The following is a 50809-nucleotide window of genomic DNA, read 5'->3' as shown; positions in this document are numbered from 1 at the left end:
CCTTCGAGCGCATCCACCGCTCCAACCTGATCGGCATGGGCGTGATCCCGCTGCAGTTCCCCGACGGCGCCGAGACCACGATCTACGACGCCGCCATGGACTACGCCGCCGACGGCATCCCGCTGGTCATCCTGGCGGGCAAGGAGTACGGCTCCGGCTCCTCCCGCGACTGGGCGGCGAAGGGCACGAAATTGCTCGGCGTCGGCGCCGTGATCGCCGAGTCCTTCGAGCGCATCCACCGCTCCAACCTGATCGGCATGGGCGTGATCCCGCTGCAGTTCCCCGACGGCAAGTCGGCCAAAGATCACGGGTTAGACGGCACCGAGGTGTTCGACATCACCGGTATCGAAGAACTCAACAACGGCAAGACGCCCAAGACCGTGCGCGTGAAGGCAACCAAGGAAGGCTCCGAACCGATCGAGTTCGACGCCGACGTGCGCATCGACACGCCGGGCGAAGCCGACTACTACCGCAACGGCGGCATCCTGCAGTACGTGCTGCGGAACATGCTGAAGTCGGACTAGCGCTTCGATAGCCCAAGCCCGCCCGTGCCGAAAGTCAGCGAGGACCATCTGGCGGCCCGCCGCCGCCAGATCCTCGACGGCGCTCGTCGTTGCTTTGCCGAATACGGCTACGACAAAGCCACGGTGCGCCGACTCGAAAAGGCGGTCGGAATGTCCCGCGGCGCAATCTTTCACCACTTCCGCGACAAGGACACGTTGTTTTTCGCGCTCGCGCACGAGGATGCCGAACGGATGGCCGACGTCGCCTCGCGCGAGGGCCTGATCCAGGTGATGCGCGACATGCTCGCCGCGCCCGACCAGTTCGACTGGCTGGCCACCAGGTTGGAGATCGCCCGAAAGCTGCGCAACGACCCCGAATTCAGCCGCGGGTGGGCGGAGCGTTCCGCGGAGCTGGCGGCGGCGACGACGGATCGCTTGCGCCGGCAAAAGGAGGCCAACCGGGTGCGTGACGACGTCCCCGGTGAGGTTTTGCGCTGCTACCTGGACCTGGTTCTGGACGGACTGGTGGCCCGGCTGGCTTCCGGGGAAGACCCGGGGCGGCTGGCCGCCGTGCTGGACCTGGTGGAACAGTCGGTGCGCCGCAACTGATTTGGGCATCGGCGAGCGTAGCCCCACTGCGAGATTCAGCTCGAAATTCCGCCGTGGCGTTACGCTCGCGCATAGCCGGGGGGCCGCCCGCTGGGCGGCGAGGCTCAGCGGGGCCGAGAGCGGTGGTTGGGTCCGCCGCGGCTGCGCATCGTGGTTCCCGACTCGCGCAGCATGCTGTGAATGGAGCCGTACGATCTGCCCGTGGTGGCCGCCAGGTTGCGGATGCTGGCCCCGCCTTCATATGCGTGGCGCAGCTCGTGCAGTAACTGCTCGCGTGTCTTCTTCGACTTCCGCATGGCCCATAGCGTAAGTCGATCGGTCAGGCCAACTCGATGAGATCGCGATACTCGTCGGACCAATAATCCTCGGTGCCGTCGGGCAGCAGCACGACGCGTTGGGGGTCAAGCGCCTCCGCCGCCCCGGGGTCGTGCGTCACCAGAACCACCGCGCCCTGATAGCTGCGCAGCGCGTCGAGCACCTGTTCACGCGACGCGGGATCGAGGTTGTTGGTCGGTTCGTCAAGCAGCAACACGTTGGCCGTGGACGCCACCAGACCGGCGAGCGCCAGCCGCGTCTTCTCCCCGCCGGAGAGCGTGCCGGCGGCCTGGTCTAGTTGTGCACCGCTGAACATGAACGCACCCAGCAGGCCGCGCAGATCCTGCTCGCCGGATTCCGGCGCGGCGTGCCGGATGTTCTGCCAGACCGTCGCATCGTTGTCGAGGGTGTCGTGCTCCTGGGCGAAGTAGCCGATCCGCAGCCCGTGCCCGGGTTCCAGCGCGCCGGCATCGGGCTCTTCCACACCGGCCAGCAGCCTGAGCAAGGTGGTCTTGCCAGCGCCGTTGAGCCCGAGCACCACCACGCGTGAGCCCCGGTCGATGGCTAGGTCGACGCCGCTGAACACCTCCAGCGAACCGTAGGTCTTGGTCAAGCCGTTGGCCACCAGCGGGGTACGCCCGCATGCGGACGGGGTGGGAAATTTGATCCGAGCCACCTTGTCGGCGACCCGTTCCTCGTCAAGGGCGGCCATCATCCGGTCCGCCCGGCGCAACATGTTCTGCGCCGCAACGGCTTTGGTGGCCTTGGCGCCCAGCTTTGCGGCCTGCGTGCGCAGCGCGGCCGCCTTGCGTTCGGCGTTGACACGTTCCCGGCGGCGACGCTGCTCGTCGGTGGCGCGTGCGTCGAGGTACTTCTGCCAGCCCATGTTGTACACGTCGACCTCGCCGCGCACGGCGTCCAAGAACCACACCCGGTTGACGACATCGCCCAACAGCTCCACGTTGTGGCTGATGATCACCAGCCCGCCGGTGTGCGCCCGGAGGAAATCCCGAAGCCAGCCAACCGAATCCGCGTCCAGGTGGTTGGTGGGCTCGTCGAGGAGCAGCGTGGTCGACGAGCCCGCGCCGGTGTCGGATGCGGCGAACAGAATGCGCGCCAGCTCCACCCGGCGGCGTTGACCCCCGGACAGGGTGCGCAGTTGCTGGGTCAGGACCCGTTCGGGCAGGCCAAGACTCGCGCAGATGCGGCCCGCCTCACTTTCGGCGCCATAACCACCCAACGCCACGAATCGCTCCTCGAGCTGGCCGTAGCGCCGGATGGCGCGGTCACGCGCGTCGTCGTCGGCGACCTCGGCCATCAGGGCCTGTTGCTTTTCCAGATCGGTGAGCAGTAAGTCCAATCCGCGCGCGGACAGCACCCGGTCGCGGGCCAGCACGTCGAGATCACCTTCTTTGGGATCCTGTGGCAGGTAACCGATTTCGCCTTTGCGTGTGACGGACCCGGCGTAGGGACCCGTTTCGCCCGCCAGGATGCGCAGCGTCGTGGTCTTGCCCGCGCCGTTGCGTCCGACCAGCCCGATGCGGTCGCCGGGCTGCACCCGCAGGTCCGGCCCCTCGGGTGAGAGCAGGATGCGCGCGCCAGCGCGGACCTCCAGGTCCGTGGCCGTGATCACAATCGCTCCCTGTTACTTGTCGTCGGTAAACACCGGCGGGCGTTTCTCCACACGCGCGGCAACCGCTTCTTCGAAGTTGGCGGTGAGCAGACGGATGAAAAGCTGTCCCAAGCCTTCGGCCTGCATATGCGCTTCCAGGCTACCGGCGTCCAGCCCACTCCACAGTGTGCGTTTGGTCAACTCGGTTCCCGGCCGCGAGAACGCGGCGATGCGCGCGGCGATCGCGTAGCAGGTGTCCAGCAGCTGTTCGTCGGGCACCTGACGGGAGACCAGCCCGATCCGCTCGGCTTCCTCGGCACTGACGTCGCGGCCCGTCAGCATGATCTCGAACGCGCGCGACGAACCGATGGCCCGGGGTAACAGGTAGCTCAGCCCCAGTTCGCTGGCGGTCAGCCCGTTGTTGATGCCCGCGGCGCGAAAGTACGCGCTGGTCGAGGCGACCCGGATGTCCGCGGCGAGCGCCAGGCACAGCCCGCCGCCGATGGCCGCCCCGTTGACGGCGGCGATCACCGGTTGGTGCAGCCGTCGCAGCGCGAGGATGACGTCGTCGAGCACCTCCATGGAACGCAGCGCGTAGGTCGGGCGGGTCAACCCCTCGACGTTGGGCACGGCGCCGGCGGACTTGTGGTCGGCGCCCGACGAAAAGCCCCTGCCCGCGCCGGTCAGCACGACCACGCGCACGGAATTGTCGTAGGTGATCTTCTCCAGGGCCTCCTTGAACGGCACCATGACGTCGAACGCCATGGAGTTCATTCGCTCGGGCCGGTTGAGGGTTATCAGCGCGACACCGGGGCGCGGGTGTTCTACGAGGACCAAACTCACCCAAGAAAGGTAGCGCGGGCCCCCCGGGTTAGACCTCTTTGGGCTCTGCCGCCTCGGCATCAAAGGCCTTGATTTGCTGCACCAGGTCCTCCAGGGCGGCCGGCGGCAGCGCGCCGGCCTGGTTGAACAGCAGCTTGCCCTTCTTAAAGGCCATCAGCGTGGGAATGGACCGGATCTGGGCGGCCGCGGCCAGCTGTTGCTCGGCTTCGGTGTCGACCTTGGCGTATACGACGTCGGGGTGCTTGTCGGATGAGGCCGCGAACGTCGGCGCGAATGCGCGACACGGCCCACACCAGGACGCCCAGAAGTCGACGAGCACGATGTCGTTGCCCTCGATGGTTTCGTTGAACTGCTCAGCAGTGAGGTCTCGGGTAGTCACGCTTGCCCCAACGTCCCGACCTGCGCCCTTGTTCCCGGCTCGCACGTCGCAGCAGCTGCCCGGCCGAGCAGACGCAAAAGCACCCGATTTCGGGGCGAAACGGGTGCGTTTGCGTCTGCTCGCCGTGACCAAGGAACTGTCTCCGGGCGCCGCTTTCCCCGCAGCCGTGAGCATCAACGTCGATCGAAATCCTCCGGATCCCGCGCGATCCGCGGCGCAACCTGCTCGCGGCGGTGGTTTCAGCCCGCGTTGTAGGCCTTGTGCGTAGCCACTGGTTACGGTTGCGTACGTTTTTCCCACTCCGACACACTTAGCTTCGATGAGCCTGAGTGGAGGGAACCGCCGTGGGCCACTACATCGCCAATGTCCGCGATCTCGAGTTCAACATCCTTGAGGTCCTCGACCTCGGCGCCCTCCTGGGCAGCGGAAGCTACGGCGATCTCGACGTCGACACCCTCCGCACCATCCTGTCCGAAGCCGCGCGGTTGGCGGAGGGCCCGGTGGCCGAGTCCTTCGCATTCGCGGACCGCAACCCGCCGGTCTTCGATCCGGCGACGCACAGTATCACCGTGCCCGACGAGTTGGCCAAGACCGTGCAGGCGATCAAGGACGCCGAGTGGTGGCGGCTGGGTCTGGCGGAGGACATCGGCGGCATGCCAGCGCCGAGGGTACTCACCTGGGCGGTCAACGAACTGATCATCTGTGCCAATTCGTCGGCGTGCTTCTTCAACCTGGGGCCGGTGATGGCCCAATCGCTGTACGTGGAGGGCAACGACGAGCAGAAGCGTTGGGCGGCCGAAGGCGTGGAGCGCGGCTGGCAGGGCACCATGGTGCTGACCGAGCCCGACGCGGGCTCCGATGTCGGAGCGGGGCGCGCCAAAGCCGTCGAACAACCCGATGGCACATGGCACATCGAGGGCGTCAAGCGGTTCATCTCCGGCGCAGACGTCGGCGACACCACCGAGAACATCTTCCATCTGGTGCTGGCCCGTCCGGAAGGGGCCGGGCCGGGCACCAAAGGGTTGAGCCTGTTCTACGTCCCGAACTACCTGTTCGACCCCGACACCTTCGAACTCGGTTCGCGCAATGGGGTTTTCGTGACCGGTTTGGAGCACAAGATGGGCATCAAGTCCTCCCCCACCTGCGAATTGACCTTCGGCGCAACCGATGTGCCGGCCGTGGGCTACCTGGTGGGCGGCGTGCATAACGGGATCGCGCAGATGTTCACCGTGATCGAGCACGCGCGCATGACCATCGGGGTCAAATCCGCCGGCACCCTGTCCACGGGCTATCTGAACGCACTGGCATTCGCGAAGGAACGCGTCCAGGGCGCAGACCTGACGCAGATGACCGACAAGACCGCGCCGCGGGTCACGATCATCCACCACCCAGACGTGCGGCGGAGCCTGATGACCCAGAAAGCGTATGCCGAGGGCTTGCGGGCGCTCTACATGTATGCCGCCGCGCATCAGGACGACGATGTCGCGCAACGGATTTCGGGCGCAGATCCCAGCATGGCCCATCGCGTCGACGATCTGCTGCTGCCCATCGTCAAAGGCGTGGGCTCTGAGCGCGCCTACGAGGTCCTCACCGAATCGCTGCAGACGCTGGGTGGTTCGGGATTCCTGATGGACTATCCCCTAGAGCAGTACATCCGCGACGCCAAAATCGATTCGCTGTACGAGGGCACCACCGCCATCCAGGCCCTGGACTTTTTCTTCCGCAAAATCGTGCGCGACCACGGTCAGGCTTTGCAGCACGTGACGGCCCAGGTCAAGAACACCGTCGACAACATCGATGAGTCATTCAGACCGCAAGCCGAGCTGTTGCAAACGGCCCTCGACGACGTCACCGCGATGACTGCCGCTCTGACGGGCTACCTGATGTCGGCCGCGCAGCATCCCACCGACATCTACAAGGTCGGGCTGGGATCGGTGCGGTACCTGCTCGCCGTCGGCGACCTGCTGATCGGCTGGCTGCTGCTGGTGCACGCCGGAGTGGCTCGCAGCGCCCTGGCCCACGGGCCTTCGAAGAGTGACGAGGCGTTTTACCGGGGCAAGATCGCGGTCGCGGGGTTCTTTGCCAAAAACATGCTGCCGAGACTCACCGGAACACGCGCGGTCATCGAGTCCCTCGACGACGAGATCATGCGTGTTTCCGAAGCCGCGTTCTGATATACACAGAATCCGCACAGCTCCAGGGGGTAAACCCGATCGTCGGGAACCACCAACGAACGGGGAGAACGTTGAAAGCTACTCGACTAGCGCTCGTCGCGATTGCCGGGGCCACCGCGCTGTCCGTCGCGGCCTGCGGCAATTCCAACACCGCTACGCCCAGTCAGCCTGCCTCGCCGACGAGTTCTACCTCGGCGCAGGCGCAGCCGCCGTCATCGTCGCCGTCAGAGACGACCGGTCCGGGCGGCACGGATCGCGTCACGGGGTTGATTGCCTCGGTGGCCGGCGACAGCATCCAGGTCACCGAGCAGAGCGGGACCGGCACGGTCAACTTCACCACGTCGACTAAGGTCAACGAACTCACTTCGGCCGGCCTGCAAGACGTCACCGTCGGCAGCTGCGTCGGGATCAAGCCCACCAAGGACAGCCCGCAGAGCGGCGGAACGGTGACCGCAGAAGGGGTGCGCATTACCCCAGCCGTCGACGGCAAATGCGCGGGACCCAAGCAACCGCCGGCGGGCGAGACCCCTCCCGACAGTCCCCCCGGCGGGCCGGGGGGCGGACCGCCACCGGGTCCGCCGGTGCAGGGCACGGTAGCGTCCGTCGCCGGTAACACCATCACGGTCAACGCCACCGACGGCACTTCGACGACCGTGACCGTCACCGACAAGACCCGCTACAGCAAGGAAGGCGTGACCAACTCGCAGGCCATCGCCGCCGGCAAATGCATTACCGCCGAAGGAACTCAGGGCAACGGCGGGGCATTGCAAGCGACCGAGATCAACCTGCGGCCGGCCACCACCAACGGGAAGTGTCCGGGCGGCGGCCCACCGCACGGACACGGCGGATGAGCCACGCGCCGAGGCGGCGCTGATTCAGACGGTGAAGCCGAGGGCGCGGAGTTGCTCGCGCCCGTCCTCGGTGATCTTGTCCGGGCCCCATGGCGGGTTCCAGACCCAGTTGATCCGGATGTCGTTGACCAGACCGCTGCCGACCAACGCCGAGCGGGACTGGTCCTCGATGACATCGGTCAGCGGACAGGCCGCCGACGTCAGCGTCATATCGATCAGCGCGACCTTGCCTTCGTCGCCCTGTTCCAGGTTCAACCCGTAGACCAGTCCCAGGTCGACGACGTTGATGCCCAGTTCCGGGTCGACGACGTCACGCATCGCCTCCTCGATATCGAACAGCAGCTCGTCATCCGGTGCGCTGGTTTCGCTCATCGCTCGCCTCCTCGAGACCATTGCTGGCCTGGGCCAGCGCATCTTTGAACGCCATCCATCCGAGCAACGCGCACTTCACCCGCGCCGGGTATTTGGCCACTCCCGCGAACGCTACTCCGTCGCCCAGGACATCCTCATCACCCTGCACTGTCCCCCGCGAGGACACCATTTCGGTGAACGCAGCTACGGTCTTCAGCGCCTCGGTAACACTTTGCCCGATCACCTGCTGGGTCAGCACCGATGTCGCCGCCTGGCTGATCGAACACCCTTGGCCGTCATAGGAGATGTCCGCGACACTTTCGCCGTCCTCGGTCAGCGCGACGCGCAGCGTCACCTCGTCGCCACAGACCGGGTTGACGTGAAATACCTGCGAGCCGAACGGCTCCCGCAGTCCGCGGTGCTGCGGGTGTTTGTAGTGATCGAGGATCACGTCCTGATACATCTGCTCAAGGCGCAATGTCATTCTCTCCCAAAGAAATCCAACGCCCTTTTGACGCCGGCCACCAGGCGGTCGACCTCGTCGTGGGTGTTGTAGACCGCGAACGACGCCCGTGCCGTGGCCGCCAGCCCGAACCTGCGGTGCAGGGGCAAAGCGCAATGATGCCCGACGCGCACTGCTACGCCCTCGTCGTCGAGCACCTGACCGACATCGTGCGCATGGACCCCGTCCACGATGAACGACACCGGTGAGCCACGGTCCCGCATCGACGTCGGCCCGATGATGCGCACGCCGTCGATGCCGGACAGGCCATCGATGGCCGCGGCGACCAGCTCACGTTCGTGGGCCTCGACGGCATCCATCCCGATGGCTTTCAGATAGCGGGCCGCGGCGGCCAGCCCGACCACCTGGGACGTCATCGGGGTGCCGGCCTCGAAGCGCTGCGGCGGTGGCGCGTAGGTGGTGATCTCCATGGTGACCGTCTCGATCATCGAGCCGCCGGTGAGAAAAGGAGGCATGGCGGCCAACAGCTCGCGCCGACCGTACAGCACGCCTATTCCGTTGGGGCCCAGCATCTTATGTCCAGAAAAAGCAGCAAAGTCGACGTCCAGCGCGTGCAGGTCAACCGGCTGATGCGGCACCGACTGGCAGGCGTCCAGGACCGTCAGCGCGCCCACCGCCTTGGCGCGCGAGACCAGCTCGGCCACCGGCGCCAGCGCGCCCGTAACGTTGGAATGATGGCTGAACGCAACGAGTTTGACACGCTCATCGAGTTGCAGCGAGTCCAGGTCGATGCGACCTGCCTCGTTGTCCCCGTCGGTGACGCCGTACCACCTCACGGTTGCCCCCGTGCGGCGGGCCAGCTCCTGCCACGGCACCAGGTTGGCGTGGTGTTCCAGTTCGGTGGTGACGATGACGTCGCCTTCGCCCACCGCTTGGTCGAACCGTTTGTCCCCCAGCACATATGACACCAGGTTCAGCGACTCGGTGGCGTTCTTGGTGAAGACCAGCTCGTCGGGGTCGGCACCCACGAATGCCGCGAGGTCGGCACGGCCCTGCTCGTAGGCGTCGGTGGCCTCTTCCATCAGCTGGTGCGCGCCGCGGTGTACCCCGCCGTTGGAGGTGACCAGGAACTCGCGCTCGGCATCCAGCACCTGCAGTGGGCGCTGCGACGTGGCGCCGGAATCCAAGTACGCCAACTGATTCCCACCGCGCATCGTGCGCTTCAGGATGGGGAAATCAGCACGGATCGCCGCGAGATCGAGCGAGGTGGAGGTGGTCACGTTAGGCCCCGGTCGTTGCCGCTTGGGAAAAGCGCACGTACCCGTTCTGCTCGAGTTCGTCGGCCAGCTCGGAACCACCGGACTCGGCGATACGACCGCCGACGAACACGTGCACGTACTCCGGATGGATGTAGCGCAGGATGCGGGTGTAGTGGGTGATCAACAGGATGCCGCCGTGCTCGACCTCGGCGTAGCGGTTGACACCCTCGCTGACCACGCGCAGCGCGTCGACATCCAAACCGGAGTCGGTCTCGTCCAGGATCGCGATCTTGGGCTTGAGGAGCTCCAGCTGCAGGATCTCGTGGCGTTTCTTCTCACCGCCGGAGAAACCCTCGTTGACGTTGCGTTCGGCGAATGTCGGGTCGATTTCCAGGGCGGCCATAGCGGCCTTGACCTCTTTGACCCACAGGCGCAGCTTGGGCGCCTCGCCCCGGATCGCCGTGGCCGCCGACCGCAGAAAGTTCGACACCGAAACCCCGGGCACCTCGACGGGATACTGCATGGCCAGAAACAGTCCGGCCCGTGCGCGCTCGTCGACGCTCATCGTCAGCACGTCCGCGCCGTCCAACGTGATGGATCCCGAGGTCACCCGGTACTTGGGATGGCCGGCGACAGCGTAGGACAGCGTGGACTTGCCGGAGCCGTTGGGTCCCATCAACGCATGCGTCTCACCGGATTTCACGGTCAGATCGACGCCCTTGAGGATCGGGATTTCCCGCTCTCCGTCGGCGGCGTTGGGGGTGTCGACGCTAACGTGCAGGTCTTTGATTTCCAATGCGGTCATGAGGCGCTTGTCTTCTCCGTGATTTCGAGTTCGTGTTCGATGGCCTCGGTGAGGCGGTCCCGCAGTTCGGGCACAGCGATCTTGGAGATGATCTCGCCGAAGAAGCCGCGCACCACCAGTCGGCGGGCCTGTTCCTCCGGGATGCCGCGGGACCTCAGGTAGAACAGTTGATCGTCGTCGAATCGTCCTGTGGCACTGGCGTGTCCGGCACCGATGATCTCGCCGGTCTCGATCTCCAGGTTGGGCACCGAGTCGGCGCGCGCGCCGTCGGTAAGCACCAGGTTGCGGTTCACCTCGAAGGTGTCGGTGCCGGTGGCCTCGGCGCGGATCAGCACGTCACCAATCCAGACGGTGTGCGCGTCGGGCAGGTCGGAGGATGGATCCCCTTGCAGCGCACCCTTGTACAGCACATTCGACCTGCAGTCGGGCTGTGAGTGGTCGACCAATAGCCGGGATTCCAGGTGCTGGCCGTCGTCGGCGAAGTACAGACCCAGCAATTCGGCGTCTCCTCCGGGGCCGGAGTAACGCACGTTGGCCGACAGCCTCAGCACCTCGCCGCCCAGCGCGACTGCGACATGCCGCAGCACCGCGTCCTTGCCGAGGCGGGCGTGATGGGCGCTGAGGTGAACCGCGTCGTCGGCCCAGTCCGCGATCCAGACGACGGTGAGTCGGGCGGCGTCGCCAACGACGAATTCGACGTTGTCCGCGTAGGTTCCACTGCCCCGGTTGTCGATGACGACGACGGCCTCGCCAAGCTCGTCAACCCGGATCTGCAAGTGCCCGTACGCCACCGCGCCCGGACCGGGCCCGGCGATCTCGATGTGCACCGGGTCGCTGGTCTGGCCGACGGTGACCAGCGTCGCCGAGTTGAACGACGAAAACGCCTGGGCCGCAACGCGGTCGGCGGGGACACCACCCTCCCCGAGCCGCTCGTCCCCGCGCCGCACCGTTTCGACGTGCACGCCGGGCTGATCGCTGACGCTGATGTTTGAACCGCCGGTGGCGTGCGCCGAACCGTCGTGCAGGCCGCGCAGTCGCTTCAGCGGGGTGAACCGCCAGATCTCGTCGCGGCCGTGCGGAACCTCGAAGGCCTCGACGTCGAAGGACGCGAAAAGCTCGCCCTTGTTGACAGCGGCAGTGGAGGGGGCCAGGGTCATCCGACCGCACCCTCCATCTGCAACTCGATCAGCCGGTTGAGTTCCAGCGCGTACTCCATCGGCAGTTCCTTGGCGATCGGCTCGACGAACCCGCGCACCACCATCGCCATGGCCTCGTCCTCGGTCAGGCCGCGGCTCATCAGGTAGAACAACTGGTTCTCGCTCACCTTGGACACGGTGGCCTCGTGGCCCATCGTCACGTCGTCCTCGCGGATGTCGACGTAGGGGTAGGTGTCGCTGCGGCTTACCGTATCGACAAGCAGCGCATCGCATTTCACGCTCGACCGGGAACCGTGCGCGCCCTTGTTGACTTGCACCAGGCCCCGGTACGAGGTGCGACCACCGCCACGCGCCACCGACTTGGACACAATGTTGCTGGACGTGTTGGGCGCCAGGTGCAGCATCTTGGCGCCGGTGTCCTGGTGCTGGTCCGCACCGGCGAACGCGACCGAAAGCACCTCGCCCTTGGCGTGCTCGCCGGTCATCCAGACCGCCGGATACTTCATGGTCACCTTGGACCCGATGTTGCCGTCGACCCACTCCATGGTGGCGCCGGCCTCGGCACGGGCGCGCTTGGTCACCAGGTTGTAGACGTTGTTCGACCAGTTCTGAATTGTCGTGTAACGGCAACGGCCACCGGGCTTTACGATGATTTCCACCACCGCCGAATGCAGTGAATCGGACTTGTAAACGGGAGCAGTGCAGCCTTCCACATAGTGGACGTAAGCGTCCTCTCCGACTATGATCAGCGTTCGCTCGAACTGGCCCATGTTCTCGGCGTTGATCCGGAAGTAGGCCTGCAACGGGATGTCGACGTGGACGCCCGGCGGGACGTATATGAAGCTTCCCCCCGACCAGACGGCGGTGTTCAACGCGGAGAATTTGTTGTCCCCGGCCGGGATCACCGTGCCGAAGTACTGCTTGAAGATGTCGGGGTGTTCGCGCAGACCCGTGTCCGTGTCCAGGAAGATAACTCCTTGCTGCTCAAGGTCTTCCCGGATCTGGTGATAGACCACCTCGGAGTTGTGCACAACCAGGCCTTCGGCGACGAAGTTGTGCGGCCCGTCGACCTCGATGTCGTACACCGGCTCGACCGCGTACGGCTCGATCTCCTGCACCCGCTCAAAGCCGAGCCACTCGTTACCCTGCGCTCGGATTGTCGTCTCGTGCGAGCTGTTCGACGAACGCATGAGAGGCCGACGGCCAAAACGGTCCGTCCGTTGCGGATTGCGGCAACCAAGCCGCTCGAAGTCGCCGGAAATGCCGAGCCGCCAAGCGGTTTGCATGCGCTCGGGCGCATGCCGACAGGGCTGGGTGAACGTCCACGGCCCTCCCGCGCGCAGGCCGGACAGTTCAACGAGTTCACGGGCCTGCCGCAACATGGGTTCGGTGGCGCAAGTCAGCAGCACCGAACCGCTGCTCGCCGGGCCTACATATCCGTCGGCGTCAACCCATCCGCCGAGAAACGCCAGCCGCTGTTCGACCGGCAAACCGTAGACCCAGTCCGGTACCCGCTTAGTCAGTGACAATCCGCCGAAGCCCAACGCGTCGATCCATTGGGTCAGCGCTGTGGAGTTCACCACCACGCGGTCCTCGTCGGCCTCGATGCACCGAAGCCCGAACAGCTCGTTGACGACGCGACTCACCTCGGCCCGCAACTCAATGTCGGTCGACAGGCCCAGATTGCCGTTGCCGACGTACAAGCCCAGCAGCCACATCAGGTCGACGGAACTCGTCGACGGCGATGCAAAGCCGGGGATAGTTGGGAGATCCTTGACCGCACCGAACTCGGGGATGTGTCGTGGCACGGCAATAGAGTCGCCCACTTTGATTTCACCAACTGTGACCCAGCGTCTGGCATACCGAGCGCGTTGACGTCCTTCTTCGCGCTCATCCCGCAGGACGAGCATCGGATGGTTGTCGGTGGCCCGAATGCTGCGGTGCGTCGTCTTGACCGCATACGTCTGCCGGGTATCCGTCTGCGCAGCCCCCTTGACCGGGGCGACGACGAAGCGCTCGGTGTTCTCGTCATAGGCGAATACCCGATCGCCGAACTCGATCTCTTTGATCGGCACTTGCCCGCGATTGGCAGTCCACACCAGGGTGTCACTGGCGAGACATTCGTATTGCGCGGCGACACCGGCAACTAAACGCTGCTTTTCCGCTTCCGGAATGCCCAGGCGGTCATAGGTATTCCGAATATCTTCCGGCAAATCATCCCAACTGGCCGCCTGCTTTTCCGTGGACCGCACGAAGTACTTGATGTTGTCGAAGTCGATGCCCTCCAGGTTGGAGCCCCAGTTCGGCATCGGCTTGCGGTCGAAGATGCGCAGCGCCTTGAGCCGGGTGTTCAGCATCCACTCGGGTTCGTTCTTCTTCGCCGAGATGTCGCGGACGACGGCCTCGGACAGCCCGCGCTGGGCGCTTGCGCCCGCGACGTCGGAGTCCGCCCAGCCGTAGCCGTACCGTCCCAGCGAATCGATCGCCTGCTGCTGGGTCAGCGGCTCGCCTGACTTCTCGGGCGTGAGTGTCATTGGGACGCTCCTTTGAGGATCGTGGTGTCTCGGCGCGGGCTGGGCGCCGGTTTGCTTGGCTTGGGAGTAAGCGGTACGTGGGTGGTGCACGCGCAGTCTCCGTTGACGATCGTCGCCAACAACTGCACGTGAGTGCCGAGGACCTCGGCCATGGCCTGCTGCTCGGCTTCACACAATTCGGGAAATTCCTCGGCTACGTGCGACACCGGGCAGTGATGCTGGCAGATTTGCACACCGTGAATCTGCCCGCCCACTCGGGTCGTGGTGGCGACGTAGCCGGCCTTCGACAGCGCGCCGGCGATCCGGTCGGCGGCCGCCTCGACGGCGACGTCCTCGGGGCCGTCGGCGGCCGCGACATCGGCCAGGATCTTGTCGATGCGCCGCCGGGCGAACGTCCGGACCGCGTCCTCACCGCCGATTTCCCGCAACTGGCGGATGGCCGCCGCGGCCAGGTCGTCGTATGAGTGGTCAAGCTTGGCCCGGCCGGCGGCAGTAAGCCGGAAGCGCTTGGCGGGCCGACCCCGTCCGACCGTCTGCCATGCCGCAGCGGCCGTGGACTCCGCGTCACCCGCCTCGATCAACGCATCGAGGTGGCGCCGCACACCCGCGGCCGACAGCCCCAACCGGTCACCGATCTCACCGGCGGTTATCGACCCCGTTTCCAGCAGCAGCCGTACGACGGCACGACGAGTGTGGCCGTCGGAGACAGCGACGGGTGCCGCGGGGATTTTCACAACACCAGTGTGACGCAATTCCGGAGATCGGTCCACCAAGGGTGCCCTCACGTGATGAGCCCAACAGCGACAAATCCTAGGCCGTTAGGCTGCTTTGATGGCTGCCCGCGAGCACACCCTGAGCTCGACGATCGCCAGTCTGCACGGCGACGAACAGACGGTGGGCTCGCCGCTGAACGCCGCCGAGATCGGCGCACTGCGGCGCACCCGGCTATTCGGCGCTACCGGCACCGTCCTGATGGCGATCGGCGCCCTCGGCGCAGGCGCCAGGCCCGTCGTCCAGGACCCGACGTTCGGGGTCCGGCTGCTCAACCTGCCTTCGCGGATCCAGACCGTATCGCTGACCATGACCACCACCGGCGCGGTCATGATGGCGCTGGCCTGGTTGATGCTGGGTCGATTCGCCCTGGGCAAGCGGCGGATGTCGCGCGGTGAACTCGACCGCACCCTGCTGCTGTGGATGCTGCCGCTACTGATCGCGCCGCCGATGTACAGCAAGGACGTGTACTCCTACCTGGCCCAGAGTCAGATCTCGCTGGAGGGCCTCGACCCCTATCAGGTGGGACCGGCGTCCGGCCTGGGGCTGGGGCACGTGTTCACGCTTTCCGTGCCCAGCCTGTGGCGGGAGACGCCCGCACCCTACGGCCCCCTCTTCCTGTGGATTGGGCGCGGAATCTCGGCCATGACCGGGGAAAATATCGTCGCCGCCGTGCTGTGCCACCGAGTCGTGGTGTTGGCCGGGGTAGCGCTGATCGTGTGGGCCACGCCGCGGCTGGCCCGCCGTTGCGGTGTCGCGGAGGTCAGCGCCCTGTGGCTGGGTGCGGCCAATCCGCTGCTGATCATGCATCTGGTCGCCGGCATCCACAACGAGGCGTTGATGCTCGGCCTCATGCTGGCCGGGGCCGAGTTCGCGCTGCGCGGCATCGACTCGCCCCACCCTTTGATGCCCGCGTCCTGGCGCTTCGGTCCGGACTGGGAGCCGCTGGCAATGCTGCTCGTGGGTTCGATCCTGATCGTGCTGTCGTCGCAGGTGAAGCTGCCCTCACTGCTGGCACTGGGATTCGTCACGATGGCGCTGGCCTACCGATGCGGTGGCACCCTGAAAGCGCTGCTGGGCGTCGGCGGCGCAATGGTGGGGCTGACACTGGCGGTCATGGCGCTGGTCGGCTCGGCCAGCGGGTTGGGGTTCGGCTGGATCTACACGCTGGGCACCGCGAACGTGGTGCGCAGTTGGATGTCGCCGCCGACCCTGCTCGCGCTGGGCACCGGACAGGTGGGGATTCTGCTGGGCCTGGGTGATCACACCACCGCGGTGCTGTCGCTGACGCGTGCGATCGGCGTGCTGATCATCATGGTGATGGTCTGCTGGCTGTTGCTGGCCGTCTTCCGCGGCCGGCTGCACCCGATCGGGGGGCTCGGCGTCGCGCTGGGCATCACCGTGCTGCTGTTTCCGGTTGTGCAGCCGTGGTATCTGCTGTGGGCCATCATTCCGCTGGCCGCCTGGGCGACCCGTACCGGCTTCCGCGAGACGGCGATCATCCTCACCCTCATCATCGGCATCTTCGGCCCAACCGCCAACGGCGACCGGTTCGCGCTGTTCCAGATCGTGGACGCCACGCTGGCCAGCGCGATCATCGTGCTGGTGCTCATCGGGTTGACGTACACCCACTTGCCGTGGCGGGGCCTGCCATCCGAACCTGAACAGCGAACGGCGCAACCGCCCGCGGCTCAAGAGGTTCCGGCGGCTCAGGAGCCTTCTTCGCAGGCCCCTCAGGCGACAACGACGTCCTCCGCCTACGCTGATTACACGTGATCTCGACCCCTCAGTCCCGCGACCTGGTCGTCGCGCTGCGCGGCGTATCCAAGCAGTACGGGTCCATCACCGCCGTTTCCGAGCTGGATTTAGACGTGCACGCCGCGGAGGTGCTGGCGCTGCTGGGCCCCAACGGCGCCGGGAAGACGACGACGGTCGAGATGTGCGAGGGCTTCGTGCGACCGGACGCCGGCACGATCCGGGTGCTCGGGCTGGACCCGATCGCCGACAACGCGCGGCTGCGGGCGCGCATCGGGGTGATGTTGCAGGGCGGCGGCGGATATCCGGCCGCGCGCGCCGGGGAGATGCTCAACCTGGTGGCCGCCTACGCGGCCAAGCCGCTGGACCCGCAATGGCTACTGGAAACTTTGGGGTTAACGGAAGCTGCCCGCACCACCTATCGACGGCTTTCGGGTGGACAGCAGCAGCGTCTTGCGCTGGCCTGCGCGCTGGTCGGCCGGCCCGAGCTGGTCTTTCTCGACGAACCCACCGCCGGCATGGACGCACACGCCCGGCTGCTGGTGTGGGAATTGATCGATGCGCTGCGGCGTGACGGCGTGGCCGTGGTGCTGACCACCCATCAGCTCAAGGAGGCCGAGGAGCTGGCCGACCGGCTGGTCATCATCGACCACGGCGTGACCGTGGCGGCGGGCACCCCGGCCGAGCTGATGCGTCGCGGCGCCAAGGACCAGTTGCGGTTCACCGCCCCGCCGCGCCTTGACCTGTCGTTGTTGGCCTCGGCGCTGCCCGAGGACTACAAGGTGACCGAAGTGAGCCCGGGCGAGTACTTGGTCGAAGGCCCGGTCGACCCCCAGGTGCTGGCGACGGTGACCGCCTGGTGTGCGCGGATCGACGTGCTGGCCAACGATATGCGGGTCGAGCAGCGCAGCCTCGAGGACGTGTTTCTGGACCTGACCGGCAGGAAGTTGCGGCAATGAGTGACGTATTCCCGGCGGGCACCTTTACCCCCGACCCGCGGCCCAACGCCGTGCCGCGCATGCTTGCCGCGCAGTTCTCGCTCGAGCTCAAACTGCTGCTGCGCAACGGGGAGCAGCTGTTGCTGACAATGTTCATCCCGATCACGCTGCTAGTTGGGCTCACACTGCTGCCGCTTGGCTCATTTGGTCACAACCGCGCCGCGACGTTCGTCCCGGCCATCATGGCGCTGGCGGTGATCTCGACCGCGTTCACCGGGCAGGCGATCGCGGTCGCGTTCGACCGCCGGTACGGAGCTTTGAAACGGCTGGGGGCGACCCCGCTGCCGGTCTGGGGAATCATCGCGGGCAAATCCCTGGCGGTGGTGTTTACGGTGTTCTTGCAGTCAATCATCCTGGGCGCCATCGGTTTTGTGCTCGGCTGGCGACCGGCGCCTGCCGCGCTGGCATTGGGCGCCGTGGTCATCGCGCTGGGCACCGCTGGTTTCGCGGCGCTGGGCCTGCTGCTTGGCGGCACGCTGCGCGCCGAGATCGTGCTCGCCGTCGCCAACCTGATGTGGTTCGTGTTCGCGGGCTTCGGGGCGCTGACACTGGAAACCGACATGATCCCGACCGGCGTCAAGTGGGCGGCCCGGCTCACCCCATCCGGCGCGTTGACCGAAGCCCTGTCGCGGGCGATGGCCTTGTCGGTGGACTGGTTCGGGATCGTTGTCCTGGCCGCGTGGGGCGCGTTTGCGGCGCTGGCCGCGTTGCGCTGGTTCCGCTTCACCTGACGGTCGCCGCCTCGCCGAGATTGCCGCCATGGTCGCGATCCGGCCGCGATCACAGCCCTCACGGCAATCTCGGCGCAGCAGGGCCGCTCTACTACGAAACGTAGTCGTCGATACGATCGGGCCGTGCCCTTCGGACGCGTCCTGGACCTGCTTCCCAACCCCAGCCTGCGTGTCCAGCGGATCATCGCCGCAACCGTCATCCTGAGTCAGGGCGGTATCGCCGTCACCGGCGCGATCGTCCGCGTCACCGCCTCGGGCCTGGGTTGCCCGACGTGGCCGCAATGCTTTCCGGGCAGCTTCACTCCGGTGGCGGTCGCCGAGGTGCCGCGGATCCACCAGGCGGTCGAGTTCGGCAACCGGATGATCAGCGTCGCGGTGGTGATCACCGCGGCGCTGGCGGTGCTGGCCGTCACCCGTGCGCGGCGACGCGTCGAGGTGCTGGTCTACGCGTGGCTGATGCCGCTTTCGACGCTGGTGCAGGCGGTCATCGGCGGCATCACCGTCCGCACCGGGCTGTTGTGGTGGACCGTGGCCGTCCACCTGTTGACCTCGATGGCGATGGTCTGGCTTTCGGTGTTGCTCTACGTCAAGGTCGGCGAACCTGACGAGGGTGTCCTGGAGGCGCGGGTGGCCAGGCCGTTGCGCGCGCTGACGGCGCTGAGCGCCGTCAACCTCGCCGCAGTATTGGTGACGGGCACCCTGGTGACCGCGGCCGGTCCGCACGCCGGCGACCGGAGCCCGAGCCGAACCGTGCCACGCCTGAAAGTCGAGATCACCACGCTGGTGCATCTGCATTCGTCGCTGCTGGTCGCCTACCTGGCGCTGCTGGTCGGGTTGGGGTGTGGGCTGGCGGCTGTGCGGGCCACCCGGGCGATAATCGCCCGGCTCACCGTGCTGTTCGCCCTGGTCTGCGCCCAGGCGGCCGTGGGCACCACGCAATACTTCACCGGCGTACCCGCGGGGATGGTCGCCCTCCACGTGGCCGGCGCCGCGGCCTGCACGGCCGCCACCGCGGCCCTATGGGCGTCGATGCGAGAACGGGCCGAGCCCGAACCGCTCCAAAGCTGACTCCACGCAGAGCGCGAACCGGCGCTGGGCCAAGTCGCGGGTGTCGACGTCCAGCCGCCCCCAATCCAGCGACGGGTCCACCAATTGCAGTTCCAATACCCGGCTACCGAGCAGATGGACCCGCGCATAGAGCAACTCGGCCGGGTCGCCCGCGGCCGCCAGCGCGGCGGCGCCCACATCCCAGATCTCGAAGTCGGGCTCGCCCTGCCGCAGCGCGTCGTCGCCCTGCGCGGTGAAGGCATGCGACGGTTCACCGCCCAGGAACACCAACACGGTTTGTGGTTCCGAACCACCGGCCTGGACCCACACGCTGCGGCCCGCTTCCGAGATATACGCGGCGGCTGCGGACCTGCTGCTGAAACACCGCGTCCCGGTGCCGACCGTCGGGCTGACGAAGACCCGGCCCGTGCCCGGCAACTCGACGCGCTCGCCGGGCGCGCACACCTCACCCGCCACCGTCGGCACCCCGCGATCCGCCAGGTCTTCCAGGTAGCGCCGGTGGACGTTCCAGGCGACGACGGCGGGCGGGTTCAGCAGGTTTCGCACACCGCTAGTCCAGGACAAAAACTCGTCGAGCCGCCCGGCGTAATCCCGGGTGGCGCGAAGTATCACCAGATCGGCGCGGCTGACTTCCGGGGCGTCCCACGACAACCAATGCGCGTGCAGGCCGCGCCCGCGCAACGCGGCCACCAGCCCCGCGTCGTCACCGTCGCCGGTCACCTGGTTTGGGCAACCCGCCAACACAATCCGCGGATGGAAGACATCCGGGCGGGCAAGCTTCATGTCCCGGCATGATAGCCACATGCACGCGATCGAAGTCAGCCAAACCGGCGGCCCGGAAGTCCTACGCTATGCCGAGACCCCGCAACCCGAACCCGCTCACGGCGAGCTGCTGATCAAGACCGAGGCCATCGGCGTGAACTTCATCGACACCTACTTCCGGTCGGGGCAGTACCCGCGCGAGTTGCCGTTCGTCCTGGGCTCCGAAGCCTGCGGCACGGTTGTCGACGCGGGCGAGGGCACCCGCGGCTTCGCCGTCGGCGACCGGGTGGTCAGCGCCTCGGCCAACGGAGGTTACGCCGAATTCTGCACCGCCCCAGCGTTTTTGACCGCCAAGGTACCCGACGGCGTGGCGTCCGACGTGGCGGCGTCGGTGCTGCTGAAGGGGCTGACCACGCACTACCTGCTCAAGTCGGTGTATCCCGTGCAAAGCGGCGACGCCGTGCTGTTCCACGCCGGGGCCGGGGGCGTCGGGTTGATCCTGACGCAGTGGGCCACGCACCTGGGCGTGCGGGTGATCACCACCGTGTCGACGCCGGACAAGGAGCGGCTGTCCCGGCGCGCCGGCGCCGCCGAGGTGCTCCCCTACCCCGAGGACGCCGCCGAGTTCGGCGGCAAGATTCGCGCCCTGACCGACGGCGCCGGCGTTGCCGCGGTATACGACGGCGTGGGTGCCACCACCTTCGACGCCAGCCTGGCCAGCCTGGCCGTGCGCGGCACGCTGGCGCTGTTCGGGGCGTCCAGCGGACCCGTCCCGCCCGTCGACCCGCAGCGGCTCAACCACGCCGGGTCGGTGTATCTCACCCGGCCGTCGCTGGCGCACTTCATCCGCACCGGCGAGGAGTTCACCTGGCGGGCAAGCGAATTATTCGAGGTGATCGGCAGCGGGGCCGTGAGCATCGAGGTCGGCGGCCGGTATCCGCTGGCCGACGCCGCCCGCGCCCACGCGGACCTGCACGGCCGCAAAACGTCCGGCTCCATCGTGCTGCTGCCCGAGGGGCACGGCTGACGCCCTGGTGTCACGTGCCGGGACAACATCGGGCCCTGCGTTCAAGCGTGGTTCCGCTCGAAATCGTTGGCGCCGTTGGCACTTCGAACGCCAGCACGCGTCAGCTCCCGTCGCGGTGGCACTAACGGCGACCCCGGGCCGCGCTAAAACAATCTCGGTAGCGCCATCGCCGAGTCGACCGCCAGGGCGCAGAACACCAGCGCCAGGTAGTTGTTCGATTGCAGGAACAACCGCAGCGGCTTGACCGCCTCGCCGGCACGCACCCCCGCGTAGAGCTGGTGGGCCATCGCCAGGAACCACATCCCGGCCACCAACGCGACCGCCGCGTAGAGCCATCCCGTCGCCAGCGCCAGCACGAGCGTCGCCGACACCGTCAGCCAGGTGTAGATCAGGATCTGCTTGGTGACCACACGCTCCGTCGCCACGGCCGGCAACATCGGGACGCCGGCCTCCTTGTAGTCGTCCTTGTACCGCATCGCCAGCGCCCAGGTGTGCGGCGGCGTCCAGAAGAAGATGATCGCGAACATGGCCAACGCCGGCCAGCCGATGGTTCCGGTGATCGCCGACCAGCCGATCATCACCGGCATGCAGCCCGCCGCGCCGCCCCACACCACGTTTTGCGACGTCCGACGCTTGAGCAGCAACGTGTAGACGAACACATAGAACGCGATGGTGACCAGCGCCAGCAGGCCCGACAGCAAGTTGGTCGTCCACCACAGCCAGAAGACCGAGCCGACGCTCAGGACCAGGCCGAAGACCAGGGCGTTGCGCGTGGGCACCGCTTCGCGTGCCAGCGGCCGTCGTGCGGTCCGCTTCATCACCTTGTCGATATCGGCGTCGGCCACACAGTTGAGCGTGTTGGCGCCCCCCGCGGCCATCATGCCGCCGATCAGCGTGTTGAGGATCAGCAGCGGATGCACGGCGCCGCGGTCAGCGAGCAGCATCGCGGGAATGGCGGTGACCAGCAGCAGCTCGATGACCCGCGGCTTCGTCAGCGCCAGGTACGCCAGAACGGTGCGGATTGCCCGATTTGGCGCGACGCGCCCGCGAACGCTCACGCAATAACTCCTCGAGGTCGCAGCCGCGCAGCATCTACTACAGCCGATGGTAGACCGCGGACCCGCAGTGGCCAGCCCATAGGGTCTATTCACAGCGATTTTCCAAGACGACAGCACTGACGACATGTGCGGTTGCCAAGCTTAGGCGACCAACTCCCATTGTTTTTACGGCGGCTCTTGACGGGTAACCCAAAGTCCTGCTCTGCACGAGCCCGCGCCCGCGCACTAGGGTGAGATTGATCAGCGCTACGACCATCGGCCGCCCAAGGACTGAAGCCTGTGACCACACTCGAAGAGATCTCCACCCTCACCCAACCCCGTCATCCTGACGACTGGACCGAGATCGATTCGGTTGCTGTTGACACCGTCCGGGTGCTCGCCGCAGACGCCGTGCAAAACGTCGGCAACGGGCACCCCGGAACGGCGATGAGTCTCGCCCCCCTGGCCTACACGCTGTTCCAGCGCGCAATGCGCCACGACCCCAGCGACAGCCACTGGCTGGGCCGCGACCGGTTCGTGCTGTCAGCCGGCCACAGCAGCCTCACCCTGTATTTGCAGCTCTACCTCGGCGGCTTCGGTCTGGAACTATCCGACATCGAGTCGCTGCGTACCTGGGGCTCCAAGACGCCGGGGCACCCAGAGTTCAGGCACACCAAGGGAGTTGAGATCACCACCGGACCGTTGGGCCAGGGTCTGGCCTCCGCGGTCGGCATGGCGATGGCGGCGCGGTACGAGCGCGGCCTATTCGACCCGGACGCCGCTCCCGGCGAAAGCCCCTTCGACCACCACATCTACGTGATCGCCTCCGACGGAGACATCGAAGAAGGGGTGACCTCGGAGGCGTCGTCGCTGGCGGCCGTGCAGCAGCTGGGCAACCTCATCGTGTTCTACGACCACAACCAGATCTCGATCGAGGACGACACCAACATCGCGCTGTGCGAGGACACCGCGGCCCGCTACCGCGCCTATGGCTGGCACGTGCAGGAGGTGGAGGGCGGCGAGAACGTGGTCGCGATCGAGGAGGCGATCGCCAACGCCAAAGCCGAGACCGACCGCCCGTCGTTCGTCTCGCTGCGCACCATCATCGGCTACCCGGCGCCCAACCTGATGAACACCGGCAAGGCGCACGGGGCGGCCCTCGGCGACGAGGAGGTCGCGGCGGTCAAGAAGATCCTGGGATTCGACCCCGACAAGAGCTTCGAGGTCCGCGACGACGTCCTCGCGCACACCCGCAAGCTGGTGGACCGGGGCCGGGAAGCGCACGAGAAGTGGCAGCCGGAGTTCGAGGCGTGGGCGCAGCGTGAGCCGGAACGCAAGGCGCTGCTGGATCGGTTGACGGCAGAGGAATTGCCCGACGGGTGGGATGCCGACCTGCCGCACTGGGAGCCCGGATCCGACGCCATGGCGACCCGAAAGGCGTCCAACGAGGTCCTCAACGCGCTGGGACCGAAGCTTCCGGAGCTGTGGGGCGGTTCGGCCGACCTCGCCGGCAGCAACAACACCACCATCAAGGGCGCGGATTCCTTTGGGCCGCCGTCGATTTCGACTAAGGACTACACCGCGCACTGGTACGGACGCACGCTGCATTTCGGTGTTCGCGAGCACGCGATGGGTGCCATCCTGTCCGGCATCGTGCTGCACGGGCCCACCCGGGCCTACGGTGGCACGTTCCTGCAGTTCTCCGACTACATGCGTCCGGCGGTGCGGTTGGCGTCATTGATGGACATCGACACGATCTACGTATGGACGCACGACTCGATCGGCCTGGGCGAGGACGGCCCCACCCACCAGCCGATCGAGCACCTGTCGGCGCTGCGCGCGATCCCCAACCTGTCGGTGGTGCGCCCGGCCGACCCTAACGAGACCGCCTACGCGTGGCGGACGGTGCTGGCCCGCGGCAACGGCAGCGGTCCGGTTGGCTTGATCCTGACCCGGCAGAATGTGCCGGTGCTGGAGGGCACCGACATGGAGGGCGTCACCCGGGGCGGCTACATCTTGGGCGATGACGGCGGGGACGAACCCGACGTCGTCCTGATCGCCACCGGCTCCGAGGTCCAGCTTGCCGTCGAGGCACAGAAGTTGTTGGCGGACAAGGACATCGTCGCGCGGGTGGTGTCAATGCCGTGTGTGGAGTGGTTCGAGTCCCAACCCGATGACTACCGCGACAGCGTGCTGCCCCCGTCGGTGTCCGCGCGGGTCGCTGTCGAGGCCGGCGTCGCGCAGTCCTGGCACAAGCTGGTCGGCGACACCGGGGAGATCGTGTCCCTCGAACATTACGGGGAATCGGCGGACGCCAAAACTTTGTTCCGTGAATTCGGCTTCACCGCAGAAGCCGTGGCAGACGCCGCGGAACGAGCTCTGGATAACTGAGAAAGGAAGATTCAGATGACTCAGAATCCTAACCTCGCCGCACTCAGCGCCGCGGGAGTATCGGTGTGGCTGGACGACCTGTCCCGGGATCGGTTGAAATCAGGTAATTTACAGGAGCTGATCGACACCAAGAGCGTCGTCGGCGTGACTACCAACCCGTCGATCTTTCAGGCCGCGCTCTCGGAAGGTGACGCCTACAACGCGCAGCTCGCCGAGCTGGCCGAGCGCGGCGCCGACGTCGAGGCCACCATCCGGACGGTCACGACCGACGACGTGCGCAGCGCGTGCGACGTGCTGGCCCCGCAGTGGGAGGCGTCGGACGGAGTGGACGGGCGGGTGTCGATCGAGGTCGACCCCAGGATGGCGCACGATGCCGACAAAACCATCGCCCAGGCCGTCGAGCTGTGGAAGATCGTCGACCGGCCGAACCTGTTCATTAAGATCCCGGCGACCGAGGACGGCCTGCCGGCGATCACCGCCGTGCTGGCCGAAGGGATTTCGGTCAACGTCACGCTGATCTTCTCGGTCGAGCGGCACCGCGCGGTGATGGATGCGTATCTGGCCGGGTTGGAAAAGGCGCGGGAGGCCGGCCACGACCTGTCCAAAATCCATTCTGTAGCATCGTTTTTCGTATCCCGCGTGGACACCGAAGTCGACAAGCGGCTGGAGAAGATCGACTCCGAGGAGGCGCTCGCGCTGCGCGGTCAGGCCGGGGTGGCCAACGCCCGGCTCGCCTACGCGGCCTACCAAGAGGTGTTCGAGGGCGGCGATCGCTACCAGGCGCTCAAGGCCGACGGCGCCCGGGTGCAGCGGCCGCTGTGGGCGTCCACCGGCGTCAAGAACCCTGACTACTCCGACACCCTCTACGTCACCGAATTGGTCGCCCCGAACACGGTGAACACCATGCCGGAGAAGACAATTGACGCCGTCGCCGATCACGGCGAGGTCACCGGTGACACCGTGAGCGGCACCGCCGCGGACGCCCAGGCGGTGTTCGACAAACTGGACGCGGTCGGGATCGACCTGACCGACGTCTTCCTCGTGCTGGAAAACGAAGGTGTGGAGAAGTTCGAAGCATCCTGGAAGGAGCTTCTCGAGGCCACTCAGGCGCAGCTGGACAAAGCCACCAAATGAGCCCAGCCCGCGCCGCGGCCCAGGCCGCCCAGTGGCACAACCCATTACGAGACAAACAGGACAAGCGGCTTCCGCGGATCGCGGGCCCGTGCGGCATGGTGATCTTCGGTGTCACGGGCGATCTGGCCCGCAAAAAGGTGATGCCGGCCGTCTACGACCTGGCCAACCGCGGGCTGCTGCCCCCGTCGTTCTCTCTGGTGGGATTCGCCCGTCGGGACTGGACCACCCAGGATTTCGGCGACGTGGTCTACAAAGCCGTCAAGGAGCACTGCCGGACCCCGTTTCGGCAGGCCAACTGGGACCGGCTGGCTGAGGGATTCCGTTTCGTTCCAGGCTCTTTCGATGACGACGAGGCGTTCGGCGGGCTCGCCGAGACGCTGGACAAGCTGGACGCCGAGCGCGGCACCGGCGGCAACCACGTCTTCTATCTGGCGATCCCGCCGAAGTCGTTTCCCTTGGTGTGCGAGAAGTTGCACAAGTCCGGACTGGCCCGGCCGCAGGGCGAGCGGTGGAGCCGGGTGGTCATCGAGAAGCCATTCGGGCACGACCTGACCAGCGCGCAGGAGCTGAACAAGACCGTCAACGCCGTCTTCCCCGAAGAGGCAGTGTTCCGCATCGACCACTATCTGGGCAAAGAGACCGTGCAGAACGTCTTGGCGTTGCGGTTCGCCAACCAGCTGTTCGACCCGATCTGGAACGCACACTACGTCGACCACGTGCAGATCACCATGGCCGAAGACATCGGGCTGGGCGGACGGGCCGGCTATTACGACGGCATCGGTGCGGCCCGCGACGTCATCCAGAACCACCTCATGCAACTGCTGGCGCTGACCGCGATGGAAGAGCCCGTCAGCTTCAAGCCGTCCTCGCTGCAGGCCGAGAAGATCAAAGTGCTCTCGGCGACGCGACTCGCGGAGCCGCTGGATGAAACCACCAGCCGAGGCCAGTACACCGGCGGGTGGCAGGGCGGCGAGAAAGTGGTCGGGCTGCTCGACGAGGAGGGATTCTCCAAGGACTCCACCACCGAAACTTTCGCCGCCATCACGCTCGAGGTCGACACGCGACGCTGGGCCGGGGTGCCGTTCTACCTGCGGACCGGAAAACGCTTGGGCCGCAGGGTGACCGAAATCGCTCTGGTTTTCAAACGCGCACCGCATCTGCCCTTCGACGCCACCATGACCGACGAGCTGGGCACCAACGCGATGGTCATCCGGGTGCAGCCGGATGAGGGAATCACGTTGCGCTTCGGGTCCAAGGTGCCGGGCACCGCGATGGAGGTGCGCGACGTCAACATGGACTTCTCCTACGGCTCGGCCTTCGCCGAGGAATCGCCCGAGGCCTACGAGCGGCTGATCCTCGACGTACTGCTCGGCGAGCCCTCCCTGTTTCCGGTCAACGAGGAGGTCGAATTGGCTTGGGAGATATTGGATCCCGCACTCGAATACTGGGCTTCACACGGCAAGCCGGATCCCTACGGAGCGGGCACGTGGGGTCCGGATTCGGCCTTCGAGATGTTGCGCCGCACCGGCCGCGAATGGCGCCGGCCGTGATCCGCGCCAGTGGCGAGGGGCGGCGCAGGTGATCCGCGCAAGTGAGGAGGAACCGCGCAGGTGATCGTCGAACTGCCTGACACCGCCACCACGGCGGTCAACAAGAAACTCGACGAAATGCGCGAAAAAGCCGGCATCGTTACGATGGGCCGGGTCTTGACGCTGATCATCGCCCCGGACAGCGATGCCGTGCTCGAAGAATCCATCGAAGCCGCCAATGACGCCAGCCACGAGCATCCCAGCCGCATCATCGTCACCACGCGCGGCGATCCGTACGCCGACGATCCGCGCCTGGACGCGCAGATCCGCGTCGGCGGCGACGCCGGTGCGGGCGAGGTTGTGGTGCTGCGGCTGTCCGGGCCGCTGTCCAAGCACGCGGATAGTGTCGTCGTCCCCTTCCTGCTTCCCGACATCCCGGTGGTGGCATGGTGGCCCGACATCGCTCCGGCGGTACCGGCCCAGGATCCGTTGGGCAAGTTGGCAATTCGGCGCATCACCGACGCCACCAATGCCGTCGACCCGTTGGCCGCGATCACCAGCCGGCTGCCGGGGTACACCGCCGGCGATACGGACCTGGCCTGGGCCCGGATCACCTACTGGCGGGCGCTGTTGACATCCGCGGTGGACCTGCCGCCGCACGAGCCGATCGACTCGGCACTGGTCTCCGGGTTGAAGACCGAGCCGGCGCTCGACATCTTGGCGGGCTGGCTGGCCAGCCGCATCGACGGGCCGGTGCGCCGCGCGGTCGGCGATCTCAAAGTCGAATTGGTGCGCAAGAGCGAGACCATCGGACTCAGCCGACCCCAGGAAGGGGTAACGGCCACCCTGAGTCGGACCGCCAAGCCCGACGCCCTTGTTCCGTTGGCGCGCAGGGTAACCGGTGAGTGCTTGGCAGAGGACCTGCGTCGGCTCGACTCCGACGGGATCTACCTGGCGGCGCTGGAGGGCATCAAGAAAGTGCAGTACCTATGACCAGAAACATCGATATTTTCGCGGACAGCGACATCTTGGTCGAGGCCGCGGGCAAGCGGTTGGTCGACACGATTCAGGCCGCGGTGGCGGACAGAGGCAAGGCGCTGATCGTGCTCACCGGTGGCGGCAACGGCATCGCCTTGCTGCGGTACCTCGCCGACCGGAAAGCCCAGATCGACTGGTCGCAGGTGCATCTGTTCTGGGGTGATGACCGCTATGTGCCCGAGGACGACGACGAACGCAACGAGAAGCAGGCGCGCGAGGCGTTGCTCGATCACGTCGACATTCCGTCGAGCCAGGTGCATCCCATGGCCGCCAGTGACGGTGAATTCGGTTCCGATCTGGACGCCGCGGCGCTGGCCTACGAACAGGTGTTGGCCGCCAACGCCGAACCTGGGGCGCCGGCACCGGATTTTGACGTCCACCTGCTCGGAGCGGGGCCCGAGGGCCACATCAACTCGTTGTTCCCGGGCACTCCGGCGGTGCGCGAGACCACCCGGCTGGTGGTTGCCGTGGACGACTCGCCCAAACCCCCGCCACAGCGAATCACTTTGACACTGCCCGCTATTCAGCGTTCCAGGGAGGTATGGCTGCTGGTCTCGGGTGCGGCGAAGGCCGACGCGGTGGCCGCCGCGATCGGCGGCGCCGACCCGGTGTCCATACCGGCGGCCGGCGCCATCGGGCGGGAGAAGACGCTCTGGCTGCTCGACCAGGAGGCCGCGTCCAAGCTTCCGGACTGAGCGTCATGCTGGCGCGGCACTCGGCGTCGCGAACCACGCCGGCTCGCCGCTCGGCAGCAGGGGGTACCCCCCGCTCGCCAGCAACGTCATAATGGCCGTCATGGCAGACAGAACCGTGCGCAACGGACCCGAGCGTAGCCGGATCAAGACCCTGACCCAGGCCGCGCTCAACGCTGACAAGACGGTTGAGCAGGTCGAAGACGTCCTCGACGGGCTGGGCAGTTCCCTCGTAGAGCTGAACAAGTCGCTGAAGGCACTCAACGGCACCGTTGAGCGCATGGAAGGCGGCCTGGATCACCTGGACGGCACGCTGGAGAGTCTGGACGATCTTGCCAAGCGCCTCATCGTGCTGCTCGAGCCGGTGGAGGCCATCGTCGAGCGGATCGACTACATCGTGGGCCTGGGTGAGACGATGATGTCCCCGCTGTCGGTGACCGAGCACGCCGTGCGCGGCGTCATGGGCCGGCTGCGGAACCGGACGGCGGATTAGCTCCCCGGTCCCGCCGCCGCCGCACGCGCGGGGCGCCGGTCTGCCGTGGGACGTGTCGGTTGATGACGCCGTCGCCGCCATTGCCGCGGCCCGCGCCCGGCATGGCGACACGTTCGCCTTGCAAAGTGGCGGCGACCACTACCTGTTCACGTTCTCCTGCAAAGGTGTCGAATCCTTCTACGCACTGCCCGAGGAAACGGCCAGCAAAGCGGTCGCCGATTACCTGATGTTGCGGCGCAAACTTCCCGACGAGATCTTCGCCGGCCGGCGCATCCTACCGAGCACCCTGTTTCGTCGCGACGATGTCGCGTTCTACCTGGCCAACCTGGACCGCGCGCTGGCACAGACCAGCGCCGAACTGGGCGCGGCCGGTTCGCTCGACGTCTTCGACCTGACACGCCGGCTTGCCCATCGCATGGGGCTCGCATCGTGGGCGGGGCCGGGGTCGGCGGATGGTGACGCGTTCGAACGACTGGTGCGATCTCACGACATACTTGATGGCTCGGAGGCTTTCGTGCATCCGGACCGGATGGCCGCGGTGGCGGCGACGGACAAGCGTGCCGAGCGGGCCGCGCTGGACGAGGTCGCCGATGTTGTCGCCGACGCGGTACGTCGATTCGACGCAAGCGAGGCCGACGACCAAAACCTGTTCGGCAGGATCGTCGCGGCGTGGTCGCGGGAGCCGGAAGGTGTTCGGCTGCGCGGGGTCGCGCTCGACGTCGCCCTGATCCACATCGCAGCCATGTCAAATCTGGCCGCCGCACTCGGCTGGGCGCTGGTCGACCTGCTGGAGCATCCGGAAAGTCAGGCCCGAATTCGCGACGGCGACAACGACTTCGCCCAGCGCTGTGCGCTGGAATCGACGCGTCTGGCGCAACGCTCGATCATGACCCGAGCGGTGCTGTCCCCGCTTCGCCTGGACACTGGCGACGTTACCTACGAGGTTCCGCCGGGCTGGATCATCGCGACCCTGCTGCCGCTGCTCAACACCTCGGCGGCGCCGGGCCTGGAGCGGTGGGATCCGGATCGGTGGAGCCGTCACCGTCTGAAAGACCACGACGGTCTCCCGTCGCCCGCGCTGGTGACGGCCTTCGGACACGGGCGGCATTCCTGTCCGGCCCAACCCTTTTCGCTGGCGGCCATGACGGCCGCCAGCACCCATCTGGTGCGCGAGTACCGGCTGACGCCCGGTTGGACGTCGCACCCCCGACCCGTTGCGGCCCAGATCGGCGGCGTGGCACGCGCCGACGCACCGTGCGTCGTCGAATACGCCTGACTACGTCGCGTGTGACTATGGCATCACGTTCGCGGCGCGCCATTACCCGGAATTTCTTAGCGCACTGGACAACCCGTTCATGGTCAGCAGGATCCCGCGCTGCACCAGTTCGTCGTCGTCGCCGGAGCGGTAGCGTCGCAGCAACTCCACCTGAAGGTGATTCAGCGGTTCCAGATAAGGGAATCGGTTGAAGACCGAACGCGCCAGCGCGGGGTTGTCGGCCAGCAGATTGTCATGGCCGGTGATGAGTTTGTGCATGGCGATGGTCCGCTGGTGCTCTTGGGCGATCTTGTCAAACACCCTGTGCCGCAAGGATTCATCGGGCACCAACTCGGCATAGCGGGCGGCCAGACCCAGGTCGCTTTTGGCCAGCACCTGCGCCAAGTTGGACAACACGCTGCGAAAGAACGGCCATCGCTCGTACAGGTCGTGCAGCACCTCGACACGCTCGTCTTCGTCGCCCGCGGCGATCCACTGCTCGAAGGCCGACCCGGTACCGTACCAGCCGGGCAGCATGACCCGCGATTGGCTCCACGCCAGCACCCACGGGATGGCCCGTAGATCGGCGATCGACTCGGTGGGCTTGCGCGAGGTCGGTCGGCTGCCGATGTTGAGCGAGCCGATCTCACTGACCGGCGTGGACGCCTTGAAGTACTCGACGAAACCCGGTGTCTCATGGACTAACTCGGCGTAGGCGCGCTGCGCTAGGGCGGCGATCTCCTCGAGCACCGCGTAGGCCGGTTCCGCGGCGTCACCGAGGCCCTCGACGTCCAGCAATGTCGACTCCAGGGTGGCCGCGACCAAACTCTCCAAATTGCGTCGCGCCATCTGCGGCTCGGCGTACTTGGCCGCGATCACCTCACCCTGTTCGGTGAGACGCAGTGAGCCGTTTACCGCCCCCGGCGGCTGCGCGAGGATGGCCTGATAGCTGGGGCCGCCGCCGCGCCCGACGGTGCCGCCCCGACCGTGAAAGAACCGCAACCGAATTCCGTTCTTACGGGCCACGTCCACCAGGGCCAGTTCGGCACGATAGACCGCCCAGTTGGCCGCCAGATAACCCCCGTCCTTGTTCGAGTCGGAGTAGCCGAGCATCACCTCCTGCCCCTCGCCGCGCGCGGCCACCATCGCCCGGTAGAGCGGCAGGTCCAGCATGGCCTGCAGGATCGTCGCTCCGTTATGCAGATCGTCGATCGTCTCGAACAGCGGCGAAATACCCACCGGGCAATAGGGTTCCGGGCCGGAGGCGTCCAGCAGCCCGACCTCCTTCAGCAGGATCGCGGCCTCCAGCACGTCCGACACCGACCGGCACATGGAGATGACGTAATTGGGCACCGCGGCGGGACCGTAGATCTGTACGGCGTGGGCGGCGGCCGCAACCACGTCGAGCTCGCTGCGCGCCAGCTCGCTCAGTTGCGCGTGGTCGCCGATCAGCGGCCGTCGGGTGCCGAGTTCACCCGCCAGCAGCTCGACGCGCTCGTCTTCGGACAACGTGCCATAGTCCTGGTGCACGCCGGCCCAGGCCAGTAGCTCGCCGATCACCTCCTCGTGGACGTCGGAGTTCTGCCGCATGTCCAGCCCGGACAGGTGAAACCCGAAGGCGTGCACGCCTTCCCGTAGCAGTGCCAGCCGGTCGTCGGCCAGCAGCGCGCAGCCGTGGGTGCGCAGCGAGTCGTCGATCGCGTCCAGATCGGCGCGCATTTCGGCCGGCGAGGCATAAGGTTCCAAACCCAGGTCCAGCTCGTGCTGCGGTTGGCGGTCCAGGATGTTTGCCGCGGTCGCGGTGAGCCGGCTGCGGATCACCCGCAGGGCACGCCGGTAGGGCTCGTCGGCGCGGGCCTTCTCCTGGCAGGCGTCGGCAAGCCCGGTGACCCGGGGCGTGACCGCGATCAGCCGGGCCGACATCGACAGCTCCTGTTCGAGGGCCTCCAGTTCGGCCAGATAATGCGCCAGCGCGGTGTATGCGGCGCTACCGCTGGCGCGCCGGACCACGTCGGCGGTCACATTGGGGTTTCCGTCGCGGTCGCCGCCGATCCAGGAGCCGGGTTGCAACATGGCCCCGGGCAGTAGGTCAGCGCCGGGCCAGCGGGCCCGCAGCGCGTCCCGAACCTCGGCGTTGACCTGGGGGATCACCTCGAAAAACGCCGCCGGATAATACCGCAGCCCCACGTCGATCTCGTCGGTGATCTGCAACCGGGACAACCGGATCAGCGCGGTCTGCCACAGCGTCAGCACCTGGCGCCGCAATTCCAGCTCGATGTTGCGGCCGTCGTCGGTCTCGGTGTGCCCCTCGGCGTGCAGCCGCATCAGCTCGGTGATGCGGCGCTGCGTGACAAAAACCGTGCGCCGACGGGTCTCGGTGGGATGGGCGGTGATCACCGGGGACACCAGCGCGCCGCGCAGGGCGTCGGCCACGGTATCCGAATCCAGTTCTGCCTGATCGAGTTTCGCGTAGGTTGCGGCCAGGCTGCTGTCCTGCGGTGGCTCGCCGGCGTCGACGTGGACGGCTCGGCGGCGTTCGCGGTGGATGTCTTCGGCGACGTTGGCCAACAGCGCGAAATGGCTGAACGCCCGAATTACCGGGATGGCTTCGTGGATGTCGATGCCGTCGAACATGCGGGCCATATCGGCCCGGTCGATCTCGGAGCGACGCACCCGGAAGGCTTCCACCCGAGCCCGCTCGACGAGGTCGAACACCTCTGCACCGTTCTGCTCGCGCACGGTGTCGCCGAGGATCGCCCCCAGCATGCGGATGTCGGCCCGCATCGGCTCGGTAGCCTCGCGGCCCACCCGGGTCCGCTGGACAGCACCAATCGGTTCCAGCGTGGTGTCGGAGACCTCAACCATGTTTCCCAGTATCGGTGCGAAGCGTCCGGACCGCCTCTCGTAGCCGGGCGGCCTCGAGTCTGCGTCCATGGCGGCGAGCCTGCGCCCAGAGCGAGTTTTCGCGATCTTTCACGCGCTAGCCGCAGGCTCGATCTGCCCACTCCGAGGCATTGGGTAGGCTGCTCGCATGGAATTGGCCCTGAAGATCACCCTGGTGGTCACCAGCGTGCTGGTCGTGCTGTTGGTGCTACTGCACCGCGCCAAGGGCGGCGGCCTGTCGACGCTGTTCGGCGGTGGTGTGCAGTCAAGCCTGTCCGGCTCGACCGTCGTGGAGAAGAACCTGGACTGGTTGACGCTGTTCATCACCGGGATCTGGCTGGTCTCCATCATCGGCATGGGACTGCTGATCAAGTACAAATAACCCGCCGCAACGCTACAAAGGCGGTGCTGCTCCCGCTGCTGACCGACTGACCTCCGTGGCTCACGGCAGCGGGCCGCCGGCGGCGATGGCGGCCAGCGTCGCGAACTGCTCTCCGTCCAACGAGGCGCCACCGACTAAGCCGCCGTCCACATCGGCCTGAGCAACGATGTCGCCCACGTTCTTAGCGTTCACCGACCCGCCGTAGAGCACCCGCACGGTATCGGCGATCTCCGCTGTGGCCAGCGTGCCCAGCTCGTTGCGGATCGCCGCACACACCTCCTGCGCGTCGGCAGCGCTGGCCACCCGACCCGTGCCGATCGCCCAGACCGGCTCATAGGCGATGACGACGTTGGCGATCTGCTTGTCCGACAACCCGGCCAGCGAACCGCGCAGCTGGTTTTCGCAGTGGCTGACGTGGTTGCCCGCCTCGCGGACCTCGAGGTGCTCGCCGATGCAGACGATCGGGGTCAACTCGTTTTTCAGTGCCGCCGCGGCCTTTTCGGCTACCACTGCGTCGTCCTCGTCGTGATAGGTGCGCCGCTCGGAGTGCCCGACGACGACAAAGCTGCAGCCCAGCTTGGCCAGGAAAGCTCCGCTGATGTCACCGGTGTAGGCGCCGGACTCGTGTTGCGAAAGGTCCTGAGCCCCATAGGTCAGTCGCAGTTTGTCGCCGTCGACCAGGGTCTGCACGCTGCGGAGGTTGGTGAACGGCGGGAGGACCGTGACGTCGACCTTGTCGTAGTACTTGTCCGGCAACGAGAATGCGATCTTTTGCACCAGCGCGATCGCCTCGAAGTGGTTGAGGTTCATCTTCCAGTTGCCGGCTATCAGTGGCTTGCGACTCACGAATCTCCTTCGGCCTTGTTTTGACCGGGTTGGGGCTCACCAAGCACCTCGATGCCCGGAAGCGTCTTGCCCTCAAGGTATTCCAGCGATGCGCCGCCGCCGGTGGAGATGTGCGAGAATGCGTCTTCGCCGATGTCGAGTGCCCGCACCGCGGCTGCGGAGTCGCCGCCACCGACCACGCTGAACGCGCCCTTGCGGGTGGCGGCGACGATCGCTTCGGCCACGCCCCGGGTACCCGCGGCGTAGGCCGGGAACTCGAACACCCCCATGGGCCCATTCCAGAAGACGGTTTCCGCGTTGGACAGCAGCGTGGTGAACCGTTTGACCGATCCCGGACCGATGTCCAAACCCAGCAGTTCGCTCGGGATCGCGTCGGCCGCAACGGTTTGCGGCGGTGAGTCGGCGGCGAACTTTTCGGTCACCACGATGTCCATCGGCAGGCGCAGCACGTCGACGTAGGTGTCCAGCAGCCGGCGGCAGGTGTCGATCATGTGCTCTTCCAGCAGTGACTTACCGACCGAAAAGCCTTGCGCGGCAAGGAAGGTAAAGCACATACCGCCGCCGATTACAATGCTGTCGGCCTTGGTTGCCAGCGACTCGATGACACCGAGTTTGTCGGACACCTTGGACCCGCCCAGCACCACCGCATAGGGGCGTTTCGTCGAACTGGTCAGCTGCTCTAGCACCTTGATCTCGTCGTCGACCAGAGTTCCGGCGTAATGCGGGAGCAGGGTGGCGACGTCGTAGACCGAAGCCTGCTTTCGGTGCACCACCCCGAAGCCATCGGAGACGAAAGCGCCTCCCGGCGAGACCAATTCGGCTAGCTGCTGCGCCAACGCCAGTCTTTCCCCGTCGACCTTGCTGGTCTCGCGCGCATCGAAGCGGATGTTCTCCAGCAGCAGGATGTCGCCGTCGGTCAGACCCTCGGCTCGCGCCAGCGCGTCGGTGCCGACCACATCGCCGGCCAACTGCACATGCTGACCCAGTTGCTCGCCGAGCGCGGCGGCCACCGGCGCCAACGACAGTTTCGGGTCGGGACCGTCCTTGGGCCGCCCCAGGTGGGCGGCGACCACCACCCTTGCCCCGGCCTCGAGCAGCGCTTTCAGCGTTGGCACCGACGCCGTAATGCGGCCGGAATCGGTGATCGCGCCGTCCTCGTCGAGCGGGACGTTCAGATCGGAGCGCACCAGAACGCCGCGGCCGCAAACACCTTCGGCCAGAAGGTCTTTAAGAGTCGGTACCGCCACGGTTAGAGCGACTTGCCCACGAGCGCCACCAGGTCGACGAGGCGGTTGGAGTAGCCCCATTCGTTGTCGTACCAGGACACCACTTTGGCTTGGTTGTCGATCACCTTGGTCAGGCCGGAGTCAAAGATCGAGCTGTGCGGGTCGGTGACGATGTCACTGGAGACGATCGGGGCGTCGTAGTACTTGAGGATGCCCTTGAGCTTGCCCTCGGCGGCGGCCTTGAACGCGGCGTTGATCTCGTCGGCCGCGGCGGCCTTGGAGAGCTCGGCGGTCAGATCGGTGACCGAACCGGTGGGGATGGGTACGCGCAGCGCGTACCCGTCGAGCTTGCCCTTGAGCTCCGGGAGCACCAGGCCGATGGCCTTGGCCGCCCCGGTGGAGGTCGGCACGATGTTGAGCCCGGCGGCGCGCGCACGGCGCAGGTCCTTGTGCGGGCCGTCCTGCAGGTTCTGGTCCTGGGTGTAGGCGTGGATGGTGGTCATCAGGCCCTTGACGATGCCGAACTCGTCGTTGAGGACCTTGGCCAGCGGCCCGAGGCAATTCGTGGTGCACGAGGCGTTGGAGATGATGTTCTGGCTGCCGTCGTACTTATCGTCGTTGACGCCCAGCACGATGGTGATGTCTTCGCCGGTGGCCGGAGCGGAGATGATCACCTTTTTGGCGCCGGCGTCCAGGTGGCCCTTGGCCTTGGCCGCGTTGGTGAACAGCCCGGTGGATTCGACGACGACATCGACACCCAGGTCGCCCCAGGGCAGCGCCGCCGGACCCTCGCGCACCTCGAGCGCCTTGATCTTCGCCGGGCCCACCACGATGGTGTCCTCGCCTTCCAGGCTCACGTCGTGGGGCAGCCGGCCCAGGATGGAGTCGAATTTCAGCAGGTGCGCCAGGGTGTTGTTGTCGGTGATGTCGTTGACGGCGATCACCTCGATATCCGCAATGCCCTCTTCCTGCTGCGCCAGGAGGGCCCGGTAGAAATTGCGTCCGATTCGACCGAAGCCGTTAATGCCTACTCGGACCGTCACGTGTCTCTCCCTGTCTTTGCTTGAACGTTCCGCTGATGAACCGCTCTCAGCCTAGATCAGTGATCAGCAACGGTCGCGGCGTCGGTAACAGTCCCGTGCCTTTGCTCCGTTTGCCCTGCGAGGGCAGGCGTCGGCGGATGGCGCCCGCGGCGGACGTGGTTTGACCGGAATTTCGCCATTGGCGGTCGTAGTGGGCGTTTAAGTCGCCGATGACCGCCGTGACCGAACCGTATTCAATGATCGGCAGCCCCGCGGGTCGAGATAGGCACGTTGCACATATCACAAGTTCCGCAGCACTGGCCCGACCCTCGGCTGGGTTGCGGGACACGCTCCTGCTCAAAGGGTCAACGCCACTGTTGGGAGACGGCGTCGGCCGAACGTAACCATTTGAAAACGGCGCGGTGCGGCGCGCGTCGGGTGCCACCTGGCCTCTGCACAATTTAGTCGGTCGTCGAGACGACGACTTCGGTACGGCTGTGGTTCTGCTGCACCACTTGATTGCGAATATCTGGGCGCGAATATGAGGAGTTGAACGTTGATGGCGATCCTTGATTGGTTCAACATCAAAGTAGTTGCCAGCGCTGGGTTGTGCGGAGCCGCACTAGCGTTCAGCCCCAACGCGGCAGCCACCCCACTGATGACGGGCGGCCACGCGTGCACGACAGGTGAAGCTGGACCCGCGGCAGCCGCAGGTGGAACGTTGACCGCCGCCGGCGGACCAGCTCCAGCCGCTGGCGCGCCACTGCCAGCAGCCGGCGGGCCAGCGCCCGCCGCTGGCGGGCCCCTGCCCGCGACCGGCGGCCCAGCGCCGGCCAACAGCGGACCAGCGCCGGCCACCGGCGGCCCAGCGCCGGCCAACAGCGGACCAGTGCCGGCCACCGGCGGCTGCCACACGTGCACAGCGAGCGAAGCTGGACCCGCGGGAGGCCCCGGTGGAGCGCTGACATCCGCCGGCGGTCCACTGCCGGCCCCTGGCGGGCCAGTGCCAGCCGCGGGCGGACCACTGCCAGCCGCGGGCGGACCACTGCCAGGCGCCGGCGGACCGCTGCCGGCCGCCGGCGGGGCGCCGGCCACGCAAGCGTGCACGACGGGCGCTCAACTCACTGATATGGCTGGTGCTCCGCTGGTCGTGCCAGGACCGGTGGCGGCTCCGGCGGGAGCACCCATACCGGTGGGTGCTCCGCTGATCGAGCTTGGACCGGCGGGTGCTCCGGTGCCGGCGGCTGCTCCGGTGCCGGCGGGTGCGGTTCCCGCAGGTGCGCCAGTACCCGTTGGCGCTCCAGTACCCGTAGGCGCCCCCGTACCCGTCGGCGCCCCGATACCGGCAGGTGCGGTGCCGGTAGGTGCTCCCGTGCCAGTGGGTGCGCCGGTGGCAGCAGGCGTTCCGGCGCCGGTGGTGCCCGTCGGTACTCCGCTGATTGCGCTCGGGCCGGCGGGTGCGCCGCTGCCGGCCGGTGCGCCGCTGCCGGCGGGCGGTCCAGTGGTTGACATGTCCGGGACCGGTAAGGGTGCGCCGACTGGTCCGGCGCCAACTACCGGGCCTGTGCCCGGTCAGCCACTGCCGCCCGGCCCGTCAGGTGCGCGTTAGGGCAGACGCTGTAACTACCGACATTCGGCGTCTACCGAACGCCTTAGTCACCCGTGGTCACATGCACCGGGAACTCGTCGCCAGGTTCAGGCCACGGCTGACGGGTCAGCATGTCCGCGACGTCGACGTAGCCCGCCTCGATCAAACCGGTCTTGGCGTCGACGATCCGATACCGCTGCTTCTGGATGTGGATCGGCTGGCCTTCCAGAATGATCACGCGGACGTCGCCTTCCGCGAAGTTGCAGCGTCGCTGCACCGCTTCCAGGAGTTGCTCGTTGTGTAGGTGGCCTTCACCAAAGTTCCACCCGACGAGCGGCCCGGCTACGACCTCACCCTCGCGCACCCTGTAGTCGGCTTCGTCGGGGACCGCACGGGGCAGCAGGCCGTTGAGCGCCCTGCCATGGGTGTGCATCGCCCGGAACGCCGCGACTTTGTCGGACATCACTTCGGCGGTCGCCGGATCGTAGAGCTTGGCCAGCTGATTGACAACGAGCGCAGAGCTTTTCACGACGTCGGCCTCGATCTTGTCCTCGGCGCCCGCCCGGAAACACCACAGGCTGGTGGCCCAGTTGCCCGCGTAGTAGCGCATCGCGGGCAGGAAGGAAATCTTCTCCGGGAAAAGGTTTCCGATCGGGACCATCGCGAGCGCGGCGACCAGGATGGCCAGCAGCAGCGGCGACCGCAAATCGACGGCACGGATCGCGGCATAGTGGCCGAACAGGTAGAACAGCGAGAAGATGAAAAATACGTTCCACTCCAACGGAACTCCCATCGGGAGGTTGGACAGGATGTTGAGGTGGAAGATCACCATGAACCCGATGAGGAACCACCGCCACGGTTGATCGCCGGCGACGAGGACCAGGACGGTCGGCACCAGGAATTCCGCGGTGGTGCCCCCAACGTGGGCCATCAGCTTGGGCAACAGGGACGGCCGCAGGTCGTTGACATGGTCGCGGTAGAGCAGGTGTTTCAGCGGCATGAACAGCCTGCCTCGCAGCAGCGCGTTATTGCTTGTCATCACGGCTACGACATAAGGGAAGTGGTGGTTGAGCTTGGAAGTCGCTGCGCCCCACCACAAGCCGAGCATGATGATCTTGAAAGCCGCGATCTGATCCGTGAACGGGAAGAAGAACACGATCAGTTTCAGCCAGTAGTGCTCGCCGCGGGCGGCCAGGAAGATGGTTTTGTCGCGCAGGCCCAGCACAGCGAGGGCGACGATGGTCGGTAACACCAGCACCGGATTGATCAGACCGACATCACCGGCGGCGGTGACCGGCCCGCCACGCCCTGGTGACAACAGCGCCCACACGGCACCGGTCAGGACGACGGCATAAAGGGCGACATCGACAACCGTGCGAGTATCACCGCGGGTGAATGGAACCTTGCCCGGCCACGCGGGAAGGCGAATTGTGTTGGGGCGCAACCAATAAAGGATCCCACCGATCGGCGGCATAAAGCGCCCGGTCAGCGGACCTGACCCACAGCCAAGCCCCAGGACTTCGAACAGCAGCGTGAAGATGACGACCTTCTGGTACACGATCGGTTGGATCCACCAGTCGGCGATGTGCCCCAGCCCGCCCAGGCCCGGGGTCAGCGAGATGATCGCAACGGGCGCGGCGATGTATAGACCGATCTTGAAGAGGTACAGCAGGTACACCGCATAGGGTGTACCGAAGCCGTGTTCGGCCCAGTGCCGGGTCACGACTTGCAACCGCGTCGCCCGCGGCAGGGTCGGCCAGATGTCGGGGTCGACGTCGGGAAGATCGGGTGCCATGAACCCCATGCGGGCGAATATTAATCCATCCCGCATCGCGAAATCGCGGTTCGGCTTAGCAGCCCCCGCCCCCACGTGGCACGACGAACCGCCGCTGCAGCTTCGCGATCAGGGTCACGAGTGCTTGCCGCTCCTGTTCTTCGACGAGCGTCAGACAGCCGCGGACGTGGTCGATCTCGTCACCGGCCCCACTGTCGGTGACTGCCTTGCGGGACTTGTCGATTCGGCGCTCGACATGCTCAAGGTGCTGGGTGAGGAGCTGGACAAAGTACGCGGCCTGACGGTGGTCGGCCGTCGGAGTAGACACCGCGGAAAGGTCCCTGGCCAGCGGCGGCAGGGGTTTCCCATGAGTGAAGTGCGGCGTCCGGTTGCTGCCGCTGCGGTGGCGGTTGGCGCGAACGCCAGGCGTGGCCGCGTCCATGTGTCTCCCCGAGCTCGGCGTCTGATGTTGAGTGGACGATAACGTACCGCCTCGGACGGCGCCATGGACGAGCGACGAAGCGGACGGTCACGAAAATCACTCTCCCGCCCGCGGGCGAGGACGTGGGATTTTCGGTCGCTACGATCGAGGGGCTCGCGCGCAGCGGGCCTCAAGCGGTCTTCCAGCGGCCTCAAGGAGCAAGGTGACTGATAGCGGTGACATCGGCAAATTCGATCCCGGGCTGACCAAGCGCCTGACGGGCTTGATGCGCAGGGCCCTCAAGACGTATTTCCGGTCCGAGGTGCACGGGCTGGAGTCCTTTCCGCCGGGGGGCGCGCTGGTGGTCGCCAACCACTCGGGCGGCCAGTTCCCGATGGACGTTCCGATCTTTAGCGTCGCCTTCTACGACAAGTTCGGCTACGACCGGCCGGTCTACACGCTGAGCCACGACTTCATCTTCATGGGTCCGACGGCCGACTTCTTCCGGCGGGTCGGCTACATCCGGGCCAACCGTGAGAACGCGGCCGCGGCGCTGCGGTCCGGCGGCGTCGTGGTGGTCTTTCCCGGCGGCGACTACGACGTGTACCGGCCGACGGTGTCGGAAAACGTCATTGACTTCAACGGTCGCACGGGATACGTCCGCACGGCTATCGAAGCGGGCGTGCCGATCGTGCCCGCGGTGTCCATCGGCGGGCAGGAGACCCAGCTTTACCTTTCCCGCGGCAGGTGGCTGGCCCGGACACTACAGCTGAAACGCCTGATGCGCGTAGATATCCTGCCGCTGTCGTTCGGCTTTCCGTTCGGGTTCAGCGCCGCGATCCCGCCCAACCTGCCGCTGCCCGCCAAGATCGTCACCCAGGTGCTCGAGCCGATCGACATAGCCAGGGAGTTCGGCGAGGATCCCGATGTCGCCGAGGTCGACGAGCACGTGCGGTCGGTGATGCAGGACGCCCTCAACGATCTCGCCGCCCACCGACGTTTCCCGATTCTGGGCTGAGCCATGGCATCTCGTATCAATGACACCGTCGGATTGATCAGCACCCTGGCGCGCGCTCGGATGATCGCGCCGCTGCGGCCGGACCGCTACCTGAAGATGGCCGCGGCCATGCGCCGCGAAGGCCTGGGGATGACGGTGGGCTTCGCCACCGCGGCGCAACGCTGCCCGGACCGGCCCGGCTTGATCGACGAGCTGGGCACGCTGACCTGGCGCCAGCTCGACGAGCGGATCAACGCGCTGGGCGCCGCGCTGCAGGACCTTCCCTCCGGCCAGCCACAGGTTGTCGGCATCATGTGCCGCAATCACCGCGGTTTCGTCGAGGCGTTGGTGGGCGCCAACCGCATCGGCTCCGACATCCTCTTGCTGAACACATCGTTCGCCGGACCGGCGCTGGCCGACGTGGTCAACCGCGAGGATGTCGACGCTGTCATTTACGACGAGGAATTCACCGCAACGGTGGACCGCGCGCTGGCCGACAAGCCGAACGCGACGCGCATCGTGGCATGGACCGACGGCGAGCACGACCGCACGGTCGAGAAGCTCATCGCCGAGCACATCGGCCAGCAGCCCGAGCGCACCGGCCGCAAAGGCAAGGTGATCCTGCTGACCTCGGGCACCACCGGAGCGCCCAAGGGCGCCAAGCAATCTGGCGGCGGAGCTGGAGTTGGAACACTCAAGGCGATCCTGGACCGCACACCCTGGCGGGCCGAGGAACCCATCGTGATCGTGGCGCCGATGTTTCACGCGTGGGGCTTTTCGCAGTTGATCTTCGCCGCGTCGATGGCCTGCACGGTGGTCACCCGCCGCAAATTCGACCCGGAGGCCACGCTGGACCTGATCGATCGCTACCAGGCAACAGGTCTGGCGGTGGTGCCGGTGATGTTCGACCGCATCATGGAGTTGCCCGCCGAAGTCCGCGGCCGCTACAGCGGACGATCGTTGCGCTTTGCCGCCGCATCCGGTTCCCGGATGCGACCCGACGTCGTCATCGCGTTCATGGATCAGTTCGGGGACGTGATCTATAACAACTACAACGCCACCGAAGCCGGCATGATCGCCACCGCAACGCCGGCCGACCTGCGGGCCGCCCCCGACACCGCGGGCAGGCCGGCTGGCGGAACCGAAATCCGCATCCTGGACTCAGATTTCAACGAAATGCCCACCGGCGAAGTCGGCACGATCTACGTCCGCAACGACACCCAGTTCGACGGCTACACATCCGGCAAGACCAAGCATTTCCACGCCGACTTCATGTCCTCCGGTGACGTCGGCTACCTCGACGAGGCCGGTCGGCTCTTCGTCGTTGGGCGGGACGACGAGATGATCGTCTCCGGGGGCGAGAACGTCTACCCGATCGAGGTGGAGAAGACGCTGACGGCACATCCCGACGTCGCGGAGGCCGCGGTGATCGGTGTGGACGACGAGCAATACGGCCAGCGACTGGCGGCGTTCGTGGTGCTCGAGCCCGGCGCGTCGGCCGACGTCGAGGCCCTCAAGCAGCACGTCCGGGAAAACCTGGCCAATTACAAGGTGCCTCGGGAACTCTCGATCCTCGACGAGCTGCCCCGCGGTAACACCGGCAAGATCCTGCGCAACGAACTCAAGGCACGGGTGGGGGACTCATGAAATTTCGGCTAACGCGGCGGCCGCTGACCCGCGGGCTGGTGGAATTCCTCAACGCCGCCAACGGATTACGCCCGCTGACCCGCAACGCTTACGCCGCGGTGCCGGTGTTCTGGTTCGGGTGGCCGACCTCGGAGGTGCCGGGCCTGTATGCCACCGCGTCCGCGCTGGACGTCGTGCGCCGCGGTCGCCGCGGCGACTTCGCCGGGCCGAAAGGCAAAGCGGCGCTGGCCCTGACGGCCGCGTCCTGGGCGATCCTGGGCGTGATCCGCTACCGCGGTACCACCACCCCCGGCCCGGTGCTGGAGTCGGGGCTGACCGAACAGCTGGGCCCGGAGTACGCCGAGGAACTGAGCAAGCTCCCCACCCAGCCGACCAAGAGTGGCCGACGCAACCTCCCGCTGCGAACAGCGGTGGCACGCAGGCGCTACGTGGAGAAGACCAACATCGTGTCCTACGGACCGCACGGGCGGGCCAACCTGGCTGATATCTGGCGGAACCGCGACCTGCCGCGCGACGGCAAGGCGCCGGTGTTGCTACAGGTGCCCGGCGGCGCGTGGATGATCGGGTGGCGTCGGCCCCAGGCGTATCCCCTGATGAGCCACCTGGTTGCCCGCGGTTGGGTGTGCGTGTCGATCAGCTACCGAGTCGCTCCCGTGCACACCTGGCCCGACCACATCGTCGATGTCAAGCGCGCGCTGAGCTGGGTCAAGGAGAACATCGCGGCCTACGGTGGCGACCCGAATTTCGTTGCGATCAGCGGTGGTTCGGCCGGCGGCCATCTTTGCGCGTTGGCGGCCCTGACGCAGAACGATCCCGCATTTCAGCCCGACTTCGAAGAGGCCGACACCTCGGTGGTCGCGGCCGTCCCGTTCTACGGGCGCTACGACTGGTTTTCCACCGAGGCAAAGGGCCGCGCCGACTTCGTCGAAATCCTGGAAAGGATGGTAGTCAAGCAGAAACTCGCCACCCACCGGGATATCTATCTGGACGCGTCCCCGATCCAGCACGTAAAAGCCGACGCGCCACCGTTTTTCGTGCTGCACGGCAGCAACGACTCGCTGATCCCGGTGGAAGAGGCGCGCGAGTTCGTCGACGAACTGCGGCAAGTCTCCAAGGCCCCGGTCGCCTACGCCGAATTGCCCTACGCCCAACACGCTTTCGACATCTTCGGCTCACCACGAGCGCATAAGTCCGCCGAGGCCGTCGCCCGGTTTTTGTCCTGGGTGTACGCGACCAACCCGCCCGCGGCTACCTGAGTCCCGCCGCTTTCTCGAGTTCGGTCAGCGCCGGTTCCACGGCACGCGCCATCTCGTCGATGTCATTGGCGACTTCGGGTGTGGTGACGAAGCCGAAATCCAGGTACTTCTCGTAGGAGAAGCAGGTGATGTTCAGGGCGATGTCCATCACCGGCGGCCCGAGTGGCACCAGCGACTCCAGCTTGGCGCCGGCCATGTACAACGGCATCTGCGGCCCGGGAACGTTGGACACGACCAGGTTCAGTGGGGCCAGGTTGTGCGATAACCCCGACGCCGTATACGCACGCGCCGCCAGCTGCAGCAGCCCGGGCGGCGTGGTCTCGGTGAGGCCCATGATCTGATGCGCCGAGAGCGCCTTGGCCATTCCCTTTGCACTCTGCGTGCTTTCGTGGATGGCCTTGATTCGTTTGGCGGGGTCTTCGATGTCGGTGGCCAACGACGCGGTCATCGAGCTGATCTTGTTGCCGACTTCGTCCTTGCTTTCGCTGGTGCGCGTCGATACCGGGATCTGGGCGATCAGCGGTTTGTCCGGCAGCTCATCGTGTTTCAGCAGGTACTCGCGGGCGGCGCCGGCTACGAGCGCAAGCACGACGTCGTTGAGTTTGACGCCATAGGCGTCCTTGACAACCTTGGCGCGCTCCAGCTCGACGCGGCACCCGGTGATCCGCCGGTGCGGTGACACCGTCGCGTTGAATCGGGTCTTGGGCGCCTCGAAGTAGCCCGGCGGTTTCTGGCTCACGCCCAGCGCGGCGATCTGCTGCCGAACCGTCTGCTCTAGCAGTCTGGTGATCCGAAACGGCGTCTTGACCGCCACGTTGTACAGCGCACCCAGCGCGCGCCGCTCCAGGCCGGGCAACTGGAATCCCACCAGCGAACCCACCGTCTCCTTGTTGGCCGGTCGGGGTTCGGGGGTGACGTCCAACAGGATTTCGCCCAGGCCCGCTCCCGAAACCCCGTCGACGATGGCGTGGTGCATCTTGGTCAGCGTCGCGATCCGGTTGCCCTTGACGCCCTCGATGACCCACAGCTCCCACAGCGGTCGGGAGCGGTCCAGTTTGTAGGACATCAACCGGCCCACCAACTCGTCGACCTCACGCCGGCCACCCGGGGCAGGGACGCCGATGCGGCGAAGGTGGAAGTCGATATCGAGGTCCTCGTCCTCGACGAACCAGGGCCGATCCAGCCCGAGCGGGGCGCCGGTAACGCGCCAGCGGAGCTGCGGCAACTCCGGCAACCGCTCGATCAGCATTTCGCGCAGTCGCTGGAAGCTGTAGTCGGGAGCATCGGTGAGATCGCAGATCGCCAATGCACCGACGTGCATATGCCAGCCCGCCGTTTCGGCAGACCAGAACGCTGCGTCAACACTCGAAAGCCGCTTCATGCCATGACCGTAGCCCGCACGTCAGGCATCCTCCAGCAGGTCCGGCGTCACCGCGGATTCGGTATCGGGAATGCCTTCCACCTTCGCCTTGCGATCGGCCATCGACAGCAACCGCCGAATACGGCCCGCCACAGCGTCTTTCGTCATCGGCGGGTCAGCGAGCCGGCCCAATTCCTCCAGGGACGCCTGCCGGTGCTCGACGCGCAGCTTGCCGGCCGAGGCCAGATGATCCGGCACGCCGTCGCCGAGTATGTCCAGCGCCCGCTCCACCCGGGCCGCCGCCGCCACCGCGGCCCGTGCCGAGCGGCGCAGGTTGGCGTCGTCGAAGTTGGCCAACCGGTTGGCCGTCGCGCGCACCTCGCGCCGCATCCGGCGTTCCTCCCAGACCAGGCGGGTGTCCTGGGCACCCATCCGGGTCAACAACGCGCCGATCGCCTCGCCGTCGCGCACCACCACGCGATCCGCGCCGCGTACCTCGCGGGCCTTGGCGCTGACGCCCAGCCGGCGCGCCGCGCCCACCAACGCAAGCGCAGCCTCCGGCCCTGGGCAACTGACCTCCAGCGCCGAAGACCGTCCCGGCTCGGTCAACGAACCATGTGCCAAGAATGCCCCTCGCCACGCGGCTTCGGCGTCGGCGACACTGCCTCCCACGACTTGGGCCGGCAGCCCGCGCACCGGCCGCCCGCGCATGTCGAGCAGCCCGGTCTGACGTGCCAGCGCCTCACCATCGCTGGCAACCCGCAGCACATAGCGAGTGCTCTTGCGAATCCCGCTGGCCGACAACACATGCACAACCGCGTTGTAGCCGTAGAGGTCATAGATGTCCTTGCGCAACCGCCGCGCGATGCTGCCCAAGTCCACCTCGGCCTCGACCACCACCCGGCCGGCCACGATGTGCAGCCCACCAGCGAACCGCAGCAGGGACGTCACTTCCGCGCGCCGGGCGCTGACCGATTTCACCAGTAGACGGCTCAGCTCGTCCTTGACTTCGGTCGTCATCGCCACGCGTCGTCACCCCTCGGTCCATCGCTCCCCGGTCCAGGCACACCGGTCTGCTGACGCTCGCCGCCAATCCGCAACTCCTCGGTGGCCGCCGTTGTTGGCCCTGCCGGACGCTTGTCGCGCACCCGCACCCCATCCAGGGCTGCCGCCAACTTGCCTGGGTCATGTAAAGGTGTACCAGGTCTGGCCACATCGACGAAGTGGACCTCGGCCTGCAGCAGTGTCGCGGTGCGGCGCAGTTGTTCCCGTTCCCGATCGCTGGGCACACGTTCGGCGTCGATCACGATGTCGTGGACGGTGAATCCCGGCGCGTGCTGGGCCAGCACATGCAGGTGCCGCTCCACCGAGAAACCGGCCGTCTCCCCCGGCTCGGCCACCAAGTTCAGCACCAGCGCCCGTCGGGCCGTGGTGGCTCGCAGGGCCGCGGCCAGTCCCGGCACCAACACATGCGGAAGCACGCTGGTGAACCACGACCCGGGCCCCAGCACCACCAGATCGGCGGCCATGATCGCGTCGACGGCCTGCCGGGTGGCCGGCGGATCGGCCGGAAGCAATCGGACCCGCCGCACCTTGCCCGGCGTGGTCGCGATGGCGACCTGCCCGCGGATCAACCGGAAGATCCGCGGGTCGGCCTCCAGGCCCGACACGTCGGCCTCGATCTGCAGGGCGATCGGGCACATCGGCAACACCCGACCCTTGACGCCGAGGATCCGCCCGAGTTCGTCGAGCGCGGCGACCGGGTCGCCCAGGACTTCGCTGAGGCCGGCCAGCATCAGGTTGCCGATCGGATGTCCGGCCAGGGCGCCGCTGCCCCCGAATCGGTGCTGCAGGATGGTGGCCCACAGGCGCCCATATGGGCTGTCGGATGCCAAGGCCGCCAACGCCATTCGCAGATCACCCGGCGGTATCACCTCCAGTTCGCTGCGCAGCCGGCCCGAGGAGCCCCCGTCATCGGCGACCGTCACTATCGCTGTGACATGGGGCGTCAGGCGGCGCGCCGCGGACAGCGTCGCGTGCAGGCCGTGTCCGCCGCCCAGCGCCACTATGCAGTCCGTCATTCGCGACCCAGGTCCCGGTGCAACACCCGCACCGACAGTTGCAGATCGGACTGCAGTAATCCCATCAACGCTTCCGCGATCGCCACACTGCGGTGCTTGCCGCCGGTGCAGCCAACCGCGATCGTCATGTAGCGCTTCCCTTCCCGGCGATAGCCGTCGACAACCAGGGATAGCAATCGATGGTAAGTCTCGAGGAACTCGGCCGCTCCGGGTTGGCCGAGCACGTAGTCGCGAACCTCCGGGTGTTGGCCGGTGAGGGGGCGCAACTCGTCGACCCAGTGCGGATTGGGCAGGAACCGGACGTCCATGACCATGTCGGCGTCCATCGGCAGGCCGTACTTGAAACCGAACGATTCGACCGTGACGCTGGTGGTCGCCGCGCCGCCGCCGGCGAAGGCCCGCTCGATGCTTTCCCGCAAGCCCCGAACCGACAGCGTCGACGTGTCGATGATCAGGTCGGCGGTGGCCCGAACCGGGGCCAGCATCCGTCGCTCCGCGGCGATGCCTTCGGCCAGGGTCTGCTCGCCCTGTAGCGGATGGCTGCGTCGATTCTGTTCGTAGCGGCGGACCAGCATGTCGTCGGACGCCTCCATGAACACCACCCGGGGGGTGATGTTGCGGGTGGCCAGTTCATTGCGCACCTCGTCCAGGTCGCCGGTAAATCCGCGGGACCGCACGTCCATCACCACGGCCAGTTGGGTGATGCGGGACCCGGCCGCCAACCCGAAATCGACCATCCGGGTGATCAACTGGGGTGGCAAATTGTCGGCCACATACCAGCCCAGGTCCTCGAGCACTTTGGCCGCGGTGCCGCGCCCGGCTCCCGACAGGCCGGTCACCAGCACGACGTCGATGTCGGCCGGTGTTTCCTCGACGGTCATTGTTGAGCTCCGCCGGAGCCGTTGGCCTCCCGGGGTTCGGGTCGCAGCGCCTCGAGGACCGCGGTGGCCGTGGCCACCCCGATCCCTGGAACGGCAGTGATCTGGTCGACGGTGGCCTCCTTGAGGCGGGCTATCGATCCGAAGTGGGTCACCAAAGCCTTCCGACGATGCTCTCCCAATCCGGGCACCGCGTCCAGCGCCGATGCCGTCATCCGCTTGGATCGCTTGCTGCGATGGTAGGTGATGGCAAACCGGTGCGCCTCGTCACGCACCCGCTGCAACAGGTAGAGCCCCTCGCTGTTGCGCGGCATGATGATCGGGTCCGGCTCCGAGGGCACCCACACCTCTTCCAGCCGTTTGGCCAGACCGATCACCGCGACGTCGGTGATGCCGAGGTCGTCGAGCACCGCGCTGGCCGCATTGACCTGTGCCGCACCGCCATCCACCACGTACAGATTGGGCGGGTAGGCGAACCTGCGCGATTTGCCTTCTGGGGAAAGGAGATTCGGATCATTCTGGTCTTGCAGGTGGCGTAGGAACCGGCGGCGGGTCACCTCTGCGATGGAGGCGACGTCGTCGGAGCGGCCTCGGCCCGCTGCTTCCCGGATGCCGAAGTGCCGGTAGTCCGATTTGCGGGGCAGTCCATCCTCGAACACCACCAGGGAGCCCACCACGTCGGTGCCCTGCACGTGGCTGACGTCGACGCACTCGATCCTCAGCGGGGCCTCGGCCAGACCCAGCGCTTCCTGAATGTTCTGCAGCGCCGCTGATCTGGCGGTGAAGTCGCCCGCCCGCTTCAGCTTGTGTTGCTGCAGGGCATCTTTCGCGTTGCGGTGCACGGTGTCGGCCAGCGCCCGCTTGTCGCCACGGCGCGGCACCCTGATGGCGACCCGGGATCCGCGCAGACTCGACAGCCAGGTTGCCAACTCCTCGGTGTTGGACGGCAGGCACGGCACCAGCACCTCGCGCGGAACCGGGTTGGCGGCCCCGTCGGCGGCGCCGTCCAGTTCCACCTGGTCGCCATAGAACTGGGTGAGGAATTGCTCGACCAGCTGTTCCTCGCCGGATTCGCCCGGGCCCCCGGGCTTTTCGACGATCCAGCCGCGCTGGCCGCGAACACGCCCGCCGCGGACGTGGAACACCTGCACCGCCGCCTGCAGTTCGTCGTCGGCGAAGGCCACCACGTCGGCGTCGGTGCCGTCGCCGAGCACCACCGCCTGCTTTTCCATGGCGCGCTTCAGCGCGCCGAGGTCGTCACGGAGGCGTGCCGCGCGCTCGAAGTCGAGTTGGTCGGATGCCGCGTGCATCTTGTGTTCCAGCTCTTTGGCGAACCGGTCCGTCTTGCCCGACAGGAAGTCGCAGAAGTCTTCTACGATCCGGCGATGCTGCTCGGCGCTGACCCGGCCGACACACGGCGCCGAGCATTTGTCGATGTAGCCGAGCAGGCAGGGGCGGTCAATTTGACTGTGCCGCTTGAACACTCCGGCCGAACAGGTCCTCGCCGGAAACACCCTCGTCAGCAGGTCGAGCGTTTCACGGATGGCCCACGCGTGCGAGTACGGCCCGAAATACCGCACGCCTTTGCGACGCGGCCCCCGGTAGACCATGAGCCGGGGATACTCCTCGTTGAGGGTGACGGCCAGCACCGGATACGACTTGTCGTCGCGGTAACGGACGTTGAATCGCGGATCGAACTCCTTGATCCAGTTGTATTCCAGCTGCAGCGCCTCGACCTCGGTTTTGACCACCGTCCACTCCACCTTGGCGGCGGTGGTCACCATCTGCCGAGTCCGCGGGTGCAGGCTCGCGACGTCGGCGAAATAGGAGGTCAGCCGGCTGCGCAGGCTTTTGGCCTTGCCGACGTAGATCACCCGGCCGTACTGGTCCCGGAATCGATATACGCCGGGCT

44 protein-coding genes and 1 pseudogene are annotated in these 50809 nt (G+C 66.6%); 21 read left to right on the top strand and 24 right to left on the bottom strand.

The annotated features are described in order from the left end of the window. Both JO236_RS15965 and JO236_RS15960 read left to right on the top strand, forming a co-directional pair. Positions 1–524, top strand: a pseudogene (locus tag JO236_RS15965) (hypothetical protein); the annotation flags it as partial. Between the two features lie 24 nt (positions 525–548). Further along, a complete protein-coding gene (locus tag JO236_RS15960; RefSeq protein ID WP_293332138.1) occupies positions 549–1112 on the top strand; it encodes a TetR/AcrR family transcriptional regulator in 564 nt (187 codons plus the stop codon). Between the two features lie 104 nt (positions 1113–1216). On the opposite strand, the gene JO236_RS15955 is transcribed toward JO236_RS15960, so the two are convergent. Genes JO236_RS15955 through trxA form a run of 4 tightly spaced genes read right to left on the bottom strand, consistent with a single transcriptional unit; the run spans position 1217 to position 4261 of the window. Beyond that, complete coding sequence (locus tag JO236_RS15955; protein WP_293332135.1) at positions 1217–1408, bottom strand: helix-turn-helix domain-containing protein; 192 nt, start codon at positions 1406–1408, stop codon at positions 1217–1219. A 23-nt stretch (positions 1409–1431) separates the two neighbouring features. Beyond that, complete coding sequence (locus tag JO236_RS15950; RefSeq protein ID WP_293332132.1) at positions 1432–3060, bottom strand: ABC-F family ATP-binding cassette domain-containing protein; 1629 nt, start codon at positions 3058–3060, stop codon at positions 1432–1434. A 12-nt stretch (positions 3061–3072) separates the two neighbouring features. After that, positions 3073–3942 carry an enoyl-CoA hydratase gene (locus JO236_RS15945; protein WP_293332129.1) on the bottom strand — a complete coding sequence of 290 codons (870 nt, stop codon included), beginning with the start codon at positions 3940–3942 and terminating at the stop codon, positions 3073–3075. Then, the gene (trxA, locus tag JO236_RS15940; RefSeq protein ID WP_293332126.1) at positions 3911–4261 is read right to left on the bottom strand and encodes a thioredoxin; all 351 of its coding nucleotides are present in this window, start codon (positions 4259–4261) and stop codon (positions 3911–3913) included. Before trxA ends, JO236_RS15945 begins: the two co-directional genes overlap by 32 nt. A 344-nt stretch (positions 4262–4605) precedes the next feature. Between trxA and JO236_RS15935 the strand changes: the two genes are divergently transcribed. Further along, positions 4606–6435 carry an acyl-CoA dehydrogenase gene (locus JO236_RS15935; RefSeq protein WP_293332149.1) on the top strand — a complete coding sequence of 610 codons (1830 nt, stop codon included), beginning with the start codon at positions 4606–4608 and terminating at the stop codon, positions 6433–6435. 71 nt (positions 6436–6506) lie between these two features. Further along, complete coding sequence (locus JO236_RS15930) at positions 6507–7286, top strand: DUF5666 domain-containing protein (RefSeq protein ID WP_293332123.1); 780 nt, start codon at positions 6507–6509, stop codon at positions 7284–7286. A gap of 24 nt (positions 7287–7310) precedes the next feature. Here JO236_RS15930 and JO236_RS15925 read toward each other — a convergent pair whose 3' ends face one another. The 7 genes from JO236_RS15925 to JO236_RS15895 are packed head-to-tail and all read right to left on the bottom strand — an operon-like array spanning position 7311 to position 14640. Beyond that, a complete protein-coding gene (locus JO236_RS15925) occupies positions 7311–7658 on the bottom strand; it encodes a metal-sulfur cluster assembly factor (RefSeq protein ID WP_293332120.1) in 348 nt (115 codons plus the stop codon). Further along, a complete protein-coding gene (gene sufU / locus JO236_RS15920) occupies positions 7633–8121 on the bottom strand; it encodes a Fe-S cluster assembly sulfur transfer protein SufU (protein ID WP_293332117.1) in 489 nt (162 codons plus the stop codon). Before sufU ends, JO236_RS15925 begins: the two co-directional genes overlap by 26 nt. Continuing rightward, on the bottom strand, positions 8118–9380 hold the full coding sequence (locus tag JO236_RS15915; protein WP_293332114.1) for a cysteine desulfurase: 1263 nt from the start codon (positions 9378–9380) through the stop codon (positions 8118–8120). Before JO236_RS15915 ends, sufU begins: the two co-directional genes overlap by 4 nt. 1 nt (position 9381) lies before the next feature. Then, positions 9382–10164 carry a Fe-S cluster assembly ATPase SufC gene (gene sufC, locus JO236_RS15910; protein ID WP_293332111.1) on the bottom strand — a complete coding sequence of 261 codons (783 nt, stop codon included), beginning with the start codon at positions 10162–10164 and terminating at the stop codon, positions 9382–9384. After that, the gene (gene sufD, locus JO236_RS15905) at positions 10161–11321 is read right to left on the bottom strand and encodes a Fe-S cluster assembly protein SufD (RefSeq protein WP_293332108.1); all 1161 of its coding nucleotides are present in this window, start codon (positions 11319–11321) and stop codon (positions 10161–10163) included. Before sufD ends, sufC begins: the two co-directional genes overlap by 4 nt. Beyond that, entirely contained in the window at positions 11318–13855 is a 2538-nt protein-coding gene (gene sufB / locus JO236_RS15900) for a Fe-S cluster assembly protein SufB (RefSeq protein WP_293332106.1), read from the bottom strand. Before sufB ends, sufD begins: the two co-directional genes overlap by 4 nt. Continuing rightward, complete coding sequence (locus JO236_RS15895) at positions 13852–14640, bottom strand: helix-turn-helix transcriptional regulator (protein WP_416362261.1); 789 nt, start codon at positions 14638–14640, stop codon at positions 13852–13854. The genes sufB and JO236_RS15895 overlap by 4 nt, the downstream gene beginning before the upstream one ends. 46 nt (positions 14641–14686) lie before the next feature. Here JO236_RS15895 and mptB point away from each other — a divergent pair, with 46 nt between their 5' ends. The 4 genes from mptB to JO236_RS15875 all read left to right on the top strand — a co-directional run bounded on the left by mptB (position 14687) and on the right by JO236_RS15875 (position 19178). Next, positions 14687–16402, top strand: coding sequence for a polyprenol phosphomannose-dependent alpha 1,6 mannosyltransferase MptB (mptB, locus tag JO236_RS15890; protein ID WP_293332104.1), 1716 nt, complete (start codon positions 14687–14689; stop codon positions 16400–16402). Further along, complete coding sequence (locus JO236_RS15885; protein ID WP_293332101.1) at positions 16399–17340, top strand: ABC transporter ATP-binding protein; 942 nt, start codon at positions 16399–16401, stop codon at positions 17338–17340. The genes mptB and JO236_RS15885 overlap by 4 nt, the downstream gene beginning before the upstream one ends. Beyond that, entirely contained in the window at positions 17337–18110 is a 774-nt protein-coding gene (locus JO236_RS15880) for an ABC transporter permease (protein ID WP_293332098.1), read from the top strand. Before JO236_RS15885 ends, JO236_RS15880 begins: the two co-directional genes overlap by 4 nt. A gap of 66 nt (positions 18111–18176) precedes the next feature. Then, entirely contained in the window at positions 18177–19178 is a 1002-nt protein-coding gene (locus tag JO236_RS15875; protein WP_416362263.1) for a COX15/CtaA family protein, read from the top strand. Here JO236_RS15875 and JO236_RS15870 read toward each other — a convergent pair. Next, on the bottom strand, positions 19128–19961 hold the full coding sequence (locus JO236_RS15870; RefSeq protein WP_293332095.1) for a hypothetical protein: 834 nt from the start codon (positions 19959–19961) through the stop codon (positions 19128–19130). The two genes, JO236_RS15875 and JO236_RS15870, sit on opposite strands and share 51 nt — an antisense overlap. A 19-nt stretch (positions 19962–19980) precedes the next feature. On the opposite strand from JO236_RS15870, the gene JO236_RS15865 reads away from it, so the two are divergent. Continuing rightward, positions 19981–20967, top strand: coding sequence for a quinone oxidoreductase family protein (locus JO236_RS15865; protein WP_293332092.1), 987 nt, complete (start codon positions 19981–19983; stop codon positions 20965–20967). Positions 20968–21110: 143 nt separating this feature from the next. Here JO236_RS15865 and JO236_RS15860 read toward each other — a convergent pair whose 3' ends face one another. Further along, positions 21111–22025, bottom strand: a complete 915-nt coding sequence (locus JO236_RS15860; protein ID WP_293332089.1) for a heme o synthase — start codon at positions 22023–22025, stop codon at positions 21111–21113. Positions 22026–22304: 279 nt separating this feature from the next. Between JO236_RS15860 and tkt the strand changes: the two genes are divergently transcribed. The 7 genes from tkt (at position 22305) to JO236_RS15825 (ending at position 30557) form a co-directional block, all read left to right on the top strand. Beyond that, positions 22305–24395 carry a transketolase gene (tkt, locus tag JO236_RS15855; protein WP_293332086.1) on the top strand — a complete coding sequence of 697 codons (2091 nt, stop codon included), beginning with the start codon at positions 22305–22307 and terminating at the stop codon, positions 24393–24395. 15 nt (positions 24396–24410) lie between these two features. Next, positions 24411–25529: a transaldolase gene (gene tal / locus JO236_RS15850; RefSeq protein WP_293332083.1), complete on the top strand. Its 1119-nt coding sequence runs from the start codon at positions 24411–24413 to the stop codon at positions 25527–25529. Continuing rightward, the gene (zwf, locus tag JO236_RS15845) at positions 25526–27079 is read left to right on the top strand and encodes a glucose-6-phosphate dehydrogenase (RefSeq protein WP_293332080.1); all 1554 of its coding nucleotides are present in this window, start codon (positions 25526–25528) and stop codon (positions 27077–27079) included. Before tal ends, zwf begins: the two co-directional genes overlap by 4 nt. A gap of 60 nt (positions 27080–27139) precedes the next feature. After that, positions 27140–28051, top strand: a complete 912-nt coding sequence (gene opcA / locus JO236_RS15840) for a glucose-6-phosphate dehydrogenase assembly protein OpcA (RefSeq protein WP_293332077.1) — start codon at positions 27140–27142, stop codon at positions 28049–28051. Continuing rightward, positions 28048–28791 carry a 6-phosphogluconolactonase gene (gene pgl, locus JO236_RS15835; protein ID WP_293332074.1) on the top strand — a complete coding sequence of 248 codons (744 nt, stop codon included), beginning with the start codon at positions 28048–28050 and terminating at the stop codon, positions 28789–28791. The genes opcA and pgl overlap by 4 nt, the downstream gene beginning before the upstream one ends. A 91-nt stretch (positions 28792–28882) precedes the next feature. Next, positions 28883–29281 (top strand): ATPase, encoded by a 399-nt coding sequence (locus JO236_RS15830; RefSeq protein ID WP_293332071.1) that lies wholly within the window; start codon positions 28883–28885, stop codon positions 29279–29281. Positions 29282–29333: 52 nt separating this feature from the next. Continuing rightward, positions 29334–30557: a cytochrome P450 gene (locus JO236_RS15825; protein ID WP_293332068.1), complete on the top strand. Its 1224-nt coding sequence runs from the start codon at positions 29334–29336 to the stop codon at positions 30555–30557. Positions 30558–30599: 42 nt separating this feature from the next. On the opposite strand, the gene ppc is transcribed toward JO236_RS15825, so the two are convergent. Continuing rightward, the gene (gene ppc / locus JO236_RS15820) at positions 30600–33401 is read right to left on the bottom strand and encodes a phosphoenolpyruvate carboxylase (protein WP_293332065.1); all 2802 of its coding nucleotides are present in this window, start codon (positions 33399–33401) and stop codon (positions 30600–30602) included. Positions 33402–33567: 166 nt separating this feature from the next. Here ppc and secG point away from each other — a divergent pair, with 166 nt between their 5' ends. Continuing rightward, a complete protein-coding gene (gene secG, locus JO236_RS15815) occupies positions 33568–33801 on the top strand; it encodes a preprotein translocase subunit SecG (RefSeq protein WP_293332061.1) in 234 nt (77 codons plus the stop codon). A 60-nt stretch (positions 33802–33861) separates the two neighbouring features. On the opposite strand, the gene tpiA is transcribed toward secG, so the two are convergent. The 3 genes from tpiA to gap are packed head-to-tail and all read right to left on the bottom strand — an operon-like array spanning position 33862 to position 36916. Next, entirely contained in the window at positions 33862–34647 is a 786-nt protein-coding gene (gene tpiA, locus JO236_RS15810) for a triose-phosphate isomerase (protein WP_293332058.1), read from the bottom strand. Further along, positions 34644–35894, bottom strand: coding sequence for a phosphoglycerate kinase (locus JO236_RS15805; protein ID WP_293332055.1), 1251 nt, complete (start codon positions 35892–35894; stop codon positions 34644–34646). The genes tpiA and JO236_RS15805 overlap by 4 nt, the downstream gene beginning before the upstream one ends. 2 nt (positions 35895–35896) lie before the next feature. Then, a complete protein-coding gene (gap, locus tag JO236_RS15800; protein ID WP_293332052.1) occupies positions 35897–36916 on the bottom strand; it encodes a type I glyceraldehyde-3-phosphate dehydrogenase in 1020 nt (339 codons plus the stop codon). A 940-nt stretch (positions 36917–37856) separates the two neighbouring features. Here gap and JO236_RS22540 point away from each other — a divergent pair. Then, a complete protein-coding gene (locus tag JO236_RS22540; RefSeq protein ID WP_416362262.1) occupies positions 37857–38504 on the top strand; it encodes a beta-xylosidase in 648 nt (215 codons plus the stop codon). Positions 38505–38547: 43 nt separating this feature from the next. Here JO236_RS22540 and JO236_RS15790 read toward each other — a convergent pair whose 3' ends face one another. Next, positions 38548–40287 carry a DUF3556 domain-containing protein gene (locus JO236_RS15790; protein WP_293332049.1) on the bottom strand — a complete coding sequence of 580 codons (1740 nt, stop codon included), beginning with the start codon at positions 40285–40287 and terminating at the stop codon, positions 38548–38550. Between the two features lie 46 nt (positions 40288–40333). After that, positions 40334–40699 (bottom strand): hypothetical protein, encoded by a 366-nt coding sequence (locus JO236_RS15785; RefSeq protein WP_293332046.1) that lies wholly within the window; start codon positions 40697–40699, stop codon positions 40334–40336. Positions 40700–40964: 265 nt separating this feature from the next. Between JO236_RS15785 and JO236_RS15780 the strand changes: the two genes are divergently transcribed. From JO236_RS15780 to JO236_RS15770, 3 genes are read left to right on the top strand one after another with little or no spacing between them, the layout of a single operon-like run. Further along, positions 40965–41696 carry a 1-acyl-sn-glycerol-3-phosphate acyltransferase gene (locus JO236_RS15780; protein WP_293332141.1) on the top strand — a complete coding sequence of 244 codons (732 nt, stop codon included), beginning with the start codon at positions 40965–40967 and terminating at the stop codon, positions 41694–41696. Positions 41697–41699: 3 nt separating this feature from the next. Continuing rightward, the gene (gene fadD12 / locus JO236_RS15775; RefSeq protein WP_293332043.1) at positions 41700–43322 is read left to right on the top strand and encodes an acyl-CoA ligase FadD12; all 1623 of its coding nucleotides are present in this window, start codon (positions 41700–41702) and stop codon (positions 43320–43322) included. Then, positions 43319–44578 (top strand): alpha/beta hydrolase, encoded by a 1260-nt coding sequence (locus JO236_RS15770; RefSeq protein WP_293332040.1) that lies wholly within the window; start codon positions 43319–43321, stop codon positions 44576–44578. Before fadD12 ends, JO236_RS15770 begins: the two co-directional genes overlap by 4 nt. On the opposite strand, the gene JO236_RS15765 is transcribed toward JO236_RS15770, so the two are convergent. From JO236_RS15765 to uvrC, 5 genes are all read right to left on the bottom strand, one after another. Continuing rightward, the gene (locus JO236_RS15765) at positions 44571–45959 is read right to left on the bottom strand and encodes a WS/DGAT/MGAT family O-acyltransferase (protein WP_293332037.1); all 1389 of its coding nucleotides are present in this window, start codon (positions 45957–45959) and stop codon (positions 44571–44573) included. The genes JO236_RS15770 and JO236_RS15765 overlap by 8 nt on opposite strands. Positions 45960–45980: 21 nt before the next feature. After that, positions 45981–46958, bottom strand: coding sequence for a DNA-binding protein WhiA (gene whiA, locus JO236_RS15760; protein ID WP_293332034.1), 978 nt, complete (start codon positions 46956–46958; stop codon positions 45981–45983). Continuing rightward, positions 46955–48019: a uridine diphosphate-N-acetylglucosamine-binding protein YvcK gene (gene yvcK, locus JO236_RS15755; RefSeq protein ID WP_293332031.1), complete on the bottom strand. Its 1065-nt coding sequence runs from the start codon at positions 48017–48019 to the stop codon at positions 46955–46957. The genes whiA and yvcK overlap by 4 nt, the downstream gene beginning before the upstream one ends. Beyond that, on the bottom strand, positions 48016–48900 hold the full coding sequence (rapZ, locus tag JO236_RS15750) for an RNase adapter RapZ (protein ID WP_293332028.1): 885 nt from the start codon (positions 48898–48900) through the stop codon (positions 48016–48018). The genes yvcK and rapZ overlap by 4 nt, the downstream gene beginning before the upstream one ends. Beyond that, positions 48897–50809 (bottom strand): excinuclease ABC subunit UvrC (gene uvrC / locus JO236_RS15745; RefSeq protein WP_293332025.1); only part of this gene is annotated, 1913 nt, incomplete at its 5' end. The genes rapZ and uvrC, both read right to left, overlap by 4 nt.

Origin of the sequence: Mycobacterium sp., from assembly GCF_019247635.1 — a bacterium.
Lineage (GTDB): Bacteria > Actinomycetota > Actinomycetes > Mycobacteriales > Mycobacteriaceae > Mycobacterium.
Note: the sequence above shows the minus strand (reverse complement) of the source record. Positions and strands in the feature narration are given on the sequence as shown.

What these genes read in the sequence shown, in the direction of transcription:
- JO236_RS15955 (WP_293332135.1), bottom strand. Translation starts at nt 1,408, where the DNA reads ATGCGGAAGTCGAAGAAGACACGCGAGCAGTTACTGCACGAGCTGCGC.
- JO236_RS15945 (WP_293332129.1), bottom strand. Translation starts at nt 3,942, where the DNA reads ATGCCGAGGCGGCAGAGCCCAAAGAGGTCTAACCCGGGGGGCCCGCGC.
- JO236_RS15925 (WP_293332120.1), bottom strand. Translation starts at nt 7,658, where the DNA reads ATGAGCGAAACCAGCGCACCGGATGACGAGCTGCTGTTCGATATCGAG.
- sufU (WP_293332117.1), bottom strand. Translation starts at nt 8,121, where the DNA reads ATGACATTGCGCCTTGAGCAGATGTATCAGGACGTGATCCTCGATCAC.
- sufC (WP_293332111.1), bottom strand. Translation starts at nt 10,164, where the DNA reads ATGACCGCATTGGAAATCAAAGACCTGCACGTTAGCGTCGACACCCCC.
- sufD (WP_293332108.1), bottom strand. Translation starts at nt 11,321, where the DNA reads ATGACCCTGGCCCCCTCCACTGCCGCTGTCAACAAGGGCGAGCTTTTC.
- sufB (WP_293332106.1), bottom strand. Translation starts at nt 13,855, where the DNA reads ATGACACTCACGCCCGAGAAGTCAGGCGAGCCGCTGACCCAGCAGCAG.
- mptB (WP_293332104.1), top strand. Translation starts at nt 14,687, where the DNA reads ATGGCTGCCCGCGAGCACACCCTGAGCTCGACGATCGCCAGTCTGCAC.
- JO236_RS15880 (WP_293332098.1), top strand. Translation starts at nt 17,337, where the DNA reads ATGAGTGACGTATTCCCGGCGGGCACCTTTACCCCCGACCCGCGGCCC.
- JO236_RS15870 (WP_293332095.1), bottom strand. Translation starts at nt 19,961, where the DNA reads ATGAAGCTTGCCCGCCCGGATGTCTTCCATCCGCGGATTGTGTTGGCG.
- JO236_RS15865 (WP_293332092.1), top strand. Translation starts at nt 19,981, where the DNA reads ATGCACGCGATCGAAGTCAGCCAAACCGGCGGCCCGGAAGTCCTACGC.
- tal (WP_293332083.1), top strand. Translation starts at nt 24,411, where the DNA reads ATGACTCAGAATCCTAACCTCGCCGCACTCAGCGCCGCGGGAGTATCG.
- zwf (WP_293332080.1), top strand. Translation starts at nt 25,526, where the DNA reads ATGAGCCCAGCCCGCGCCGCGGCCCAGGCCGCCCAGTGGCACAACCCA.
- pgl (WP_293332074.1), top strand. Translation starts at nt 28,048, where the DNA reads ATGACCAGAAACATCGATATTTTCGCGGACAGCGACATCTTGGTCGAG.
- JO236_RS15830 (WP_293332071.1), top strand. Translation starts at nt 28,883, where the DNA reads ATGGCCGTCATGGCAGACAGAACCGTGCGCAACGGACCCGAGCGTAGC.
- ppc (WP_293332065.1), bottom strand. Translation starts at nt 33,401, where the DNA reads ATGGTTGAGGTCTCCGACACCACGCTGGAACCGATTGGTGCTGTCCAG.
- secG (WP_293332061.1), top strand. Translation starts at nt 33,568, where the DNA reads ATGGAATTGGCCCTGAAGATCACCCTGGTGGTCACCAGCGTGCTGGTC.
- JO236_RS15790 (WP_293332049.1), bottom strand. Translation starts at nt 40,287, where the DNA reads ATGGGGTTCATGGCACCCGATCTTCCCGACGTCGACCCCGACATCTGG.
- JO236_RS15785 (WP_293332046.1), bottom strand. Translation starts at nt 40,699, where the DNA reads ATGGACGCGGCCACGCCTGGCGTTCGCGCCAACCGCCACCGCAGCGGC.
- JO236_RS15780 (WP_293332141.1), top strand. Translation starts at nt 40,965, where the DNA reads ATGCGCAGGGCCCTCAAGACGTATTTCCGGTCCGAGGTGCACGGGCTG.
- fadD12 (WP_293332043.1), top strand. Translation starts at nt 41,700, where the DNA reads ATGGCATCTCGTATCAATGACACCGTCGGATTGATCAGCACCCTGGCG.
- JO236_RS15770 (WP_293332040.1), top strand. Translation starts at nt 43,319, where the DNA reads ATGAAATTTCGGCTAACGCGGCGGCCGCTGACCCGCGGGCTGGTGGAA.
- JO236_RS15765 (WP_293332037.1), bottom strand. Translation starts at nt 45,959, where the DNA reads ATGAAGCGGCTTTCGAGTGTTGACGCAGCGTTCTGGTCTGCCGAAACG.
- whiA (WP_293332034.1), bottom strand. Translation starts at nt 46,958, where the DNA reads ATGACGACCGAAGTCAAGGACGAGCTGAGCCGTCTACTGGTGAAATCG.
- yvcK (WP_293332031.1), bottom strand. Translation starts at nt 48,019, where the DNA reads ATGACGGACTGCATAGTGGCGCTGGGCGGCGGACACGGCCTGCACGCG.
- rapZ (WP_293332028.1), bottom strand. Translation starts at nt 48,900, where the DNA reads ATGACCGTCGAGGAAACACCGGCCGACATCGACGTCGTGCTGGTGACC.